The 56,263-nt window shown below is 58.1% G+C and carries 55 protein-coding genes, 2 pseudogenes and 1 other annotated feature (1 of these 58 cut by a window edge); of the genes and pseudogenes, 24 read left to right on the forward strand and 33 right to left on the reverse strand.

Annotation, left to right across the window (positions count from 1 at the left end; genetic code table 11):
* From ACWKXN_RS20000 to ACWKXN_RS20030, 7 genes and pseudogenes are all read right to left on the reverse strand, one after another.
* Window positions 1–446: POTRA domain-containing protein (locus ACWKXN_RS20000; RefSeq protein ID WP_454544251.1), on the reverse strand; the 446-nt coding region annotated here is incomplete at its 3' end.
* 183 nt (window positions 447–629) lie between these two features.
* Window positions 630–1,583 carry a GlxA family transcriptional regulator gene (locus ACWKXN_RS20005; protein WP_039260385.1) on the reverse strand — a complete coding sequence of 318 codons (954 nt, stop codon included), beginning with the start codon at window positions 1,581–1,583 and terminating at the stop codon, window positions 630–632.
* A gap of 26 nt (window positions 1,584–1,609) precedes the next feature.
* Window positions 1,610–2,389 carry an MBL fold metallo-hydrolase gene (locus ACWKXN_RS20010; RefSeq protein WP_096150926.1) on the reverse strand — a complete coding sequence of 260 codons (780 nt, stop codon included), beginning with the start codon at window positions 2,387–2,389 and terminating at the stop codon, window positions 1,610–1,612.
* 122 nt (window positions 2,390–2,511) lie between these two features.
* Window positions 2,512–3,312: a lipoprotein NlpA gene (gene nlpA, locus ACWKXN_RS20015; RefSeq protein ID WP_211438821.1), complete on the reverse strand. Its 801-nt coding sequence runs from the start codon at window positions 3,310–3,312 to the stop codon at window positions 2,512–2,514.
* 140 nt (window positions 3,313–3,452) lie between these two features.
* Window positions 3,453–3,641, reverse strand: a pseudogene (locus ACWKXN_RS20020) (VapC toxin family PIN domain ribonuclease); the annotation flags it as partial.
* An 18-nt stretch (window positions 3,642–3,659) separates the two neighbouring features.
* Window positions 3,660–3,920 (reverse strand): antitoxin, encoded by a 261-nt coding sequence (locus ACWKXN_RS20025; RefSeq protein ID WP_039260382.1) that lies wholly within the window; start codon window positions 3,918–3,920, stop codon window positions 3,660–3,662.
* 129 nt (window positions 3,921–4,049) lie between these two features.
* The gene (locus tag ACWKXN_RS20030; protein ID WP_211438820.1) at window positions 4,050–4,469 is read right to left on the reverse strand and encodes a GNAT family N-acetyltransferase; all 420 of its coding nucleotides are present in this window, start codon (window positions 4,467–4,469) and stop codon (window positions 4,050–4,052) included.
* A 186-nt stretch (window positions 4,470–4,655) separates the two neighbouring features.
* Here ACWKXN_RS20030 and ACWKXN_RS20035 point away from each other — a divergent pair, with 186 nt between their 5' ends.
* The 5 genes from ACWKXN_RS20035 to ACWKXN_RS20055 all read left to right on the forward strand — a co-directional run bounded on the left by ACWKXN_RS20035 (window position 4,656) and on the right by ACWKXN_RS20055 (window position 11,387).
* Window positions 4,656–5,225, forward strand: a complete 570-nt coding sequence (locus tag ACWKXN_RS20035) for a TetR/AcrR family transcriptional regulator (protein ID WP_033144322.1) — start codon at window positions 4,656–4,658, stop codon at window positions 5,223–5,225.
* 148 nt (window positions 5,226–5,373) lie between these two features.
* On the forward strand, window positions 5,374–6,495 hold the full coding sequence (locus tag ACWKXN_RS20040) for an efflux RND transporter periplasmic adaptor subunit (protein WP_454544252.1): 1,122 nt from the start codon (window positions 5,374–5,376) through the stop codon (window positions 6,493–6,495).
* Window positions 6,495–9,605, forward strand: coding sequence for an efflux RND transporter permease subunit (locus ACWKXN_RS20045; RefSeq protein WP_454544253.1), 3,111 nt, complete (start codon window positions 6,495–6,497; stop codon window positions 9,603–9,605). Before ACWKXN_RS20040 ends, ACWKXN_RS20045 begins: the two co-directional genes overlap by 1 nt.
* Window positions 9,605–10,969 (forward strand): efflux transporter outer membrane subunit, encoded by a 1,365-nt coding sequence (locus tag ACWKXN_RS20050; RefSeq protein ID WP_454544254.1) that lies wholly within the window; start codon window positions 9,605–9,607, stop codon window positions 10,967–10,969. Before ACWKXN_RS20045 ends, ACWKXN_RS20050 begins: the two co-directional genes overlap by 1 nt.
* A 121-nt stretch (window positions 10,970–11,090) precedes the next feature.
* The gene (locus ACWKXN_RS20055) at window positions 11,091–11,387 is read left to right on the forward strand and encodes a YicS family protein (RefSeq protein WP_023309843.1); all 297 of its coding nucleotides are present in this window, start codon (window positions 11,091–11,093) and stop codon (window positions 11,385–11,387) included.
* A 45-nt stretch (window positions 11,388–11,432) separates the two neighbouring features.
* On the opposite strand, the gene ACWKXN_RS20060 is transcribed toward ACWKXN_RS20055, so the two are convergent.
* The gene (locus tag ACWKXN_RS20060) at window positions 11,433–12,383 is read right to left on the reverse strand and encodes a LacI family DNA-binding transcriptional regulator (RefSeq protein WP_039260377.1); all 951 of its coding nucleotides are present in this window, start codon (window positions 12,381–12,383) and stop codon (window positions 11,433–11,435) included.
* A 293-nt stretch (window positions 12,384–12,676) separates the two neighbouring features.
* Here ACWKXN_RS20060 and ACWKXN_RS20065 point away from each other — a divergent pair, with 293 nt between their 5' ends.
* From ACWKXN_RS20065 to ACWKXN_RS20090, 6 genes are all read left to right on the forward strand, one after another.
* The gene (locus tag ACWKXN_RS20065; protein WP_023333974.1) at window positions 12,677–12,991 is read left to right on the forward strand and encodes a PTS sugar transporter subunit IIB; all 315 of its coding nucleotides are present in this window, start codon (window positions 12,677–12,679) and stop codon (window positions 12,989–12,991) included.
* Between the two features lie 11 nt (window positions 12,992–13,002).
* The gene (locus tag ACWKXN_RS20070; RefSeq protein ID WP_023309840.1) at window positions 13,003–14,328 is read left to right on the forward strand and encodes a PTS sugar transporter subunit IIC; all 1,326 of its coding nucleotides are present in this window, start codon (window positions 13,003–13,005) and stop codon (window positions 14,326–14,328) included.
* 17 nt (window positions 14,329–14,345) lie between these two features.
* Window positions 14,346–15,722: a glycoside hydrolase family 1 protein gene (locus tag ACWKXN_RS20075; protein ID WP_058842033.1), complete on the forward strand. Its 1,377-nt coding sequence runs from the start codon at window positions 14,346–14,348 to the stop codon at window positions 15,720–15,722.
* 5 nt (window positions 15,723–15,727) lie between these two features.
* Entirely contained in the window at window positions 15,728–16,030 is a 303-nt protein-coding gene (locus ACWKXN_RS20080) for a PTS lactose/cellobiose transporter subunit IIA (protein ID WP_029741865.1), read from the forward strand.
* Window positions 16,031–16,166: 136 nt separating this feature from the next.
* A complete protein-coding gene (locus ACWKXN_RS20085) occupies window positions 16,167–17,546 on the forward strand; it encodes a carbohydrate porin (RefSeq protein ID WP_033144328.1) in 1,380 nt (459 codons plus the stop codon).
* Between the two features lie 150 nt (window positions 17,547–17,696).
* Complete coding sequence (locus tag ACWKXN_RS20090) at window positions 17,697–18,602, forward strand: DMT family transporter (protein WP_454544255.1); 906 nt, start codon at window positions 17,697–17,699, stop codon at window positions 18,600–18,602.
* Window positions 18,603–18,715: 113 nt separating this feature from the next.
* Here the strand turns inward: ACWKXN_RS20090 and nepI are convergent, their stop codons facing one another.
* The 9 genes from nepI to ivbL form a co-directional block, all read right to left on the reverse strand.
* Entirely contained in the window at window positions 18,716–19,906 is a 1,191-nt protein-coding gene (gene nepI, locus ACWKXN_RS20095; protein ID WP_033144329.1) for a purine ribonucleoside efflux pump NepI, read from the reverse strand.
* Window positions 19,907–20,008: 102 nt separating this feature from the next.
* The gene (locus tag ACWKXN_RS20100) at window positions 20,009–20,461 is read right to left on the reverse strand and encodes a DUF1198 domain-containing protein (RefSeq protein WP_454544256.1); all 453 of its coding nucleotides are present in this window, start codon (window positions 20,459–20,461) and stop codon (window positions 20,009–20,011) included.
* Between the two features lie 110 nt (window positions 20,462–20,571).
* Complete coding sequence (gene uhpT / locus ACWKXN_RS20105; protein ID WP_023333957.1) at window positions 20,572–21,963, reverse strand: hexose-6-phosphate:phosphate antiporter; 1,392 nt, start codon at window positions 21,961–21,963, stop codon at window positions 20,572–20,574.
* Between the two features lie 140 nt (window positions 21,964–22,103).
* Window positions 22,104–23,423: an MFS transporter gene (uhpC, locus tag ACWKXN_RS20110; RefSeq protein WP_033144332.1), complete on the reverse strand. Its 1,320-nt coding sequence runs from the start codon at window positions 23,421–23,423 to the stop codon at window positions 22,104–22,106.
* A complete protein-coding gene (gene uhpB, locus ACWKXN_RS20115; protein WP_447725064.1) occupies window positions 23,416–24,921 on the reverse strand; it encodes a signal transduction histidine-protein kinase/phosphatase UhpB in 1,506 nt (501 codons plus the stop codon). Before uhpB ends, uhpC begins: the two co-directional genes overlap by 8 nt.
* The gene (uhpA, locus tag ACWKXN_RS20120) at window positions 24,918–25,511 is read right to left on the reverse strand and encodes a transcriptional regulator UhpA (protein ID WP_454544257.1); all 594 of its coding nucleotides are present in this window, start codon (window positions 25,509–25,511) and stop codon (window positions 24,918–24,920) included. Before uhpA ends, uhpB begins: the two co-directional genes overlap by 4 nt.
* Window positions 25,512–25,609: 98 nt before the next feature.
* Window positions 25,610–25,897 (reverse strand): acetolactate synthase small subunit, encoded by a 288-nt coding sequence (gene ilvN, locus ACWKXN_RS20125; RefSeq protein ID WP_033144334.1) that lies wholly within the window; start codon window positions 25,895–25,897, stop codon window positions 25,610–25,612.
* A 3-nt stretch (window positions 25,898–25,900) separates the two neighbouring features.
* Window positions 25,901–27,589, reverse strand: coding sequence for an acetolactate synthase large subunit (gene ilvB / locus ACWKXN_RS20130; protein ID WP_048976215.1), 1,689 nt, complete (start codon window positions 27,587–27,589; stop codon window positions 25,901–25,903).
* A 106-nt stretch (window positions 27,590–27,695) separates the two neighbouring features.
* Window positions 27,696–27,794 carry an ilvB operon leader peptide IvbL gene (gene ivbL, locus ACWKXN_RS20135; protein WP_057979964.1) on the reverse strand — a complete coding sequence of 33 codons (99 nt, stop codon included), beginning with the start codon at window positions 27,792–27,794 and terminating at the stop codon, window positions 27,696–27,698.
* Window positions 27,795–28,315: 521 nt separating this feature from the next.
* On the opposite strand from ivbL, the gene tisB reads away from it, so the two are divergent.
* The 4 genes from tisB (at window position 28,316) to emrD (ending at window position 31,172) form a co-directional block, all read left to right on the forward strand.
* Complete coding sequence (tisB, locus tag ACWKXN_RS20140) at window positions 28,316–28,405, forward strand: type I toxin-antitoxin system toxin TisB (protein ID WP_023309830.1); 90 nt, start codon at window positions 28,316–28,318, stop codon at window positions 28,403–28,405.
* A gap of 64 nt (window positions 28,406–28,469) precedes the next feature.
* Window positions 28,470–28,916, forward strand: coding sequence for a GNAT family N-acetyltransferase (locus ACWKXN_RS20145; RefSeq protein WP_047059212.1), 447 nt, complete (start codon window positions 28,470–28,472; stop codon window positions 28,914–28,916).
* Between the two features lie 62 nt (window positions 28,917–28,978).
* Window positions 28,979–29,812 (forward strand): EamA family transporter, encoded by an 834-nt coding sequence (locus tag ACWKXN_RS20150; RefSeq protein ID WP_454544258.1) that lies wholly within the window; start codon window positions 28,979–28,981, stop codon window positions 29,810–29,812.
* Window positions 29,813–29,987: 175 nt separating this feature from the next.
* Window positions 29,988–31,172 carry a multidrug efflux MFS transporter EmrD gene (gene emrD, locus ACWKXN_RS20155; protein ID WP_033146466.1) on the forward strand — a complete coding sequence of 395 codons (1,185 nt, stop codon included), beginning with the start codon at window positions 29,988–29,990 and terminating at the stop codon, window positions 31,170–31,172.
* Here the strand turns inward: emrD and ACWKXN_RS20160 are convergent.
* Window positions 31,075–32,163, reverse strand: coding sequence for a cellulase family glycosylhydrolase (locus tag ACWKXN_RS20160; protein ID WP_069303448.1), 1,089 nt, complete (start codon window positions 32,161–32,163; stop codon window positions 31,075–31,077). The two genes, emrD and ACWKXN_RS20160, sit on opposite strands and share 98 nt — an antisense overlap.
* Window positions 32,164–32,247: 84 nt before the next feature.
* Window positions 32,248–33,174: a DNA-binding transcriptional regulator DsdC gene (gene dsdC, locus ACWKXN_RS20165; protein WP_069303447.1), complete on the reverse strand. Its 927-nt coding sequence runs from the start codon at window positions 33,172–33,174 to the stop codon at window positions 32,248–32,250.
* A gap of 204 nt (window positions 33,175–33,378) precedes the next feature.
* Here dsdC and dsdX point away from each other — a divergent pair, with 204 nt between their 5' ends.
* Complete coding sequence (gene dsdX / locus ACWKXN_RS20170; protein WP_023309824.1) at window positions 33,379–34,716, forward strand: D-serine transporter DsdX; 1,338 nt, start codon at window positions 33,379–33,381, stop codon at window positions 34,714–34,716.
* A 17-nt stretch (window positions 34,717–34,733) separates the two neighbouring features.
* A complete protein-coding gene (gene dsdA, locus ACWKXN_RS20175) occupies window positions 34,734–36,020 on the forward strand; it encodes a D-serine ammonia-lyase (protein ID WP_454544259.1) in 1,287 nt (428 codons plus the stop codon).
* 34 nt (window positions 36,021–36,054) lie between these two features.
* On the opposite strand, the gene ACWKXN_RS20180 is transcribed toward dsdA, so the two are convergent.
* From ACWKXN_RS20180 to ACWKXN_RS20195, 4 genes are all read right to left on the reverse strand, one after another.
* A complete protein-coding gene (locus tag ACWKXN_RS20180; RefSeq protein ID WP_454544260.1) occupies window positions 36,055–36,402 on the reverse strand; it encodes a DUF202 domain-containing protein in 348 nt (115 codons plus the stop codon).
* Window positions 36,392–36,739, reverse strand: coding sequence for a YidH family protein (locus tag ACWKXN_RS20185; RefSeq protein WP_039260367.1), 348 nt, complete (start codon window positions 36,737–36,739; stop codon window positions 36,392–36,394). Before ACWKXN_RS20185 ends, ACWKXN_RS20180 begins: the two co-directional genes overlap by 11 nt.
* Window positions 36,740–36,831: 92 nt before the next feature.
* Window positions 36,832–38,154: a 6-phospho-alpha-glucosidase gene (locus ACWKXN_RS20190; protein WP_033144346.1), complete on the reverse strand. Its 1,323-nt coding sequence runs from the start codon at window positions 38,152–38,154 to the stop codon at window positions 36,832–36,834.
* Window positions 38,151–39,773: an alpha-glucoside-specific PTS transporter subunit IIBC gene (locus ACWKXN_RS20195; RefSeq protein WP_454544261.1), complete on the reverse strand. Its 1,623-nt coding sequence runs from the start codon at window positions 39,771–39,773 to the stop codon at window positions 38,151–38,153. The genes ACWKXN_RS20190 and ACWKXN_RS20195 overlap by 4 nt, the downstream gene beginning before the upstream one ends.
* A gap of 221 nt (window positions 39,774–39,994) precedes the next feature.
* On the opposite strand from ACWKXN_RS20195, the gene ACWKXN_RS20200 reads away from it, so the two are divergent.
* A complete protein-coding gene (locus tag ACWKXN_RS20200) occupies window positions 39,995–40,741 on the forward strand; it encodes a GntR family transcriptional regulator (RefSeq protein ID WP_033144348.1) in 747 nt (248 codons plus the stop codon).
* On the opposite strand, the gene ACWKXN_RS20205 is transcribed toward ACWKXN_RS20200, so the two are convergent.
* The 3 genes from ACWKXN_RS20205 to ibpA all read right to left on the reverse strand — a co-directional run bounded on the left by ACWKXN_RS20205 (window position 40,709) and on the right by ibpA (window position 43,511).
* A complete protein-coding gene (locus tag ACWKXN_RS20205; protein ID WP_039260365.1) occupies window positions 40,709–42,370 on the reverse strand; it encodes a putative transporter in 1,662 nt (553 codons plus the stop codon). The two genes, ACWKXN_RS20200 and ACWKXN_RS20205, sit on opposite strands and share 33 nt — an antisense overlap.
* A 165-nt stretch (window positions 42,371–42,535) precedes the next feature.
* A complete protein-coding gene (gene ibpB, locus ACWKXN_RS20210) occupies window positions 42,536–42,964 on the reverse strand; it encodes a small heat shock chaperone IbpB (protein WP_032662053.1) in 429 nt (142 codons plus the stop codon).
* Between the two features lie 136 nt (window positions 42,965–43,100).
* Window positions 43,101–43,511, reverse strand: a complete 411-nt coding sequence (gene ibpA / locus ACWKXN_RS20215) for a small heat shock chaperone IbpA (protein ID WP_008500162.1) — start codon at window positions 43,509–43,511, stop codon at window positions 43,101–43,103.
* Window positions 43,505–43,576: a sequence feature (ROSE (Repression Of Heat Shock gene Expression) occurs in the 5'-region of heat shock genes and acts as an RNA thermometer to modulate expression.), on the reverse strand. (Overlaps the previous gene by 7 nt.)
* Before the next feature lie 248 nt (window positions 43,577–43,824).
* Between ibpA and ACWKXN_RS20220 the strand changes: the two genes are divergently transcribed.
* Window positions 43,825–44,157, forward strand: coding sequence for a YceK/YidQ family lipoprotein (locus tag ACWKXN_RS20220; protein WP_454544262.1), 333 nt, complete (start codon window positions 43,825–43,827; stop codon window positions 44,155–44,157).
* On the opposite strand, the gene ACWKXN_RS20225 is transcribed toward ACWKXN_RS20220, so the two are convergent.
* The 3 genes from ACWKXN_RS20225 to ACWKXN_RS20235 all read right to left on the reverse strand — a co-directional run bounded on the left by ACWKXN_RS20225 (window position 44,154) and on the right by ACWKXN_RS20235 (window position 47,387).
* Complete coding sequence (locus ACWKXN_RS20225) at window positions 44,154–45,383, reverse strand: DUF3748 domain-containing protein (protein ID WP_454544263.1); 1,230 nt, start codon at window positions 45,381–45,383, stop codon at window positions 44,154–44,156. The two genes, ACWKXN_RS20220 and ACWKXN_RS20225, sit on opposite strands and share 4 nt — an antisense overlap.
* Before the next feature lie 50 nt (window positions 45,384–45,433).
* Window positions 45,434–46,246 carry a sugar-phosphatase gene (gene yidA, locus ACWKXN_RS20230; RefSeq protein ID WP_032662059.1) on the reverse strand — a complete coding sequence of 271 codons (813 nt, stop codon included), beginning with the start codon at window positions 46,244–46,246 and terminating at the stop codon, window positions 45,434–45,436.
* Between the two features lie 115 nt (window positions 46,247–46,361).
* Window positions 46,362–47,387, reverse strand: a complete 1,026-nt coding sequence (locus ACWKXN_RS20235; RefSeq protein WP_454544264.1) for a zinc-dependent alcohol dehydrogenase family protein — start codon at window positions 47,385–47,387, stop codon at window positions 46,362–46,364.
* Between the two features lie 110 nt (window positions 47,388–47,497).
* Between ACWKXN_RS20235 and ACWKXN_RS20240 the strand changes: the two are divergent.
* Window positions 47,498–48,431, forward strand: a pseudogene (locus ACWKXN_RS20240) (LysR substrate-binding domain-containing protein).
* A 34-nt stretch (window positions 48,432–48,465) separates the two neighbouring features.
* On the opposite strand, the gene gyrB reads toward ACWKXN_RS20240, so the two are convergent.
* From gyrB to dnaA, 4 genes are read right to left on the reverse strand one after another with little or no spacing between them, the layout of a single operon-like run.
* On the reverse strand, window positions 48,466–50,877 hold the full coding sequence (gene gyrB / locus ACWKXN_RS20245) for a DNA topoisomerase (ATP-hydrolyzing) subunit B (protein WP_023333933.1): 2,412 nt from the start codon (window positions 50,875–50,877) through the stop codon (window positions 48,466–48,468).
* 28 nt (window positions 50,878–50,905) lie between these two features.
* Window positions 50,906–51,979 (reverse strand): DNA replication/repair protein RecF, encoded by a 1,074-nt coding sequence (recF, locus tag ACWKXN_RS20250; protein ID WP_045888262.1) that lies wholly within the window; start codon window positions 51,977–51,979, stop codon window positions 50,906–50,908.
* Window positions 51,979–53,079 (reverse strand): DNA polymerase III subunit beta, encoded by a 1,101-nt coding sequence (gene dnaN / locus ACWKXN_RS20255; protein ID WP_023309804.1) that lies wholly within the window; start codon window positions 53,077–53,079, stop codon window positions 51,979–51,981. The genes recF and dnaN overlap by 1 nt, the downstream gene beginning before the upstream one ends.
* Window positions 53,080–53,083: 4 nt before the next feature.
* A complete protein-coding gene (dnaA, locus tag ACWKXN_RS20260; RefSeq protein ID WP_010426558.1) occupies window positions 53,084–54,478 on the reverse strand; it encodes a chromosomal replication initiator protein DnaA in 1,395 nt (464 codons plus the stop codon).
* A gap of 724 nt (window positions 54,479–55,202) precedes the next feature.
* Here dnaA and rpmH point away from each other — a divergent pair.
* The 4 genes in view from rpmH to yidC are tightly spaced (at most 16 nt apart) and all read left to right on the forward strand, a layout consistent with a single transcriptional unit that may run on beyond the window.
* Window positions 55,203–55,343 (forward strand): 50S ribosomal protein L34, encoded by a 141-nt coding sequence (rpmH, locus tag ACWKXN_RS20265; RefSeq protein ID WP_000831330.1) that lies wholly within the window; start codon window positions 55,203–55,205, stop codon window positions 55,341–55,343.
* Between the two features lie 16 nt (window positions 55,344–55,359).
* The gene (gene rnpA / locus ACWKXN_RS20270; RefSeq protein ID WP_032640303.1) at window positions 55,360–55,719 is read left to right on the forward strand and encodes a ribonuclease P protein component; all 360 of its coding nucleotides are present in this window, start codon (window positions 55,360–55,362) and stop codon (window positions 55,717–55,719) included.
* The gene (gene yidD, locus ACWKXN_RS20275) at window positions 55,683–55,940 is read left to right on the forward strand and encodes a membrane protein insertion efficiency factor YidD (protein WP_001307474.1); all 258 of its coding nucleotides are present in this window, start codon (window positions 55,683–55,685) and stop codon (window positions 55,938–55,940) included. The genes rnpA and yidD overlap by 37 nt, the downstream gene beginning before the upstream one ends.
* 2 nt (window positions 55,941–55,942) lie before the next feature.
* A protein-coding gene (gene yidC, locus ACWKXN_RS20280; protein ID WP_033144356.1) for a membrane protein insertase YidC crosses the window boundary here: on the forward strand, window positions 55,943–56,263 show its start. 1,323 nt of this gene lie beyond the right edge of the window; 321 of the gene's 1,644 nt are visible here — the first part of the coding sequence; the start codon lies at window positions 55,943–55,945; its stop codon lies off the right edge, out of view.

Below are 56,263 nucleotides of genomic sequence, written 5' to 3' on the forward strand. Positions count from 1 at the left end.
CCGCCGGAGAGATCCTGCTCGGTAAGAAAGGCGCGGCTGGTGATATATCCCCGGCTGATATACCAGTCAGAAATACGGGCGAGAAGCTCCGTTATTTTCGCCATATCCAGACACCGGCCCTGCCACGGCGCGACAAGGGCCTGCTGCGTTTTCGGGGAAATGAGGGTCGTGCCGGAAAGGGTAATGGTATCAATGGTGAAGCAGGGCCCGGCGCCGGCTGCAGGCAGAGGCCTGTCAGGCGCGGGACGAGGAATACTCCGCTCCAGCTCTTCACGCTGTTGCTGGTTCTGTAATAAAAGCTGCTGCTGTTGCTGCTGAATAGTATCGCGATCGGCTGGCGACAAGGGTGCAGCGTTAACGCTTGCTGAAAAAAGCGCACCCGATAAGATAAAAATAATATAATTTGCTAATGAAATTATTCTTCTTTCTATTTTATTGCTATTCATCCATGCCACAAAATTTATTCGCAATTAATATTTTCGAAATATAAGAGCATTCTTAATGCGAGTATATCTAATTTGCGTTAGGGCGAAGCAAATAAAATATTTTTTCAGAAAAATGAGAGGTGGATTAAGAAAAAATAAGAAGTGATTTAACTAACCCTTAAATCTTGAGTTAGCCGTAATACACTAGCTGTGAAGACGGAACGTTTTTCTCCATTCCGCAGGGCTCACCCCAAAACGCGCCTTAAACTGCTGCCGCCAGGTGACGGCGGAATTAAATCCCACCAGTTCGGCCACGCGCTCAATCGGCATATTTCCGGCTTCAAGCAGGAGCTGGCTGCGCCGCAGGCGTTCGGCGGTAAGCCAGTCGGCGACGCTCATCCCCGTGGCTTGAATAAAATGACGGGTCAGGGTGCGGCGGCTCATCGAAACCACCTCCGCCAGTGAGTCCAGGCTATGCGGTTCGGTAATGTGCTGCTGAAGATAATCGATCAGGCAGTTAATGCGTCCGTCGCGGGTATCTTTGGGTACCGGCTGGGCGATGAACTGCGCCTGACCGCCCTCGCGGTGGGGCGGAACAATCATCCGACGGGCAATCTGGTTGGCGACCACGCTGCCAAAGCGCTGACGAATGATATACAGGCAGCAGTCCAGCGCCGCCGCGGTTCCGGCGGAGGTGATGATATTGCCGTCATCCACGTAGAGCGCATTGATATCCAGCTGAACGTGCGGGAAAAGGGACTGGAACTGATGCTCGAACTCCCAGTGGGTGGCCGCACGTTTGCCGTCGAGGAGCCCCGCCCAGGCCAGCACAAACGACCCCAGACACAGCCCGACGATTTCCGCGCCGTTGTCTCTCGCCCGCACCAGGCTGTCGAGCAGCGTCTGGGGCGGGCGTTCAAGAACGTGCTGCCAGTAGGGAACGACGACAATATCGGCCTGACCAATGGCGGTAAAATCCTGCGTGGCGTTGAGGGCAAATCCGTCTTTTGAGGTGAGAAACCCCGGCGTTTCGGCGCAGATCGTCACGTTAAAGCGCTTTTCGCCGGAGACCGAATCGCCAAACAGAATGCAGGGAACGGAGTAGTGGAACGGGCTGAACCCGTCTACCGCGACAATCGCGACGTTGATTAGCGACATCAGTTCCTCCTTTCCCTTTAACGCACTCAGAATATAACGGTTTCGCCATCCTGGGGAATGCTCACTGCGTCACTCACCTGATTGGCTTCAACGTACTCACGCAGCGCGCTGCGGGTCAACAGGCAGTGGTTAATCGCCTCCATATGGATCGCCACAATGCTGGCCTGCGGCAGCAGGAAATGAACGTTGAGCACGTCCTCCTGCCCCATAATAATGGGCCCAAAACCAATAACGTGGGCATAGCCCGCGTTCAGCACCACCACGTCCGGCTGGTGCTTTTGCAGATCGGCCGCCACCTCGTCACGCCAGACGGTATCCCCGGCAAGATAGAGCGTCTTCTCATCGGGATGACGCAGCACCACGCCGCAGGCCTCGCCCAGACGCTCCGCCAGCTCGGGCACGGCGTAAGCGCGATCGGTGCCGTGCTGCCCGCCGTGGGTTTTCGTAATCTGAATATCGCCGAAGAAGGTCGCGTCGGTCATGACCGTCAGGTTGCTGAATCCCTGGCTGCGCAGCAGCGCGGCGTCACGATCGTTTTGCACGTAGATCGGTTTGTCTTTGGCGATCAGCTCCGCCGCGGTGCGATCCCAGTGATCGTCATGAGTATGGGTGACGATCACCGCGTCGGTATCCAGCAGCGTGTTGACGTCAACGGGGAGTTCGACCGTCGGGTTACGACGTTCGGCATACGCCGTGCCGGGAAAGCCCGGATAAGCCCCCTTCGGGGCCAGCATCGGGTCGATTAAAAGACGTTTTCCGGCGTAGGTAATCAGCTGGGTGGCGTTGCGAATGTGGGTAATGTTCATGGGCTATCCTCCGGTGGGTGTGATAAGGAGGATAGCCAGCCGTCGCACTTGCCGCAGTGGGTTAAAGGGCGATTACCGATGGAATCGGGCCAATTTAAGCAACCCGTTTTCCGTCAGATCGTTTACCAGCCCGGCACCGCCCCGCCGTTAAAGATCGTCTCAGCCGCTTTTGCCACTTCAGGCGACTGATACGACTGGATAAACGTCTTCACGTTCTCCGCGTCCTTGTTGTCTTCGCGCGTTACCACGATGTTCACGTACGGCGAGTTTTTGTCTTCAATAAAGACGCTGTCATGCACCGGCGACAGCCCGGTTTGCTGAATATAGGTAGTGCTGATGATGGCGACATCCACTTTCGGATCGTCCAGCACGCGCGGCAGCTGTGCCCCTTCCAGCTCCATAATTTTCAGCTGTTTAGGGTTGGCGGTAATATCCAGCGCCGTCGGCAGCAGCCCGGTGTCCGGCTTCAGGGTAATGAGCTTCTCCTTTTGCAGCAGCAACAGCGCGCGGCCAAGGTTGGTCGGGTCGTTTGGAATGGCAATGGTCGCCCCGTCCTTCAGGTCAGAGACGGATTTGATTTTGCGGGAATAGCCGGCCATCGGAAAAACAAAGGTGTTCGCCACGGCCACCAGCTTGTAGCCATGCGCCTTGTTATCCTCAGCGAGAAACGGGCGATGCTGGAAGACGTTGGCATCCAGTTCCCCCTGGTTGGTGGCATCGTTGGGCAACAGCGAGCCGCTGAAGCCGACCAGCTCCACGTCCAGGCCATATTTCTCTTTTGCCACCTTTTTGGCGACTTCCGCCACGTCCTGTTCAGCGCCGTTGATGACGCCCACTTTAATGTGTTTGGCATCGCTGCCACTTTGATCGCACCCTGCCAGCAGCAGGCCAGCAAGTACCAGAGCACCCAATCGACGTTTCACAAGACAGTTCCTTTTGCTAAATGTTGTAGTGACTATATCGACAACGAGGCGGTGAAATAAAAACCGAAAAAGAATCAATAAGAAGGATAAGTTATATGCGGGTTTTGCCGGGTGGCGCTGCGCTTACCCGGCATAAGGGATCACGACGTTGTCGTCCAGTCCTCGACGGTAAGCTCCTGCACCATTCTGAATGCACGATCGTTAGTCACAATCGTTGTTCTCCGACTGATAGCATGCGCAGCGATCAGTTGATCGAGATCGCCCATCACTTTTCCTCTCTTCTCCATTGCTGCGCGGAGTTCGCCGTACGTTGCGGTGGCGTCACTGTCCAACATATGCAGCATATTCTAGAGTCCTTCAAAGGGATCTCTTGTTGTATAGCTCTGATTACGTTCCTCTTTGCTGAGGAATGAATCAGGAACATGGGTCTGCTTCAATAAACGTAAAAAGTTATCTCGATGCCGCTCTTTCTCCGATCTCGCAGTCAAAACGACATTCCCCTCCTCATCCCGCCGGATGTAGACGCTCTCCGTATCAAACGCGAATTCAGCAGGCAGCATTACGGCCTGATTCCGCCCCTTTTTGAAGAGTTTTGCTGTGCGTTCCATTGCCATCTCCATGGTTTACTTGACCAGGCCAAAGCATGCGCCAGGGCCTGAAAAGAAGACAAGCAACACGCTTCGAATTAGGAATGCGACTCGCAATAAATAGCTGAATCCCTAATCACAGAAACGGATTTAAAGCGCTTTCGCCAGATAATGCCGCTGCATGCCCGGATAAGGATAATCCTGCAAAGACATTTGCAGCTGGTACCCCTGTTTTTCATAGAACGGGCGCGCCTGGAAGCTGGCGGTATCGACCAGCGCGTGCTTGCAGCCTTTGCATCTGGCTTCCTCTTCGGCCGTTTTGATGAGCTGGCTGCCCACGCCGGATCCGCGCACGGTCTCGCTGACCCAGAGATAGTCGATATTCAGCCAGTCGCCTTTACGCACCCCAATTAGCCCGCCGAGCATGACGCCTTTATCGTCTCGTACGTAAACGCCAATGTCGCCGCTAAAGGTCGCCATATCCAAAAATTGCCCGTTATAGGCTCTTAACCCCACAAATAACTCTTCTTTTTCAGCGGGCGTTACATTATTTGTTATGCTCAGGTGCATTTTTCTCTCCTTATTTTCTATGCAATCTGAATATCTCACAGCTTAACCTCCACAAAAACTCCTCATTCCCTCCATTTTTTAAATACGGAAACATTCCCTCAATATCTAAATAAAAAATGCCTTTCCAATACGCACCCAAAACGTATACTGAGAACGATCATTCTCACTTTTACACGGTAGCCGACGATGAGTACGAAACTGGAAGAACGACAAAAACAACGTCAGGACGAAATCATCACCGCCGCGCGTCGCTGCTTTCGCGCCAGCGGATTTCACGCCGCCAGCATGTCGCAGATAGCCAGCGAAGCGAAGCTCAGCGTCGGGCAAATTTACCGTTATTTCAGCAACAAAGACGCGATTATCGAAGAGATGATCCGCCGAATCATCGACTCACGCATTGAGGAGATGCAGGGTAAAACCCTGGTGGAAGGGATGCCGCAGGCGCTCGCCTGGCGACAGACCCTCAACGAAGATGACGATGCGCTGATGCTGGAAATGTCCGCTGAGGCCACGCGTAATCCGCAGGTGGCGACGATGCTGATCGAAGCTGAATCGCGCATGTTCGCCAACGCCTGCGCGCACCTGAAAAAGCAGTTTCCCCACCTGAGCGACGAGCATATTCGCTGCTGCGTGGAGATTACCGCCGTGATGATTGAGGGAACGATTTATCGTCGATTAACCCCCTTAAAAGTCCCGTCAGAACAATTAGAACCCCTTTATCAGGATATTTTAAATATGCTTTTCTCTGCGAAGTAATCGCATATGAATAATTAGCGGGAATAAGTAATTCCCCTTTTTTACATTTCTGGCTCAGCCGGAGATGCGGTATCGCTGTGCCTTTAAATAGCCCTCCTCCCCGTTAAGCCATTAACGGGGCTGGTGTCGTTCACCCTGGAAAAAGATTATGAAAAACATAACAACCTCCATCGCGGCATTATTTCTCCTGACCGGGTGCGATAATGCGCAAACATCTGCTCCCCAGCGTCCTCTTCCGGATGTGGGGATTGTCACCCTCTTGAGCCAGCCGGTGTCTGTCGTCAGCGAGCTGACCGGCCGCACCACCGCCGCCATGAGCGCCGAAGTGCGCCCGCAGGTGGGCGGCATTATCCAGAAGCGGCTGTTCACCGAAGGCGATACCGTGAAAGCCGGACAGGCGCTGTATCAAATTGACCCTTCCAGCTACCGCGCGGCGTTTGATGAAGCCGCCGCGGCGCTGAAGCAGGCTCAGGCGCTGGTAGCGGCCGACTGCCAGAAGGCCCGGCGCTATGCGCAGCTGGTGAAAGACGACGGCGTGTCGCGCCAGGACGCAGAGGACGCGAAGTCCACCTGCGCGCAGGACAAGGCCAGCGTCGAGTCAAAGAAGGCCGCGCAGGAGAGCGCGCGCATTAACCTCAACTGGACCACCGTTACCGCGCCGATTGCCGGACGCATCGGCATCTCCTCCGTCACGCCCGGCGCGCTGGTGACCGCCCAGCAGGATACCGCGCTCGCCACCGTTCGCGGGCTGGACAGTATGTACGTCGACTTAACCCGTTCCAGCGCCGATCTGCTGCGTTTACGCAGGCAAACCCTTGCCACCAATAGCGATACGCTAAGCGTGTCCTTAATCCTCGAAGACGGCAGCACCTACGGTGAGAAAGGCCGCCTGGCGTTAACCGAAGTGGCGGTGGATGAATCAACCGGCTCGGTCACGCTGCGCGCCGTCTTCCCGAATTCGCAGCACCAGCTCCTGCCGGGGATGTTCGTTCGCGCCAGGGTAGATGAAGGCATCATGAACGACGCGATCCTCGCGCCGCAACAGGGCATCACCCGCGACGCCAAAGGCACCGCCACCGCGCTGGTGGTGAATGCCAGCAATAAGGTCGAGCAGCGTCAGCTGGAGACGGGCGACACCTACGGCGACAAATGGCTGGTGCTGAGCGGCCTGAAGGCGGGCGACAGGCTGATTGTGGAAGGTACCGACAAAGTGACTCCCGGGCAGGAAGTGAAGGCCGAAGAGATGAAAGCCAGTGGAGGAAAAGCCTGATGTTTTCCCGCTTCTTCGTGCGTCGCCCGGTCTTTGCCTGGGTTATCGCCATTCTTATCATGCTCGCCGGGATGCTGGCGATCCGCACGCTGCCGGTCGCGCAGTACCCGGACGTCGCCCCGCCGTCGATCAAAATCTCCGCCACCTACACCGGTGCCTCCGCGCAGACGCTGGAAAACAGCGTGACGCAGGTGATCGAGCAGCAGCTGACCGGCCTGGATAACCTGCTCTACTTCACCTCCACCAGCAGCTCGGACGGGTCGGTGAGCATTACCGTCACCTTCGAGCAGGGAACCGACCCGGACACAGCCCAGGTGCAGGTGCAGAACAAAGTTCAGCAGGCGGAATCGCGCCTGCCGACCGAGGTGCAGCAGTCCGGCATTACCGTCGAGAAATCGCAGAGCAACTTCCTGCTGATCATGGGCGTGTACGACAAAACCGACTCCGCCAGCAGCTCGGATATCGCCGACTGGCTGGTGAGCAATATGCAGGACCCGCTGGCGCGCGTGGAGGGCGTCGGCAGCCTGCAGGTGTTCGGGGCGGAATACGCCATGCGCATCTGGCTTGACCCGGCGAAGCTGGCGTCCTACTCGCTGATGCCGTCCGACGTGCAGAGCGCGATTGAAGCGCAGAACGTGCAGGTCTCCGCCGGTAAAATCGGCGCGCTGCCCTCGTCGAACGCCCAGCAGCTGACCGCCACCGTGCGCGCCCAGTCGCGCCTGCAAACGGTCGATCAGTTCAAAAATATTATCGTGAAGAGCCAGTCCAACGGCGCGGTGGTGCGCATCAGCGACGTCGCCCGCGTGGAGATGGGCAGCGAAGATTATACCGCCACCGCGAAGCTCAACGGCCACCCGGCGGCGGGTATGGCGGTCATGCTTTCACCGGGCGCGAACGCGCTCAACACCGCGACGGCGGTAAAAGACAAGATTGCCGACTTCAAAAAGTCGATGCCGGAAGGCTACGACGTGGCCTACCCGAAAGACAGCACCGAGTTCATCAAGATCTCCGTTGAGGACGTGATTCAGACCCTGTTCGAAGCCATTATCCTCGTGGTGGTGGTGATGTACCTGTTCCTGCAAAACATCCGCGCGACGCTGATCCCGGCGCTGGCGGTGCCCGTCGTTCTGCTGGGCACCTTCGGCGTGCTGGCGCTGTTCGGCTACTCCATCAACACCCTGACGCTGTTTGCGATGGTGCTGGCGATTGGGCTCCTGGTGGATGACGCGATCGTGGTGGTGGAAAACGTCGAGCGTATTATGCGCGACGAAGGCCTGCCCGCGCGGGAAGCCACCGAAAAATCGATGGGCGAAATCTCCGGCGCGCTGGTTGCCATTGCGCTGGTGCTTTCTGCCGTATTCCTGCCGATGGCCTTCTTCGGCGGCTCCACCGGGGTGATTTACCGTCAGTTCTCGGTCACCATCATTTCGGCAATGTTCCTCTCCGTGGTGGTGGCGTTGACCCTGACGCCCGCGCTCTGCGGCTCGATTCTGAGCCACACGGCGCCGCACAAAAAGGGCTTCTTCGGCGCGTTTAACCGCTTCTACAGCAGGACCGAGCGCGGCTATCAGAACAAGGTGCTGCACGCTCTGCGCCGTTCCGGCGGCATGCTGGTCATCTATGCCCTGCTCTGCGGCGCGATGGGCTTCGCCATGCTTAAGCTGCCGGGCAGCTTCCTGCCAACGGAAGATCAGGGCGAAATCATGGTGCAGTACACCCTGCCAGCGGGTGCAACGACGGTACGTACCGCCGAAGTCAGCCGCCAGGTGCGCGAGTGGTTCCTCACGAAAGAAAAAGCCAACACCAACGTGATCTTCACCATTGAAGGCTTCAGCTTCAGCGGCAGCGGCCAGAACGCCGGGATGGCGTTTGTCTCCCTGAAAAACTGGTCCGAACGTAAAGGCGATGAGAATACCGCGCAGGCCATCGCCCTGCGCGCTACGCAGGAGCTGAGCACCATCCGCGATGCGACGATCTTTGCCATGACGCCGCCCGCGGTGGACGGCCTGGGCCAGAGCAACGGCTTTACCTTTGAGCTGATGGCAAGCGGCGGCACCGACCGCGACGCGCTGCTGAAGCTGCGTAACCAGCTGATTGGCGAGGCCAATCAGGACAGCTCGCTGCACGCCGTGCGCGCCAACGATCTGCCGCAGATGCCGCAGCTTCAGGTGGATATCGATAACAACAAGGCCGTGTCGCTGGGGCTGTCCCTGAGCGACGTTACCGACACCCTCTCCAGCGCCTGGGGCGGGACCTACGTGAACGATTTTATCGATCGCGGCCGCGTGAAAAAGGTCTACATCCAGGGCGACAGCGACACCCGCGCCGTACCGTCGGATCTCAACAAATGGTTTGTGCGCGGCAGCGACAGCACCATGACGCCGTTCTCCGCCTTCGCCACCACCCGCTGGGAGTACGGCCCGGAAAGCCTGGTGCGCTACAACGGCTCGGCGGCGTATGAGATACAGGGCGAAAACGCCAGCGGCGCCAGCTCCGGCACGGCGATGGGCAAAATGGAGCAGCTGGCAAACAGCCTGCCGTCCGGCAGCACCTGGGCGTGGAGCGGTTTGTCGTTGCAGGAAAAACTGGCAAGCGGTCAGGCGATGAGCCTGTATGCCCTCTCCATCCTCGTCGTGTTCCTGTGCCTGGCGGCGCTGTATGAGAGCTGGTCGGTGCCGATTTCGGTCATCCTGGTGATCCCGCTTGGCGTGCTGGGCGCGGCCGTCGCCGCCTCGCTGCGCGGCCTGAACAACGACGTCTATTTCCAGGTGGCGCTGCTCACCACCATCGGCCTGTCGTCGAAGAACGCCATCCTGATTGTCGAGTTTGCCGAAGCCAAAGTCGCTGAAGGGTACTCTCTGACGCGCGCCGCCCTGCGTGCCGCCCAGACGCGTCTGCGTCCGATCATCATGACCTCGCTGGCGTTTATCGCAGGGGTTACGCCGCTGGCCGTGGCAACCGGTGCAGGCGCCAACAGCCGCGTGGCAATTGGTACCGGCATTATCGGCGGAACGCTGGCCGCGACGCTGCTGGCGATCTTCTTCGTCCCCTTATTCTTTGTACTGGTGAAACGTCTGTTCTCCGGTAAGCACGCAAACCGGAGGTCATAATGTTTCGTGTATCTATTTTAGCGTTAGCCCTGCTGAGCGCGGGCTGTGTGTCGTTAGATCCAACGTATCAACGCCCGGACGCCCCCGTCCCGGCAACCTTGCCCGGCGCGCACGGCGAAGCCACCGCCGTGGTGAGCCAGTGGCAGCAGGTGATGAACGATGCGCGGCTGAAAAGCGTGGTGACGATGGCGCTGAACAGCAACCGCGACGTGCAAAAAGCGATTGCCGATATCGACGCCGCCCGCGCCCAGTACGGTGAAACGCGCTCGTCCCTGTTCCCGACGGTGGATGCCGAGCTGAGCCACACCCGCAGCCGCACGCTGGCAAGCGGCGTCGCGACAAGCGATGAAGCCAACGGCGCGGTCTCCAGCTTCGAGCTGGATCTGTTTGGCCGCAACCAGAGCCTCTCCCGCGCCGCGCGTGAAACCTGGCTTGCCAGCGAGTTCACCGCGCAGAACACGCGCCTGACGATGGTCAGCGAGCTGACCACGGCCTGGGTGACGCTGGCGGCGGATAACAGCAACCTGGCGCTGGCAAAATCCACCATGGAGAGCGCGGCAAACTCGCTGAAGATTGTGAAGCGCCAGCAGGACGTTGGCGTGGCGGCCGCCACGGACGTCAGCTCGGCAATGGCGGTGTATCAGCAGGCGCGCGCCAGCGTCGCGAGCTATCGGACTTTGGTGATGCAGGACAAAAATGCCCTCAATCTGCTGGCGGGCGATACGGTGCCGGACAACCTACTGCCCGGCACGCTGGAGAGCCTGAGCGACAACGCCATCACGCTGATCCCGGCGGGCGTCAGCTCCAGCACCCTGCTGCGTCGCCCGGACATTCAGGAGGCCGAGCATAATCTGCTGAGCGCCAACGCCAACATCGGCGCGGCGCGGGCCAACTTCTTCCCGACCATTTCACTGACCGCCAGCGCGGGCATCGGCAGCGACTCGCTCTCCTCCCTGTTCAGCCACGGGATGAAGGTCTGGTCGTTCGCGCCGTCCATCACCCTGCCGCTGTTCAGCGGCGGAAACAACCTGGCGCAGCTGCGCTACGCGGAAGCGGAGAAGAAGGGGCTGATCGCCACCTATGAGAAAGCCATCCAGAGCGCGTTTAAGGACGTGGCCGACGCGCTGGCGCGACGAGAAACCCTGAGCGAACAGCTCGACGCCCAGCGCGAATACGTCGCGGCGGAGCAAAAAACGCTGGACGTGGCAACGCGCAGCTATAAGGCGGGCGCGGGGGATTATCTGACGGTACTGACCGCGCAGCGGTCGCTGTGGTCGGCGCAGGAATCGCTGATCGCGCTGCAGCAAACCGACCTGGAAAACCGCATCACGCTGTGGCAGTCGCTGGGGGGCGGTATTCAGTAGCGCTTGCCGGGAAGTTCATGACAGGCGGTGAAGAGAAAATTCATACTTTCGGCTGGCGTCGCTACACTGAATGTAACGATATATTTCATGGGAAGCATGTGACTTCTAAAGGGGGTTGTTGATGAAAGCTGCGCACCTGGTCTGCCTGCTGGTTTGTCTGCTCTTCGCCGCGTTTGTCCATGCTCAGGAAAAGGATGACCCCGCGAAAGAGGCGCAAATAAAGCAGCAGGTCCTTAAAGATATTAAGAAAACCTGTACGCCACAGAAAAAGCAGAGCGATAAAGCCTGGCAGGAGATGATTTTGTCGTCCGAGGCCAATCAGCTGCTGATTAAAAATGCCATCACCGCCGTGAAGCGCGACAACCTGGATGCCTACTGGGGGGCGATTGGTCAGGTGGATTGTATGGAGGATTATTGAATTCCCGCCGGGTGGCGCTGCGCTTACCCGGCCTGGAAAACATGTTTAACGCTTCCGCATATCCGGAATGATGAGATCCCCGCGCAGAACATAGGACCCGAGCATCTGCGTTTTCTCCGTCAGCCAGCTCACAATGCGCGCCGCCATCGCGTCCATGGAATATTCAATCGCCGGGATCACCGGAATGCCCGGCAGGTGCAGCGATCCGGCAAGGCTGAAGACCATAATGTCGTCCGGCACCGATTTATTAAACGCCTGCAGCTGCGGGATCACCCGCTGGGCTTCCTGCTCGTCCGCCACCAGCAGCGCGTTGAAATTCAGGGTGCTGGCGTTGTTAAGCAGCTCCTGCAGCGCAACGGATGAAGAAGTCGCGTCCATAAAGACCAGGTTGCGATTAAAAGGCAGGAAATTTTTCTCCAGCGCGTGCTTGTAGCCGAGCAGCACCTGGTCGGCAAAACCGCTGCCGTGGGGGTGGATCAGCGCAATCTGGCGACGCCCCTGGCTGGTGAGGTAGTTACAGGCGGTTTCGGCGGCAAAGGCGTGATCGAACTGAATGCTGTTGGAATTATCAGACTCCATGCAGTCCACCAGAATGACGTTGTCCATCTCCACGTCCAGCGGGAAACGGGCGCCAATCACCAGGATATCATCGCAGAGCCCGCAGGAGAGTTCTTCAAGGGCGTGCATCACTTCCGCTTTGCTGTGCGCGAAGCGCAGCAGGAGGTGTTTTTGATGCTGGCTGAGCTGTTTTTCCAGCGCGTAGAGATAACCGGTGGTCTGGTTAATATTTTCCTGCGCGCAAATCACCCCGATACAGCCCGTCGACTGGCTCAGCAGCGACTGGGCAATCACGTTGGGACGATAGTTCAGCTCATCCACGGCCTTCAGAACGGCCTGACGGCTGGCTTCCTTTACGCCACGCGACCCACTCAACACTCGCGATACCGTGGCTTTAGATACCCCGGCAAGACGTGATACATCATTGATTGTCGACATCTCTTTCCCCTGGCAGGCTTACCTCGCGCCTGCAAATTCCATCACCGCTTCGGCTCACATTATAGCCAGAACGGAGTATATCCGTTTCCGTTTTCCATGGAAACCGATTTTCCGTTTCCACTCAAAATGATGTAAAAACAGCCAAATTATGTGACCCACATCCGGTTAATTAGCCTCATAAGTAAGGGATCTTGATGGTTGTCACACTTCTGTCTTTTATGAATGGAAACCGGTTTCCGTATAATGTCCAATCAACCTCGCAATAACTTTTTACATTTAGAGGATGGTTGTCGATGTTCAAGATTATGCTGTGCTGCTCTGCCGGGATGTCCACCAGCCTGTTGGTCAGCAAAATGGTCGATGTCGCGAAAGAGCGTGGTTTGCCGGTGAAGATTGATGCGTACGGTGTTTCCGAATTTGATACGCAGTTTCCGCAATACCAGGTTGTCCTTCTCGGACCGCAAGTGAAATACATGTTACAGACACTCTCAGACAAGGCGGCGACGCAAGGCATTCCGGTGCAGCCCATCGACATGATGGACTACGGCATGCAGCGTGGCGATAAAGTACTGGACTATGCTCTGTCGCTCATCGAAGCGGCACACTAAAAGGTGTTCACATGAGTTCGTTATATCAATCCATGGTCGCGGTGATTGAGCAGTCAATTACCCCGCTGGCCGCCAAGCTGGGCCAGCAAAAGTATGTGATTGCCATCCGCGACGGCTTTACCGCCGCGCTGCCGTTTATGATCATCGGCTCGTTTATGCTGGTGTTCATCTTCCCGCCTTTCTCGGCGGATACCACCAACAGCTTTGCCCGCGGCTGGCTGGATTTCTCCCAGACCTATCGCGAACAGCTGATGCTGCCGTTTAACCTCAGCATGGGCGTGATGACCTTCTTCATTTCGGTGGGAATTGGGGCGAGCCTGGGGCGTCAGTTCAATCTCGACCCGGTGATGTCCGGCCTGCTGGCCTTTATGGCCTTCCTGCTGGTCGCCGCACCCTATGCCGACGGCAAAATCTCGACCCAGTATCTCTCCGGCCAGGGCATCTTCACCGCCCTGATCACCGCCATTTACGCCACCCGCGTTTACGCGTGGCTGAAGCAGAACAACGTGACCATTCGCCTGCCGAAGGAAGTGCCAACCGGCGTGGCGCGCTCGTTTGAGATCCTGATCCCGGTGATGGTGGTGATCGGCACGCTTCACCCGCTGAACCTGTTCATCGAAGCGCAGACCGGAATGATCATACCGCAGGCGATCATGCACCTGCTGGAGCCGCTGGTGTCCGCGTCTGACTCCCTGCCCGCCATTCTGCTCTCCGTGCTGCTGTGTCAGATCTTCTGGTTCGCCGGTATTCACGGCTCGCTGATCGTCACCGGCATCATGAACCCGTTCTGGATGGCGAACCTCTCCGCAAACCAGGCGGCGCTGGCGGCCGGCGCGGCGCTGCCGCACGTTTACCTCCAGGGCTTCTGGGATCACTACCTGCTGATTGGCGGCGTAGGCTCCACGCTGCCGCTGGCGTTCCTGCTGCTGCGCAGCCGCGTTACCCACCTGCGCACCATCGGCAAAATGGGCGTGGTGCCAAGCTTCTTCAACATCAACGAACCGATTCTGTTCGGCGCGCCGATCATCATGAACCCGATGCTGTTTATCCCGTTCGTGTTCGTTCCGCTGGTCAACGCCTGCCTGGCGTACGCGGCAACCAAACTCGGCTGGCTGGCGCAGGTCGTCTCGTTGACCCCGTGGACCACCCCTGCACCGATTGGCGCCTCGTGGGCGGCAAACTGGGCGCTGAGCCCGGTGGTGATGTGCCTGGTCTGTATGGTGATGTCCGCGCTGATGTACCTGCCGTTCCTGCGCGCCTATGAGCGTACGCTCATCAAAAACGAAGAGCAGAAGGCCCAGGCAACCGTCGGCGCCGCCGAGACCGCCAGCAATTAAGTCAAAGAGGAAGAGTCATGAAATACGCATTTCCCGATAACTTCTGGTGGGGCAGCGCAAGCTCCGCTCTCCAGACGGAAGGGGCAAGAGAGGGGGAAACCACCTGGGATTACTGGTTTGCCCGCGAGCCGAACCGTTTTCACAACGGCGTGGGGCCGCAGCAGACCTCCACGTTTTATCAGCACTGGAAAACGGATATTCAGCTGTTAAAGCAGCTGAACCACAACAGCTTTCGCACCTCGATTAGCTGGGCGCGCCTGATCCCCGACGGTATCGGTGAAGTGAACCCGGAAGCGGTCGATTTTTACAATCAGGTCATTGATGAGCTGAATGAACAGGGCATCACGCCGTTTATGACCCTGTTCCATTTCGACATGCCGATGGCGATGCAGGAGATCGGCGGCTGGGAAAACCGCGACGTGGTGGACGCCTACGCCCGCTATGCGCAGATTTGCTTTGAGCTGTTCGGCGATCGCGTGCTGCACTGGTTTACCTTCAACGAGCCGATCGTGCCGGTGGAAGGCGGTTATCTCTACGATTTCCACTACCCGAACGTGGTGGATTTTCGTCGGGCAGCCACCGTGGCGTATCACACCGTGCTGGCCCATGCGAAGGCGGTCCAGGCCTACCGCGCCGGACATTACGCGGGGGAGATTGGCATCGTGCTAAACCTGACGCCGTCGTACCCGCGCTCGCAGAACCCGGCAGACGTGAAGGCGGCGCACATCGCGGATCTGATGTTTAACCGCAGCTTCCTTGACCCGGTCCTGCGCGGCGAATACCCGGCAGATCTCGTAGCGCTGCTGAAATCCTGCGATCAATTACCCGCCTGTAAACCGGAAGACGGCTTCCTGATTGCGGAAGGGAAAATCGACCTGCTCGGCGTGAACTACTATCAGCCGCGTCGCGTGAAGTGTCGCGACAGCGCGGTGAACCCGCAGGCGCCGTTTATGCCGGAGTGGTTCTTCGATAATTACGAGATGCCGGGCCGCAAGATGAACCCGTACCGCGGCTGGGAAATCTACGAGCCGGGTATTTACGATATTCTGGTTAACCTGCGCGACAATTACGGCAACCCTCGCTGCTTTATTTCTGAAAACGGCATGGGCGTCGAAAACGAGCAGCGTTTTATTGAAAATGGCCAGATTAACGATCAATACCGCATCGAGTTTATTTCCGAACATTTAGCCTGGCTACATAAGGGTATTAGCGAAGGGTGCAATTGTCTCGGCTACCATATGTGGACGTTTATTGATAACTGGTCGTGGTGCAACGCGTATAAAAATCGCTACGGATTTATCCAGCTCGATTTAGCGACGCAGAAACGCACCATTAAGAAAAGCGGAGAGTGGTTTGCCGCTACCGCGTTAAATAATAGTTTTGAAAAAGAGTAATGATGATGATCGCATTAGAAGAAGCCGTAATGGAAATTATCGTCAATGCCGGACAGTCCCGCAGCCTGTGCTTTGAAGCGCTGCACGCGGCGCGTCAGGGCAACATTGACGAAGCCAAAAGCCTGCTGCGCGAAGCCGACGGCTACGCGCGCCAGGCGCACAAGATGCAGACCAAACTGATCGAGCAGGATGCGGGCGAAGGCCGCCAGCCGATGACGTTAATTATGGTGCACGCGCAGGATCACTTAATGAATTCCTTATTAGCGCGTGAATTATCCGAAGAAATTATTCATTTATATCAGAGATAGTCTATGGCGAAATAATTACTGTAATACCTCTGTACCCTAAATAGAGATCCACTTGTTCTGATGATAGCGACATACTCTGTCAGATCGGAGCGGGATGGTTATTGTCTGAATAAATTTAAACTATATTGAGATAACCATGAATACGATTAAAAAACTTCCATTAACCATGGCGGTTATCGCCGCGCTTTGCCCAATTTCCGTGCTCGCACAGGAATTCACCCAGGAGCAAATCGACGCCATTGTGGCGAAAGCGGTGGATAAAGCCCTGGCCGAACGTCAGGCCAAAATGGATGCGGCGGTCGCGAAAAAAGCGGACGTGGTGACCGAGCCGCAAAGCGCGGCGCAATCTCCGGACATGGCGATCCCGTTCGGAATTAAATTTACCGGCTACGCCCGCTACGGCGCGCACTTCCAGGCCGCCGATCAGAAATACGTCGCGGTGGACGGTTCATACAACGGCGCGTCCGCCATTGGTCGTCTGGGCAACGAAGGCAACGGCGGGGAATTCCAGCTCTCCAAGGCCTTTAAGGGTGAAAACGGCGCCATCTGGGACGTTAACGTGATGATCGATCACTGGGGCGACGAAGTTAACCTGAAAAAAGCCTACGCGGGGGTGACCAACATTATGGCCTCCAACCCGAACGCCTATTTCTGGGCAGGCCGTGACTTCCACCAGCGTCCGCAGCAGGGCATCAACGACTACTTCTGGATGAACCACGACGGCCAGGGCGCCGGGGTAAAAAACTTCGACATCGGCGGCGTGCAGTTCGACGTGGCCGCCGTCGCGGCGGTGGAATCCTGTAGCCCGGAAGTGATGGAAGATGAAGCCAACCCGTCGCGCATCACCTGTACCGGCGGTTCCGGCACGGGCGACAAAGGCAACTACGCCGCGACCTCAAAAATCCACGGCATGAAGCTTGGCCCGATCGACATGGAGCTGTACGCCAACTACGGCTTTGACTCCAAAGCGGTGGAGAGCGACGAGCGTCTGAACGCGTGGCAGGGCGGCGTGGTGTTGAGCCACACCAACGACAGCGGCGTGAACAAGGTGATCGCCCGCTACTCCGATAACGCGGACAACAGCGTGTTCAACAAAACCGAGGATCTGACCACGGTCTACGCCAGCTTCGAAGGGCTGTACAAATTCACCCAGGCCACGCAGGTGGAGTACATCCTCGCCTTCCACGACTACGACAACAGCCGCGATAAGACCGACAACCGCAAAAACTACAACGCCATCGTGCGACCAATGCACTGGTGGAACGACGTTCACTCCACCTGGCTGGAAGCGGGCTGGCAGCACGTGGATTACGACAACGGCGGCGACAACAAGGGCTGGAAGCTGACCCTGTCCCAGAACATGTCTATCGCCATGGGGCCGGAGTTCCGCCCGATGCTGCGCTTCTACGTGACCGGCGGCAAAGTGGATAACGAACGCACCGCGCGCGTGAACAACACCAAAGACGAAACGCTCGACGACTTCAACGTCGGCGCGATGTGGGAGGCGTGGTTCTAAGCAAGGTAGAAGCAAAACGGCAACGCAAGTTGCCTTTTTTAGTGTTTGCTCCCTCTCCACGTGGGTGTACGGTCCGGGGTGAGGGCATCAGGCCGCACGCAACCATGCTATGCTGTTGACCGAATTAACGACAACATCGCAGGGGAGAAAATGGGTTCCACACGTAAAGGGATGCTAAACGTCCTGATCGCCGCCGTTTTATGGGGCAGTTCCGGCGTTTGCGCGCAGTACATCATGGAGAAAAGCCACATTTCTTCGCCTTACCTGACCATGGTTCGCCTGCTGTTTACCGGCGTGATCCTGCTGACGCTTTCTTTCGTGCACGGCGATAAGATTTTCTCGGTCATCAAACATCGCAAAGACGCCCTCAGCCTGCTGATTTTCTCACTCGTCGGCGCGCTCACCGTGCAGCTCACCTTCCTGCTGACGATTGAGAAATCCAACGCAGCCACCGCTACCGTGCTGCAGTTTCTCTCGCCGACCATTATCGTGGCCTGGTTCGCCCTGGCGCGGAAAAAGCGCCCCGGCGTGTTTGTGCTGTCGGCCATCATGACGTCGCTTGTCGGTACGTTTCTGCTGGTCACCCACGGCGACCCAACCTCGCTCTCCATCTCGCCTGCCGCGCTGTTCTTCGGCATCGCCTCGGCGTTTGCCGCCGCGTTTTACACCACCTATCCGTCAACGCTGATCGCCCGCTACGGCACGCTGCCGATTGTCGGCTGGAGTATGTTGATCGCCGGGCTAATGCTGGCGCCGTTCTACGCCGGGCGCGGGACCACCTTTGTGATTGACGGCAGCCTGCTGCTGGCGTTTTTCTACCTGGTGGTGATTGGCACGGCGCTGACGTTCAGCCTGTATCTGAAAGGCGCGCAGATGATTGGCGGGCCGAAGGCGAGCATTCTGAGCTGCGCCGAGCCGCTGAGCAGCGCGCTGCTGTCGGTGATTTTGCTGGGAGTGGCGTTCACCCTGCCGGACTGGCTGGGGACGCTATTGATTGTGTCGTCGGTAGTGTTGATTTCAATGGATTCGAGAAGACGGGTTCAGACATCGGCGTAGCCTGATGTCCCCTCACCCTAACCCTCTCCCCACAGGGGAGAGGGGACGGCTCGGTGCTGTCTTTTCACCCTCGCCCCTTTGGGGAGAGGGCCGGGGTGAGGGGGGAAATTGACTTACTTCGCCTTAACCTTCCCCGCCACCAGCAGCGCGGTCAGCAGCATCAGCGTGCCGGAGATCACCAGAGGTGACGTCAGCCCCAAATGGTCGAGCGCCACGCCGCCAATGGCCGCGCCGCAGGTGTTCGCCAGCTGGATCACCGCCACCTGAATCGACCCGGCTTTTTCCGCCTGATCGGCCAGCGTGCGGGTGATCCACGTCGACCAGCCCACCGGCACCAGGGCAAAGGCCAACCCCCAGATAATCGCGATGGCAGACGCCACCCACTTATCGCTGCCCCACAGCACCAGCACCGCCGCGCTCGCTGCCAGCACCAGCGGCGCACCCGCCAGCGCCACCTTCAGGGAGCGTTTCAGGAACTGGGAAGACAGCGAGGTGCCGACAAAGCTGGCGATACCAAAGCTCAGCAGCACCAGCGTCAGGCCGTCCACGTCAAAGCCCGCCATGGTCATAAACACCGGGCGGATGTAGGTAAAGAAGGCAAACTGCCCGGCAAAGGACATAAAGATGGCGGTCATCCCCGCCAGCACGCCGGGGCGCTTCAGCAGCGCGAACATGTTCTGTTTGTGGTGCGCCGCTTCGCCCGGCAGGGACGGCAGCGCCTTCCACACCCAAATGATGCAGAGCAGGCCCATCACCGCCGCCGCGTTAAAGACGTTACGCCAGCCGATAATCCCGCCGAGGAAGCTGCCGAGCGGCGCGGCAATCACCAGCGCGATAGAGACCGCACCGAAGATAACGGAAAGCGCTTTTGGCACCGTCCGCGCGGGCACCAGGCGCATGGTCAGCGAGGCCGACATCGCCCAGAAACCGCCTAATCCCAGCCCCAGGCAGGCGCGCCCCAGCAGCAGCAGGGTGAAGCTTTCCGCGAAGGAGACCAGCAGGCAGGAGAGCGTCAGCAGCACGCTGAACAGAATGACCACCTTGCGGCGGTCGATGGTGCCAATCACCTGGGTGATAAACAGGCTGGCGAACATCGCCACGAAGGCGGTAACGGTAACGGACTGCCCCGCCACGCCCTCGGAAATGCCCAGATCCTGCGCCATCGGCGTCAGCAGGCTCACCGGCAGAAATTCAACGGTAATCAGGCAGGCGACGCAGAACGCCACGGCGAAAACGGCCGACCAGTTGGGGCGAGAAACCTCTTTGGTCTGCGGTCTGGTCGTGGGCTGGATATGTTCTGTCATGGCGTCACCTGAAGATAAAAACGTGCGGAAAAGTCGCGCAGTTTATCATCAAAAGTGTGACGGATTTAACGATTTGACAACTTTTGTCGTTTTTACAGGGGATCAGTGCAGGTAAAACACGCCCTCTTCCGGCAGGAAGAGCTGGTTATAGCGAAGCTGGAAAGCGTTTAGCTCCTGCGGATCGGGCTCCATCTCGCGCATGAAGCCAAGCGCCAGACGAATTTGCGCATCGGTAATGGGTGCGGCAAGGCGGGCTTTACGCAGAATGCGGTGCCAGGCGTGCAGGTTCTCCTCGCTGCCGTCGACAATGCAAACCTGCCAGATCAGCAGCACCTGCGCAGCGTTTTGCAGATGCGCCTCGTCGGGTCGCTCAAGGTAGCGGATAAACTCATTGCCGGGCGTTTTACCGAACTGGTCGATCATCGACTCGACCGGCATCGGGGTGATCCCCAGACGCTCGCTCAAACGTTTGATGGCGCGGCGGGAATCTGAGGTCAGGACGCGAAATCCCACCACAAACACCACGGCAAGCGTTGCCAGCATTATCCAGACCATGCGTTCTCCTATGAATTGCCGCTCATCATAGCGGGAAACGCAGGGCGTCGACAGCGACAGGCATAAAAAAGCCCGGCATCACACACCGGGCAAAGAAGTTACCTGCACACTCAGGCTGTTTTTAATTTCTGCGCGCGATTCTCACGGCGAATTTTACGTTCTTCCAGCACCGCTACCATCGCCATCAGGACGATACAGCCGATGGCTGCCGCATCCAGCGCCGCGAAGGTGCCCGCCCAGCCGGTGAGGCCGAAAATTGGCGTGCCGTCGGCGATCATCCCCAGACCCAGCTTGGCGAAGCTGTCGCCGATCAGGTAGGCGAAGGTGCCTTTAATCCCATCGGCGGCGCCGATCGCTTTTTTCGGTACGAAGCCGACTGCCGCCACGCCGATCAGCAGCTGTGGACCAAACACCAGGAAGCCGAGCGCGAACAGGGACGCCAGGTAAACGTACTGGTTGCTGGCATGCTGGTAGACGCCGAGCGTGGCGATAATCAGCGCCAGCGCGACGCAGGCCACCAGCGCGCGACGGCCGTTGGCGAGATCGGAGAGCCAGCCCCACAGCAGCGTGCCGACCAGGGCGCCCACTTCGAACAGGGTGAAGCCCTGAATCGCCACTTCTTTAGAGAGCTTCAGCTCCTGGAAGGCATACACGGTCGACCACTGGTCAATACCAATACGCACCACGTAGAGGAAGATGTTTGAGAAGCACAGCAGCCAGATCACTTTGTTTTTCAGCACGTACTCAACAAAGATCTGCCATTTGGACATCTCGTTTTCTTCGGTCTCTTTGTCCTCTTCGCTGATCTCCTCGCCGAACAGCTCTTCGGCTTTGCCGAGGCCGTAAGATTCCGGGGAGTCGCTGCCGTAGCGCAGGCCGATAAAGCCGACAATCAGGGCGATAATCGACGGGAAGATAAACATGCCGATCACGTGGCCGTCGAACAGGTAGTTTGCGCCAAACAGCGCCACGCCTGCCGCCCCCGCCCCGCCGAGGTTGTGGGAGATGTTCCACATGCCGAGGTACGAACCACGCTTGCGGCGCGGGGTCCATTTGGTGATGGTGGAATAGCTGCACGACCCGCCGGTACTCTGGAAGAAGCCGCTCAGGGCGTAGAAGGCGATCATCATGAACAGGCTGACGGAGCCCGCGCCCATGCTGGCGCTGAAGCCGAGCATACAGATGGCGGAGAGGATCAGCATAAACGGCAGGAACTGCTTGGTGTTTTTGCCGTCCGCGTAGTAGGAAACGACGGTTTTACCCACGCCGTAGGTGATGGAGAAGCCCAGGCCAATCATCCCCAGCTGCGTCATGCTCAGCCCGTAGGTTGAGATCATGTCGTTCTGCGCGATGTTAAAGTTTTTGCGGATCAGGTACATGGTCAGGTAGCCGATGAAGACCACCAGATAGGACTGCATGAACGGTTTGAACCACATCTTGCGCCGCACGTCGAGCGGCAGATCCAGGGTCGGCTTGCGCACCTGGTTGAGGAAGGCCAGCATGGTTTGCTCCTGAGCTGATTTTTACCTGCGAATGGCAGGCATTGTAAAAATCAGCCGGGAGAGATGCCTGAGACAGCGTCCAGGTAAAACCGGGAAAATTTCCTGGTTTTGCGCCATTCGGGGTGAAAAGGTGAGACGCATCACGCTTCGCTCACCTCGCGCGGCGCCTGCGCGTGCAGGAAGGGCAGCAGCAGCAGCGCGGAAATCCCCGCCGCGATGGCGATCACCGCGAAGAAACCGCTCCAGTGCCAGACGTCGATCACCCGCGCCAGCGGCCAGCCGGAGAGCGATGCGCCGAGGTAGGCAAACAGCCCGACAAAGCCCGTCGCCGCGCCTGCCGCCTCTTTGTGGGAACACTCCGCCGCCGCCATGCCGATCAGCATCTGCGGGCCAAACACGAAGAATCCGGTGGTGAAGAAGCACGCCGCCTGCATCACGTAGCTGGCGAACGGCATCAGCCACAGCGAGCCGACGGAGAGCAAAATCCCGGCGGCGAAAATCAGGTTCATCGGGCCACGGTTGCCGTTGAACAGCTTGTCCGAGCCCCAGCCCGCCACCAGCGCGCCGATAAACCCGCCCAGTTCGAACATCGTCACCGCCGAGTTGGCGGTCACCAGATCCACGCCGAGCGTCTCGGACATGTACAGGTTGCCCCAGTCGTTGATCGCCGCGCGCACCACGTAGACCAGCACGTAGCAGAGCGACAGCAGCCAGATGTAAGGGTTTTTCAGCACGTACTTGGTGAGGATCTCCCTGCGGGTCAGCCCCGCGCCCTCCTGCTGCTGGGCAATCTCCATTTCGTCGTGCCGCCAGTCGCCCACCGCAGGCAGGCCGACGGTTTGCGGCCGGTCGCGCAGGCGCCAGCAGAGAAACAGCCCGGCAATTATCGCCAGGCCACCGGCAATCATCATCCCCGCGCGCCAGCCGTAGTGCAGCGCCGCCGCCCCCACCACCATCGGAATCAGCGCCCCGCCGACGTTATGCGCGGTGTTCCAGATTGCCCACCAGCCGCCGCGCTCGTTGCGCGAATACCAGGCGGTGAGCAGGCGGGCGCAGACCGGCGCGCCCCAGCCCTGGAAAAAGGCGTTCAGCGCCCACAGCAGGGCAAAGGCCCAAAGCGACGTCGAGAAGCCAAACAGGATATTCACCACCCCGGTGGCGATCAGCCCAACGCCCATGAAATAGCGCGCGTTGGAGCGGTCGCTGACGATGCCGGAGAAGAACTTCGACAGGCCGTAGGTGATGTAAAACAGCGTCGCCAGCAGGCCGATATCGGTGCGCGTCATCACGCCGCTGGCGAGGATTTCCGGTGCGGCGGCGTTGAAGCTTTTGCGGGTGAAGTAGAACAGCGCGTAGCCGAGCCAGATGGTCATCAGGATATGGCGACGCCAGTAGCGGTAGCGGGCGTCGATTTCCGCTTTATCGCCAATCGGCGCGGCGCTGGCAGGGGTTTTAAACATGGTAACTCCGTAGCGGCAGGCTGACGCTGACGCGCGTCCCGTGGGTGCAGGAGAGGTTCAGCGTGCCGCCCAGCGCCTTCACGCGCTCGCGCATGCCCGCCAGGCCAAAGCCCTGCTGGCCGGAACCCGGCGGCAGGCCGCAGCCGTCGTCTTCAATTATCAACTTCAGGCTGTCGTCCTGCTGCCAGCCCTGGATGGTAACCGCGCTGGCGCTGGCGTGCTTGACGATATTGTTAAGCCCTTCCTGACAGACGCGGAACAGCGTCACGCGCTGGCCTTCGCTGAGCGTAGATTCGTTAATGCGCCAATCGAGATGGCTGACTATTCCGCGGCTTTCCAGCTCCATCTCGCGCATCAGGGAACGCACCGCCTGCTCCAGCGTAAGGTCGTCAAGCTGGCGCGGGCGCAGCCGTCCTAACAGGCGTCGAACGGAATCATAGACGCCCAGAGAAAGCTGTTCGATATGCGCCCCGCCCTGCTTCACGCCCGCGTTTTCCGCCGCCAGGCGCTGGACAATGCCCGCCTGGGTGCGGATAGCGGTGATGGTCTGGCCGATATCGTCGTGCAGCTCGCGGGCGACCTCCTGCCGCACGCTCTCTTCGGTTTCCAGCAGACGCTCCGCCAGACGACGGTTGCGCGCCAGCTCGTTTTGCAGGGACTGGTTCAGCTCGCGCAGGCGCTGAATGCCCGCGCCGAGCAGCAGCCCGGTCAGGCTCTGAGCCAGCAGGGAAAGCAGTAAATCCACAGGGTGATCGTGCCAGGTCTGGCTGGCGATCAGCGCGATGGCGTTCATCAGCGTGGCGATCAGCGCCCCCTGCCAGCCGTAGTGCCAGGCCAGGGCGATAATCGGCAGCGCCAGACAAAACGGCGTGAAGCGAGAAAGCTCGGCGGGCAGGCCAAGCTGGAGCCACAGGCTCACCACAAACAGCAGCAGATACCAGATGAGGTGCCGGGCGCGCCAGTTCACCGGCTGGGAAACCAGCGCCGGGCCGAGAGGCTGCCAGACGGTGCTGGTGAGGTAGTGCCAGATCACCAGACAGGTTGGCGCGAGCGTCAGGCCGCCGGTGAGGGTCAGCAGCAGGGCGTTGAGCATCTCCTTCTCGCCGATCCACGGAAGCGACTGCAGCAGCGCGGCGGCCATCAGCGCCGCCCCCTGCCGCAGCAGAGTGCGCCAGTCGCGCTGGTGGCGGTAGCGGGAAATGAGGGCAACCGGGAGAAGCGTGAGCAGGCTTCCGGTCATCAATAAGGGCAGGTGCGCGAGGGCAACCTCCTGCGCCAGCCAGACCAGCATCAGCCATTCAGCACCGAGCAAAACGGGCCAGTAGGCGCGCGGACACTGGAGCATTAACCCCAGACGCAGGCCGAAGGGAAACAGCAGCACCGCCAGCTCCGGGCGTTCCACCAGGTGCAGGCTGATGCTCCACAGGCAAAACCAGGCGGCGGAGAAGATAAAAAAGCTGGCGACAACGGCGATCAGCCGTGAAAAAGCGGAACTCATTGCCAGCTGTCAAACATGCGGCGCGCCAGCTCGACGTCGTTGCTGACGTTGAGTTTTTCCATCAGGTTGGCGCGGTGGACGTGCACGGTTTTCGGGGACAGCTCCAGCTCGGCGGCAATCTCTTTCACCGACATCCCCTGCGCGAGCTTCTCAGCCACCTGGCGCTCGCGTCGGGTGAGCGGATCCTGACGTCCGGCCGCCAGCTTGATGGCGATATCCGGCGTTAAATAGCAGCCGCCGGTGGAGACGGTTCGCACGGCGGCGATCAGTTCGTCGGGGCTACAGCGCTTGGAGAGAAAGGCGCGCGCGCCCGCGTTGAGGGCCTGCTCGACCAGCGCCGGGCTGTCGTGGACCGACAGCATGATCGTCGCCATCCCTTTCGGCAGCTGGCTTAGCAGCTCCAGCCCGGAGAGATCCGGCATCGAGATGTCGCAGATACAGACCTGCACCCCGCGCCCCGGCAGGCCCGCCAGCGCCTCGCGACCGGAGCCAAACTCGGCCACGACCTGAAAATCCGGTTCGAGGTTTAAAAGCTGGGCAAAGCCGGAGCGGACGATAAGGTGGTCGTCGATGAGAGCGATGGTGGTCATGTGTGTTCCTGCGGTCTGAAAACGCCGGATGGCGCTGCGCTTATCCGGCCTGCAAGCGCGACGCCTGCAGGCCGACCAGGGCGCTTACCTTAAGCGATTTATTCGAAAAACACCGCAATTTTGTTAAACATGGTGGGATCGGACTGGTTGCGCGCCACTCTGGTGACGTCTTCCAGCTTGTCGATCTGCGCCATCATCTGCTCCAGACGCTGGTCGTCGTTGACCAGCAGCCAGATGCGGCTGTGCTCGCTGCCCTGAATCGGCAGACAGAGAATGCCTTCCACGTTAAACGCCCGGCGGGCAAAGAGCCCGCAGACGTGGGTCATGACGCCAGGGTGGTTGCGGACGGTGAGTTCCAGAATGACGTTATCATGTTGTTTCTGCATGGCTTATTCTCCCACCATCTCAGTATTTGCCGCTCCCGGCGGCACCATCGGATACACTTTTTGTTCAGGGTCGATACGCACGTGGATCAGCGCCGGGCCGGGGCGAGAAATCGCGTCCTGCAGCGCCGCGTGGGCATCCTCTTCGGCGTTCAGATCGCAGGTGTGCAGGCCAAAGCCGGCGGCAATCTGCATGAAGTTAATCATCCCCGGATAGGTCGCGGCAAACACGCCCTGCTTGTAGAACAGGCTCTGCTGCTGGTGCACCAGCCCCAGCGCCTCGTTGTTCATCAGGATGATTTTCACGTCTAACTGGTTTTCGGCCGCGGTGGCCATTTCCTGAATATTCATCATCAGGCTACCGTCGCCGGAGAAGCAGATGACCTTGCGGTCCGGGTTGGCGAGCGCCGCACCCACAGCTGCGGGCAGACCAAAGCCCATGGTTCCCAGACCGCCGGAGGTCAGCCACTGGCGCGGACGGTTCAGCGGGTAGGCCTGGGCGGTCCACATCTGATGCTGGCCGACGTCGGTGGTGATAATTGCGCTGTCGTCCACGCAGGCGGCCACGGCGTTGATAAGACCGTAGTGGCTCAGCGGGTCGCCTTCGGTTGGGATGGCGCCCGGGAACTCGCGCTGCAGATCGGCCACCAGCTGGCGCCAGTCGGCGCGGTCGGCTGCGTCCGTCTGCGGGATCAGCTGCGCCAGAACCTCGGCCACGTCGCCCTGAATCGCCACGTGCGGCTGCTTGATTTTACCCAGCTCGGCGCGGTCGATATCCACGTGAATGATTTTGGCGTTCGGGCAGAACTGCTCGGTTTTGCCGATCGCCCGGTCATCAAAACGCGCGCCCATAACAATCAGCAAATCAGCCTCTTGCAGGATGTAGTTGGTGCTGCGCGCGCCGTGCATGCCCAGCATGCCGAGAGAGAGCGGGTGCGCTTTAGGCAGCATGCCCAGCGCCATCAGGGTCATGGTGGTCGGCAGGTTGGCTTTCTCTGCAAACTGGCGGATTTCATCCGCAGCGTTAATCGCTCCGCCGCCCAGATAGAGCACCGGGCGTTTGGCGGCGTTAATCATGGCGGCGGCATCGCTCACGCTCTCAGCGCTGAATTCCGGCGCGGGGGCACGCTCGCCCGGCTCCGGCAGGACGTCGATTTCGATCTCAGCGGTCTGGACATCCTTAGGAATGTCTATCCACACCGGGCCCGGGCGGCCAGACTGCGCAATGCGGAACGCATCGCTGATAACCTGAGGAAGCTCGCTGATATCGCGAACTAAATAGTTATGTTTGGTGATGGGGATAGAGATGCCGTAGGTGTCCACTTCCTGGAACGCATCGGTGCCGATCATTGAGGACGGTACCTGGCCGGTAATGCAGATCAGCGGAATGGAGTCGAGGCGCGCGTCGGCGATGGCGGTCACCAGGTTGGTTGCGCCCGGGCCGCTGCAGGCCATACAGACCGCCGGTTTGCCCTGCGTACGCGCCATGCCCTGAGCAATAAAGCCTGCCCCCTGCTCGTGGCGCGCCAGCACGTGGCGGATCTGCGTGCTTTGGCTTAACGCATCGTACAGCGGCAGTACCGTGCCGCCAGGGATACCCGCAACCGTGGTGATGCCCTGCCGTTCCAGCAGATGAACGATCAGCTGCGCGCCAGTAAAACGCGTCGTGGTGGATGTTGTGCCCGAACTTGCCATGCTCCAGTCCTTTTCTTCTGGGCCGACGTTCCGGGGAGGGTCCTAAACGAAAAACCCCGCCCGGTTTGCGCCGGCGGGGTTTTGGATTCGTGTGTTGATCCAGTCCCTACGGCGCATTGCCGACGACCACCACCACACGCACGACGACCACTGCGGCTGGTTGCGCAGTTTTTAGTAGGGTCGAAGTGAAGATGGATGAAGTCATTGGGGACCTGTGTTTGGAATCATTGATGGAATTTATACAAACACAGGTTTTCGGGCGTGACAATGGAAATATTTTCATCTGCGCAAAAATGCGCCAGGGATCACGTTTCGTTTGTTGGGTGATGAAAACAAAAAACCCCGCCGGAGCGAGGTTTTTATCAGGATTTTGCGGTTGGTCGCCGCAGAACACACTGTGTTACGTCAACGCAAAAAGTATACGCGATCGAAGACGAACGCGCAATTCAGGCACGGATTTTGACGTTTTTGAGTATGGATGGGGTTTCGGGTTTTGTCCAGAAAATACTGTTCATGCATACAGTATTTATCTATACTGAGGGTGTTCGCAGTGAGCGAGGGGGCCGCAGTTTTACCGGCGCAACGAAGTCCTGGCTGAAACGGGTGGTGCCGTCAGTGCCTTAACCCCTGAAGTGAGCACACTGTGTTACGTCAATCCAGGTGCTGGCAACAGGCGGCGGAAAGGTACGCCAGCATCGTGCTCCTTTTAACCAAAAGGAGACGCGTATGAGCGTAGTGGATATGGTGATACTTATCCTCAAACTCATTGTTGCAGTACTGCAACTGCTTGATGCTGTCCTGAAATTCCTTCGGTAATTCAGGTTCAAGTCGCACCTGAGAGGGGCGGGAAACCGCCCCTCTTTAATAACGAGGGAATGCTATGTCGCGTCTGTTAATTGAGCCCGTCACACCGGATGAACCGGGGTATATCGCCCTGAAGGCTGAAAGTATCGCACTGAATTTCAACATGCTGCGCAGGCTGGAAGAGAACTGGCAGCGCGGCGAGAACCGCTTTAACGCGCCGGGAGAAAAGCTGCTGGGCGCGTTTCTCAACGGCAGGCTGGTCGGCGTGTGCGGCCTCAACCGCGATCCGTTCAGCCAGCAGCCGCGCGCCGGACGTATTCGCCATCTCTACGTCAGCGAGAAGTGCCGCGGGCTGGGCATTGGCAAACAGCTTTTAACCGTGGTGATGGCCGATGCCAGCATCTGGTTTGATTTTCTGAATACCCACGCGCCAGACACCGCGTATGGCTTCTATCGCCAGGCGGGTTTTACGCTGGTCTCGGACGAGCCGCGGGTGACGCACCGCCTTTTTTGTGCCGTGTAACCGGCTGGCAGCATCAGGGTGTGAATGTTACAGTTGAGTGACAATTCATCACCCGATACGCCATGACCACCACCGTTTTCTGCATTTTGCTCTTCGCCGCACTGCTGCATGCCAGCTGGAACGCCATCGTTAAGGCCGGAACGGACAAGCTCTATTCCGCGATAAGCCTCAGCGGATCCGCCACGCTTATCGCTCTGGTCTTACTGCCGTTTTCCCCACAGCCATCTGCTGCAAGCTGGCCGTTTTTGATCGTCTCCTGCGCCTTACAGGTTGTGTACACCGTGCTGGTAGCGAAAACCTATCAGGTCTCCGATATGAGCCAGACCTATCCTCTGATGCGCGGCACCGCCCCGCTGCTGGTGGCGCTGATCGGCGTGCTGGCGCTCGGCGATCGTCTCTCCTGGCTCGCCTGGTCCGGCATCGGAGTAATTTGCCTTTCGATTCTGGCGATGGCGATGCATGGCCGCATGCAGTCACGCAAAGGGATCTGGCTGGCGCTGCTGAACGCCTGCTTCATTGCCGGGTATACGCTGGTGGACGGCACCGGCGTGCGGCTGTCGGACACCGCGCTGGGCTACACGCTGTGGACCTTCTTTATGAATGGCTTCTGCCTGCTGAGCTGGGCAATGGTGGCGCGTCGGCGCGAGGCGTCCGGCTACCTGCGCCTGCACTGGAAAAAGGGGTTACTCGGCGGGGTGGGCACCATGGGCTCTTACGGTCTGGCGCTTTGGGCCATGACGCAGGCACCGCTGGCGGTGGTCGCGGCGCTGCGTGAAACCTCGATTCTTTTCGGGGCGCTGATCGCGTTTGTCCTTTTAAAAGAGAAGGTTGCGGGCCTGCGCATCGCGGCGGCGCTGGGTATTGCTGGCGGCGCCATTCTGCTGCGCCTGGCGTAAATCACTGGCAACATTAGTTGCCGTCCTTGTTTACAAATCCTGCCTTTCCCGGTTTTTTCATTCACCACGACAATGCTTAAATTGTCATCTCTCTGTGGTAGATTCCTCGCGCATTTATGGGAATGCGCAGTCACTTATTCTTCATTTTTCTCTTTTGGCAAAAGTATTCAGCGACATGAAAAAACAAAGGAACGTTAACTTATTGTTGATGCTGGTGTTACTGGTGGCCGTCGGTCAGATGGCGCAAACCATCTACATTCCGGCGATTGCCGACATGGCAAAGGAATTGAACGTCCGCGAGGGCGCGGTGCAGAGCGTGATGGCAGCCTACCTGCTGACCTATGGCGTTTCGCAGCTCTTCTACGGCCCGCTGTCTGACCGAATCGGGCGTCGCCCGGTGATCCTGGTGGGCATGAGCATTTTCATGGTGGCGACGGTGATTGCCATTACCACGCACAGCCTGACCGTACTGATTGCCGCCAGCGCCCTGCAGGGCGTCGGGACCGGCGTCGGTGGGGTGATGGCGCGAACCTTACCGCGCGATATGTATCAGGGCACCCAGCTCCGTCATGCCAACAGCTTGTTGAATATGGGTATTCTGGTCAGCCCGCTTCTCGCCCCGCTGATTGGCGGCCTGCTGGACACGATGTGGTCCTGGCGCGCCTGCTACGCCTTCCTGCTGGTGCTGTGCGTGATTGTCACCTTCAGCATGGCGCGCTGGATGCCGGAAACGCGCCCGCAGGACGCGCCGCGCACGAAGCTTATCACCAGCTATAAAACGCTGTTCGGCAACGGGTCGTTTACCTGCTACCTGCTGATGCTGATCGGCGGCCTGGCGGGCATTGCGGTGTTTGAAGCCTGTTCCGGCGTGCTGCTGGGCGCGGGTCTGGGCCTGAGCAGCATGGTAGTGAGTATTCTGTTTATTCTGCCGATCCCGGCGGCGTTCTTCGGTGCGTGGTTTGCCGGACGCCCAAATAAACGCTTCTCCACCCTGATGTGGCAGTCGGTGATCAGCTGTCTGCTGGCGGGTCTGATGATGTGGATACCGGGGCTGTTTGGCGTGATGACGGTCTGGACGCTGCTCATCCCGGCAGCGCTGTTCTTCTTCGGCGCGGGGATGCTGTTCCCGCTGGCGACCAGCGGCGCGATGGAGCCGTTCCCGTTTCTCGCAGGCACGGCTGGCGCGCTGGTGGGCGGTTTGCAGAATATCGGCTCCGGCGCGCTGGCCTGGCTCTCGGCGATGATGCCGCAGACCGGGCAGGCTAGTTTGGGCCTGCTGATGACGCTGATGGGGCTGCTGATTTTACTGTGCTGGCTGCCGCTGGCGTCGCGTGTTCCGCATCACGAGCAGCCGGTTTAACCGCATGATGGCCCGGCTTCTCGCCGGGCTTTTCACAGACGGGCGCAATCATCGCCTGCAGTAACGGCTCCGGCGCGGGCCGCCAGGCTCCCTCTTCCCCGTCGTAAAACTGGAAATCCGCGTTCAGCGCATACGGGATTTTCGCCTTTTGCAGCTCGCAGGCCATAAAGGTGGAGAACGCCATTTGCGAAGCGGTTGGCGTGAGATGGTTTGACTCTCCCACTCCCCAGCCCCCGACCCAGCTCACGTGCCCGGTTTTTTGCTGCCAGCGCAGCGCGGTAGTGATGCGATTATGGATAGCCGCTTTCTCCGTCGCCGTGCCGGACGTCCACGGGTATTTACCGCTATTTTTCAGCGGCCCCCACGGGAAAATATGCCACTCTGCCAGCAGGTAGTTTTGGCTGTGCGCGGGCAGCTTCAGGCTGGATAAATCCTCCGGCGCGGCGCGCAGGCGTGGCGCAATAAAGATCATGCGCTGCGGGTCCATGTCGTGGATCGCTTTAATGGTTTTTTCATACACGCGGTTTAGCGACGCGAGGTTGTGGTTAAGCTTGTCGGCCGGCTCATAAATGAGATCAAAACCCAGCAGCGGATAGCTCTGACCGAAATAGTGCGCCACGGCAATCCACCAGTTAATCGTCTCTTTCTCGTTATCGGCTTTCGGGTCGTTTTTATATTCATCAGCCTGATAAGCGATAATCGGGATCACGCCATACTGTTCGCAGGCTTCCACCAACTTCCGCAGGTGAATTAGCCGCGCTTCCGTCGGCTCATCGGCGACGCGAATGCGCACGTGGGTAATGCCTTTTGCACGAAAATCGCGCACCACCAGCGGGTCGAATTCGCGTATGCCGCGCTCGGTGCGCGCCCAGTCCACATCCATCCCGACGCCCAGCTGCTGCGCATAACGGGCAGCCGTCAGCGGCGGCTCAGCGGCAATCGCCCAGCCGGAAGAGATCAGTAATGCACAGGCAATAAAAGGCTTTAACACGGTTTACCCTGGATAAATCGAAAGCATTACCTGTATTTAGCACGCTTTTTCACATTTCGTGTAGAGCGAAAGCGTAATAATTCTTCAACCTGCCAGTTCTCTCAGCCAGCCGATAAAGGCGTCTATTTTCGGCCACTGTCGGCCAGAGAGCGTCGAGATATAGTAGTGCTGATGGCATTTCAGGGTCTTTTCACCAAACGGGGCGATAAGCTCGCCCCGTTCGAGCCGTTTCTGCACCAGCCGCTTTCTGCCCATCGCGACGCCGACGTGGTTGATGGCCGCAATAATCGCTAAATCGGAACGATCGAAACCAATACCCGACGATGGCGGCATATTCACCGCAAAATGTTGCGCCCAGCTCAGCCACTCATCCGTACCGGAATCGTTGCTCCAGGCCTGACGGTCGTGCAGCAGCGTGCAGTGGCTGAGGTTATCGGGGTTTTTCAGCAGCTCATGCTCGCGGGCATACTGCGGCGAGCAGACGGGCAAAATCTCCTCGTCCATCAGGAAGTGATGAGAGAGGTGGTTTGGCGGCGTATCGTCGAAATAGAGCGCCAGATCGACGCCCGTTCGCTGCATATTGACGTAATCATTGCCGGTCAGGATGGTGAGTGAAATCGACGGATAGCGGCGGGTAAAGTCCCCCAGCATGGGCACCAGCCAGCACTGAGCGATCGACGGCCGGGAGTAGACCGTCAGCGTGCCGGACAGCGCCTGGTTTTTGATGTCCAGGATCTCCTGATTCAGGGTGTCGAGGGACGACTTAAGCGTCCAGTAAACGCGCTTTCCCTCCTGCGTCAGCTCAACTTTACGGTGCGAGCGGACAAACAGCTGAATACCCAGCTCCTCTTCCAGCAGGTTGATGCGGTGGCTCACCGCGCTTGGGCTGAGCGACAGCTCCTCCGCCGCCAGGGCGAAAGACTCATGCCGGGCGGCCACTTCAAAGGTGTACATTTTCGACAGCTGCCAGCCGTTTAACAGGCGGTTTCTGGCTTCATTCGCATCGGTCATCACAATTCTCACGCGAGTTTTCTGCGCTCAGCATACCGCTCAAGGGTGAATTTATGTGAACCTAATACGAATTAAGTGCGCTTTTTAGACCGCAGTCACTCAGTTGATCCAATCTGGCTCACCTGAACGCCAATTTATATCGTTTGTCAGCCCACGCCGTTTTTTCGTCCAATACCCACAGATGACATAAGGGTGAGGTGAGATATGGGATCTCAGGTCTGGGTTGTGGCAACGCTGCTGGTCAGCATTGTGTTAATTGTTTTAACCATCGTTAAGCTGAAGTTTCACCCGTTCCTCGCGCTGCTGCTGGCGAGCTTTTTCGTCGGCGCGATGATGGGGATGAGCCCGCTGGATATGGTGAATGCCATTGAGAGCGGAATTGGCGGTACGCTGGGCTTCCTGGCGGCGGTGATTGGTCTGGGCACCATTCTCGGCAAGATGATGGAAGTCTCCGGCGCGGCCGAGCGCATCGGGATCGCACTGCAGCGCTGCCGCTGGCTATCCGCAGACGTGATTATGGTGCTGGTGGGTCTTATCTGCGGGATCACGCTGTTCGTGGAAGTGGGTGTGGTACTGCTGATCCCGCTGGCGTTTTCCATCGCCAAAAAGACCAACACGTCGCTGCTCAAGCTGGCCATTCCGCTCTGTACCGCGCTGATGGCGGTGCACTGCGTGGTGCCGCCGCATCCGGCCGCGCTGTTTGTGACCAATAAATTAGGCGCGGACGTCGGAACGGTCATTGTCTACGGTTTGATGGTAGGCCTGATGGCCTCGCTGGTCGGCGGCCCGCTGTTCCTGAAACTGCTCGGCAACCGTCTGCCGTTTAAACCGGTTCCGGCGGAATTTTCAGACCTGAAGGTGCGGGAAGAGCACACCCTGCCGTCGCTGGGCGCCACGCTGTTCACGGTGCTGCTGCCGATTGCCCTGATGCTGGTGAAAACCATTGCCGAGCTGAATATGGCAAAAGAAGGCACGCTGTATACGCTGCTGGAGTTTATCGGCAACCCGATCACCGCGATGTTTATCGCCGTGTTTGTCGCCTACTACCTGCTGGGGATACGCCAGCATATGGGCATGGGCACGATGCTGACGCACACCGAGCACGGCTTCGGCTCTATCGCCAACATTTTGCTGATTATCGGCGCGGGCGGCGCGTTTAACGCCATCCTGAAAACCAGCGGGCTGGCAGACTCGCTGGCGCATATTCTCTCGAACCTGCACATGCACCCTATCCTGCTCGCCTGGCTGGTGGCGCTGGTTCTGCATGCCGCCGTCGGCTCCGCGACGGTGGCGATGATGGGCGCGACGGCGATAGTCGCGCCGATGCTGCCGCTCTATCCGAACGTGAGTCCGGAGATCATCACCATTGCCATCGGTTCCGGCGCCATTGGCTGCACGATCGTGACCGATTCCCTCTTCTGGCTGGTGAAGCAATACTGCGGCGCGACCCTGAATGAGACCTTCAAATACTATACGACGGCGACGTTTATCGCCTCGGTGCTTGCACTTGGCGGCACATTCCTGCTTTCCTTCATTATCTGAGCGCGAAGAGACGTATTATGGAAAACGCAACTATCACTACTTTAACCGCACAGTTTCCTCTGGTTGAGGATCTGATCGCCCTGAAAGAAACCACCTGGCTTAACCCGCGCACCACGACGCTTGCAGAAGGGTTGCCCTATGTCGGGCTGACCAAAGACGACGTGGACGACGCGCACGCGCGCCTCAACCGCTTCGCGCCGTATCTGGCGAAAGCCTTCCCGGAAACGGCGGCAACGGGCGGGATTATCGAATCCGAACTGGTCGCGATCCCGGCGATGCAAAAGCGGCTGGAGAGAGAATCTGGTAAGCCTATTCCCGGCACGCTGCTGCTGAAAAAAGACAGCCATCTGCCGATTTCCGGCTCGATTAAAGCGCGCGGCGGCATCTATGAGGTGCTGACCCATGCGGAAAAACTGGCGCTGGAAGCCGGGTTGCTGAGCATAGACGACGACTACAGCATTCTGCTGGAGCCGCGCTTTAAGGACTTCTTCAGCCAGTACAGCATTGCGGTAGGCTCAACCGGCAACCTCGGGATGTCCATCGGCATTATGAGCGCACGCATCGGCTTTAAGGTGACGGTGCATATGTCCGCCGACGCCCGAGAGTGGAAGAAAGCCAAACTGCGCAGCCACGGCGTCATCGTCGTGGAATATGAGCAGGATTACGGCGTGGCGGTGGAGCAGGGACGAAAAGCGGCGGAAAGCGATCCGAACTGTTTCTTCATTGACGATGAAAATTCACGCACCCTGTTCCTGGGCTATGCGGTGGCGGGCGAGCGCCTGAAGGCGCAGTTTGCCGAACAGGGCCGCGTGGTGGATGCGGAGCATCCGCTGTACGTCTACCTGCCGTGCGGCGTTGGCGGCGGCCCTGGCGGCGTGGCGTTTGGCCTGAAGCTGGCCTTTGGCGATAACGTCCACTGCTTCTTCGCGGAGCCGACGCACTCCCCGTGCATGCTGCTCGGCGTCTACACCGGCCTGCACGATGAGATCGCGGTGCAGGATCTGGGCATTGATAACGTCACGGCGGCGGACGGTCTGGCGGTAGGACGCGCCTCCGGCTTCGTGGGCCGCGCGATGGAGCGCCTGCTCGACGGGTTCTACACCCTTTCCGACCAGAGCATGTATGACATGCTCGGCTGGCTCGCGCAGGAGGAAGGGATCCGCCTGGAGCCGTCGGCGCTGGCGGGCATGGCCGGGCCGGTGCGCGTTCATTCGCATACCAACGTTATCCACCTGGTGTGGGCGACCGGCGGCGGAATGGTGCCGGAGGACGAGATGGCGAAGTATTTAGCAAAAGGCCGTTAATCGTAGGCCCGGTAAGGCGTAGCCGCCACCGGGCTTACAGGCTCAAAATTTGCTGAATATGGGTTACCGCAAACAGCAGCGACAGCGAGAGAACAGCGAGCGCGATCAGGAACTTATCCCGCATCGCTTTCGGCTGTACAAAATCGTTCTGCGCCACGTCCATCAGGTTACGGCTGCGGGTATAGCGCCATAAAATGATGGCCACCAGCGCCAGCACAACAATAGAAATCCAGAATGGCACCCCCGTGCGGTGCCAGTTGTGCTTAATCGCCAGGGCAATCAGCGCGCCATACCCCAGCAGCGTGCGAAGCCAGGCCAGCGACGTCCGCTCCGGCTGCAGGCCGGGGTCCGCCTCGCGTCGCTCTTTGCGGCTATCCGCCATAGAACACCAGCACCATCACCACGCCCGCCACCGTCAGCAGAATCGTGCTGACGATCAGCAGCCCGCGCGTATAGGGCAGATCCTGCTTCAGGCGCATCGCCTTCTCATTGCGCAGCCAGCGCAGGTAGCCGTAAATCGCCAGCACGCCCGCACACAGGCACAGCAGCAGCGCCAGCACTTCACGGATCAGCGGCGTGGCGAAATCGGGCGCGAGCTGATCGAGACCCACCCCTGCGGCAAGAAAGCCCAGCGCGGTGCGGATCCACGCTAAAAAAGTGCGTTCATTGGCCAGAGAAAAGCGGTAGTCCGGCGCTTCGCCGAGGCGGGAAATTTTCATGAAGGTTCCTTGTCGTGCTGCGGGCAGGCTTCAGCATAGCGTAAATCGACAAGGACAAGGAGACCGGCATCGGGCGATGCCGGTCAGGACGATTAGTGCAGCGCTGGCCAGAAGTCCTTATTGGCCTCGATCAGGTCATCCAGAATCGCTTTTGCGACGGACGCGCTCGGCACGGTTTTCGACAGGGTGATCGCCTGCCAGAGTTTCTGGTACGAGCGCTGCTCCCAGGCATCCACCACCAGTTTTTCCACCGCCACCTGCTGGCTCATCAGCCCTTTCTGGAAGTGTGGAATATCGCCCACCGTAAGCGGCTCTGGGCCGTTATGGCCCACCAGGCACGGGATCTCCACCATCGCGTCGGCATCAAAGTTATGGATGGCCCCGTTGTTTGGCACAATCAGCAGCATCCGCTCCTGGGTGTTGAAGGCAATTGCCGTCGCCAGATCGACGATGTACGACGCATGTTCGTCGATTTCCAGCTCGCCGGCGGCGGAGTGACCGGCTTCGATAATCGCCCGGCAGGCGCTGAACACATGCTTCTCACGGTGATCCATGACCTCATTGGCGCGGGTGCGTTCCGGGTTGGAGTGCGCGACCACGTAGTCCGGGAACAGGTAATACTTCAGGTAGGTGTTCGGCATGGTATCCGGATCCAGCGCCTGCACGTCTCTGGCTTTGGCAAAAGTATCGTTCCAGCTCGCTTCGGTATGCGCATCTTCCGAAGGCGGAACATAGCCATTTTTCGCCACGTATTCGCGCAGTTTCGGCATCAGATCGTTGCCGTTGAGATCTTCAATCGACGTCCACCAGCCGAAGTGGTTCAGGCCGTAGTAGCGCACGCGCATCTCTTTGCGGTTTTTCAGGCCGACAATCTGCGCCATGCGCCCTTCAATGCCGATCGGCATATCGCAGATGTTGAGGATTTTGGCGTTCGGACGCAGGCGACGCGTGGCTTCCGCGACAATCGCCGCCGGGTTGGAATAGTTCAGCATCCACGCGTTCGGGGAGTACTGCTGCATATAATCCACCAGCTCCAGCACGCCGCCGATAGAGCGCATGCCGTAGGAGATGCCGCCCGGTCCGCAGGTTTCCTGGCCCAGCACGCCGTGGCGCAGCGGGATTTTTTCATCTTTTTCACGCATCGGGTATTTGCCCACGCGGATATGCGCCATCACAAAATCCACATCGGTAAACGCCGCTTTAGGATCGGTGGTGTAGCTGAATTCAATCTCCGGCGCCTGCTCCCTGAGGATGATTTTGCACGCTTCGGCGATGGTCTCCTGACGTGCGCCGTCGTTGTCATAGAACTTCAGCGCGCGCAGCGGGAAACGGTCACGGTTGGCTAACAGCATCAGGACGATACCAGGCGTAAAGGTGCTGCCGCCGCCTGCAATAACAACTGAGAATTTTTTCATGATATAGCCTCTGTCAGGGTGGTTTGTTCATTTGTTAAAGGGGTTTTCATCAGCGATTCCAGCTGGTCGCGCACCTGAGGAACGTGCAGGCCGACAATCACCTGAATGCCGTTGCCGCGTCGCACCACGCCGTGGGCGCCGAGGGCTTTGAAGACGTCATCGCTTTGGGTTTTCGCCATATCCACCAGCGCAATGCGCAAGCGGGCGGCGCAGTTGTTGATGCTTTCGATGTTGGCCGCGCCGCCGAGAGCCTGCAGGAATCCGGCGGCCTGCCCTACCTGCTGGCTGGCCGCCGCCGGGGCGGTGGTTTGCCCGCGCGCCGCCTTATAGTCGGCCTTGCTGTAGAGTTTGATTTCGCTCTCTTCCCGGCCCGGCGTTTTCAGGTTCAGACGTTCGATCAGCGTTTTGAAGACCACGAAGTAAATCCCGGTGAAGCAGACGCCAATGCCGATCTGGGTGAATACCGTCGAGGCGTGGTTGTGGAACATTGGGATCCAGTTTTGCGGCAGGAACTGGTCCAGCAGGCCGCCGCCCATGTTCCCCACGACGCCAAAGGCGTACATCACCGTTGCCATGGTGGCCGCCAGCACGGCGTGCACGGCAAACAGCAGCGGCGAGATAAACAGGAAGGTGAACTCAAGCGGTTCAGTGATGCCCACCAGCACGGCGGTGAGCGTGGCCGGGACCAGCAGCCCCGCCACCTTGACGCGGTTTTCCGGCGACGCGGTATACCAGATCGCCAGCGCAATCCCGACCGAGCCAAACACTTTTGAGTTGCCGTGCAGCGCGAATCCGCCTTCCGGGAAGAGGGTTTTCAGCGGCAGGGTGCTCTGGCTGAATTCCTGCAGATGCTGTGCCCAGTAGACCTGAATGCCGCCTTCCACCGCCGCCGGGCCGAAGATGAACGGACCGTAGACGAAGTGGTGCAATCCGGTTGGGATCAGAATGCGTTCCAGGAAGGTATACACCCACACGCCCAGCGCACCGGCGGAGCGCAGGAACGCCTGCAGGGACTCAATGCCCATCTGCACTTTCGGCCAGCCCAGCAGCGTCAGCCAGGCGCAGGGGATCATGACGAAGAACGCGAGGATAACGACAAACGAGCTGCCCTGGAAAATCCCCAGAAACACCGGCAGCGGCTTGTCGAAGTAGCGGTTGTGGATGGCGGTGACGATGCCTGAGATCACAATGGCACCGATGATGCTGGTATCGAGCGTTTTGATACCGGCAATCATCGCCAGCCCGCTTCCGGCCGTCGGTTCGGCGGAGAAGTCGACGCCGAAGAAGTGGCCCCAGGTCATCCCCATCGCGTTAATAAAGTAGTTCCAGGTCAGGAAGCTAATCAGCACCGCAAGACAGGCGCGGCCCTGCGCCTGCTTCGCCAGGCCAATCGGTAAGCCAACGGCAAAAATCAGCGGCATATTGCGAAACACCGCCCAGCCGCCCTCTTCAATGATGTGGACAATCTGCGCGAAAAGATGATCGGGGGCGGTTAAGGCTTCGCCGACAAACAGCGGGTTGCGAAGCATGATGGCGATTCCCACCACGATCCCGGCGAACGGAAACAGCAACACCGGGGTAAACATGGCACCGCCAAAACGTTGTATTTGACTGAGCATTTTTAAATCCTCATGAAACAACCTGTAGGGGTAGAGGCCTTTATGGTTTTTTGCTGGCCTGAGGTGAGCATAAGAAGTTACTGATGCGCGAACATGGCGTGCCGCTGCGATTCGTGATCGCATTCATGGTTTTATTTTGACCAATCAGGTCTACTTTTTGCGGTAAATATGGACATATCAGAACGCAATCCACGCCCTGATAACGGCAGAGAGGTCTACTGGTGATCTACAAATCTATTGCTGACAGATTGCGACTGCGGCTGAATTCGTCGGACTACAACGTCGGCAGCCCGCTGCCCGGCGAAAAAGCGCTGGCGCAGGAGTTCGGCGTGGCGCGAATGACCATCCGCAAGGCGCTGGATCTGCTGGTGAGCTGGGGGCTGGTTGAGCGTCGACACGGCAGCGGAACCTTTGTCTCACGCAAAGATGTTCACCACGAAACCACCAACCTGACCGGGCTGGTGGAGGTGCTGCGTCAACAGGGAAAAGAGGTGCAGAGTAAGGTCTTACAGTTTGAAGTGATGCCCGCCCCGCCCGCCATCGCCAGCCAGCTGCGGATTCAGGTGGATGAACGGATCTACTTTTCCCGGCGGGTGCGCTACGTGGACGGGAAGCCGCTGATGCTGGAGGACAGCTTTATGCCGGTGAAGCTGTTCCGCAATCTGTCGCTGGCGCATCTTGAGGGGTCTAAGTTTGATTACATCGAGAAGGAGTGCGGGATCACCATCAGCGGCAACTACGAGAGCCTGACGCCGGTGCTGGCAGATAAAACGCTGGCCGGTTATATGAACCTGCCGGAACAGACGCCGCTGCTGCGAATTACCTCTCTCTCCTACAGCGACAGCGGCGAGTTCCTCAATTATTCCGTGATGTTCCGAAATACCAGTGATTACCAGGTGGACTACCATCTGCGGCGCATCCACCCGGACGACCTGCTAGCTCATCCCCCAGAACAGCACCGCCAGTAGCTGCGGGGTGATGATGCGCAGGAACATCACCAGCGGATAGACGGTGGCATAGGAGAGCGCGGCCGCACCGCTGGTGGCGTGCAGGTTGTTGGCAAAAGCCAGCGCGGGCGGATCGGTCATGGAGCCCGCCAGCATCCCGCACAGCGTCAGGTAGTTCATTTTGGCGAACATCCGCGCCAGTATTCCCACCGTCAGCAGCGGGATCGCCGTGATAAAGATGCCGTATCCAACCCAGCTCATCCCTTCGCCCTTGACCAGGGTATCGACAAAATCCCCTCCGGATTTCAGGCCGACCACCGCCAGGAACAGCACGATGCCCAGTTCGCGCAGCGCCAGGTTGGCGCTCGGCGGCATAAACCAGTAGAGCTTGCCGATACAGCCGATACGCCCGAGGATCAGCGCCATAATCAGCGGCCCGCCCGCCAGGCCCAGCTTGAGCGCCACCGGGAAGCCCGGCACGTACACAGGAATAGAACCGAGCAGCACGCCGAGTCCGATACCGATAAACACCGGCAGCATCTGCACCTGCTGCAGTTTTTGCTGGGCGTTACCCACCATATCCGCCACGGCGTCGATGGACGACGGGCGCCCGACCAGGTTGAGGATATCCCCGAACTGCAGGCTAGCCTCCGGGCTGGCGACCAGTTCAACCCCCGCACGGTTAAGGCGAGAGATCACCACGTCATAGCGCTCTTTTACCTGCAGATCGCGTATTTTCTTGCCAAGAACGTGTTCGTTAGTCACCACAACGCGTTCCACGCGCATATCGGTGCCGCGGGTTGAGAGCGAGGTATCCACTTCCTGGCCAATCACCAGCCGCGCGTTGTTTAAATCTCCGGGCTGGCCGACCAGGTGCAGCAGATCGCCCTGCCGAATGACGGTGCCGGGCGCGGGCACCATCAGCATATCGTCACGCTTGAGGCGGGAGCAGATGATATTGGCGCTGTTGAGGATCGGCACGTCCTGAATCGCCATATTGTTCAGGTTGGGGTTATCGACCCGAATGTTGATGGTTTTGATCGGCATATGGCCGTTGGTGAGCGTGGTTTCGTGGTCCTTCGCCTCTTTGTCGACGTTAATGCGAAACAGGACGCGTACCAGCCACATGGAAAGCAGAATGCCGCAAATCCCAAACGGATAGGCCATGGCGTAGCTCATCCCCATCTGGTCGACGATGCCGGGTTCGATGCCCAAATCGCGAAGGATTTGCTGCCCGGCACCGAGCGCAGGCGTGTTGGTAACCGCCCCGGAGAAAATGCCCAGCACCACGGGGAGCGGGATATCGAAGATTTTATGCAGAATTGCGGTGACCAGCCCGCCCATCACCACTATGCCGAGGGCAAACAGGTTGAGCCGTAATCCGGAGACCCGAAGTGAGGCGAAAAAGCCCGGTCCCACCTGAATACCGATGGTATAAACGAAGAGGATCAGGCCGAACTCCTGGGTAAAGTGGAGCATTTCGGCGCTGAGGACCAGCCCGAGCTTGTCGGCGAAGTGCCCGACAAAAATGCCGCCAAACAGTACCCCGCCTATCCCAAACCCGACGCCACGGATTTTGATATTACCTATCCACAGGCCAACAACAGCGACCAGGGCCAACACGCTGACGGTTAACGCGATATCACTCATGACCCACTTCCTTATCATAACCTTAGTTATGCTAAGGATTCTCTCAGAGCCGGAGGCGGTTGTATGGGTGATGGCGCACAAAAAAGCCCTGCCGGGGCAGGGCTTTATCTTTTCACCCTCTCCCTACAGGAGAGGGCCGGGGTGAGGGCATCAGCCCGCACACTATTAGCTATTCAACGCAGGCCGCTCGCTAATGGCGATACGCTGCGGCGCGATGGCTTCCGGCACGTTGCGGATCAGGTCGATATGCAGCAGACCGTTGGTAAACGTTGCGCCGGACACTTCCATATGGTCTGCCAGGGTAAAGCTCAGGCTGAACGGCTGATTAACCAGCCCCTGATGCAGCCATTTGGTCTCGGTCTCTTGTTTTTCCGGCGTACCTTTCACGGTCAGGCGCGTGCCTTCAAGCTGGATGTCCAGATCGTCCTGGCGGAAACCGGCCAGCGCAAGGGTGATGCGATAGTGGTTATCGTCGCTTTTTTCGATGTTGTACGGCGGAAACGTCTGTTGCTCGGTGGTGCTTTGCAGGGCGTTCGCCAGTTTGTCAAAACCAATCCACTGACGCAGCAGGGGGGATAAATCGTAGTTACGCATACTAAATCTCCTTCTGAGAAGCGAGTTCGGCACAGTGTAATTTTGTGCACAGTTGTTCCTGCAAATCCTGAAGGATTCGCATATGCTCCCGTTACGGCAAGCAAGTCCGGGTGGGCCGCTCACGCGACCCGCGTAATTAGTTAATTTCGATACGGCGCGGTTTTTTCTCTTCCGGAATCACACGTTCCAGTTCGATAAACAGCAGGCCGTTAACCAGGTTCGCGCCTTTAACGTGAATGTTCTCGGCTAACTGGAACTTGCGTTCAAAGTTGCGCTCGGCGATGCCCTGATAAAGATAGGTACGTTCTTTCTGCTCGGCCGTATGGGAACCTTTCACCACCAGCAGGTTGTCCTGCGCGGTGATCTCCAGTTCATTTTCTGCAAAACCGGCGACGGCAATAGCGATGCGGTAGTGGTTTTCGTCAACCAGCTCAACATTGTATGGAGGGTAGCCGTTGCTCTGGCTTTGGTTATTTTCTAAATGGTTAAACAGGCGGTCAAAACCAATTGCAGAACGGTATAGCGGAGAAAGATCGAAGTTACGCATAAATAAAACTCCTGAAATCAGCGAGAAATTGTAGCCTTCCACCATGGACAGGCCTTTGCGCCCCCGAACACCCATCAGGCGAGTTCGTTATCGGGCCACATTCTTAAAATGGGTCTGCAATCGGGCTTTTCAAGAACGACAGCTGCACTTTTTTTTGCACTTTCCTGCATCTCGCTTAGACTGGGACAACAGCACAAAGGGTTAAATTGCGATGGCTGCCACAGTGCGGGGTTATCGGGCTATCCATTTTGGATAAGGCTCGCTATAACCCTGAGTTGCAGGTCTATGCAGTGCCATTAACGATGACTGAGTGATGATGAAAAATGTTCTGATAAAGCTGACGACGTTCAGCGGGGTAGTTTTACTTTGCGGGTGTTCGAGCGTGATGTCTCACACCGGCGGTAAAGAAGGAACATATCCGGGGACGCGCGCCAGCGCGGCGATGCTCTCCGATGACGATACAAACTGGGGCACCAAATCCCTGGTTATCCTGGATATGCCGTTTACGGCCGTGGCGGATACGCTTCTGCTGCCGTGGGATGTGTTTCGTAAGGACAACTCCGTACGCTCGCGGGTAGAGAAAAGCGAGCAGGAAAATCTGGCAACAAACGCCGTCATTCCGCCCGCTGACATGCCTCCACGCTAGTACTGCGCGGTTTCCGTTACCCAAAGCTGACGGAAACCGGCTGTCTCCTCCATCCACGCAATAACGCGCCCGTCCGGGGAAAACACGACCGCATCAGCAGACGGTGGGTTGCCATGATCGGACGTCAAAAACGTCACCTCTCCGGTCCGTGCGTCGCAGCAGGCGATCCGATTTTCGAGCACAAACCCCAGACTGCCGCCCGCAGGATGCCAGTTAAATGCTGACTGAATATCGCTCCCGGTACGCGTCAACTGGCGCGGCTCGCCGCCCGCAGGAGAGATCAGCCACAGCTGCACAATGCCGTTATCATCCCGCATCAGAAACGCAATCTGCGTCCCCTGCGGGTTGCTGCGAACCCAGTGACGCGGCACGTTCACCAGGCCCGGGTACGCCCTCTGATGCGTAAAGGTCAAACGACGCTGGTTCACACCCGCAGGCGGCGCTGGCAGGGTCTCCGTCGTGCCCTGTAGCGGCGCATCGCCCGCACGCTTCCAGCCCTGCTCGTCTTTCGGCAGGTCGACGATAAACAGTTCGGGGACTTTTTCGCCCTGCGCAGAGAGGGTATCGCCGATAAACGCCAGCCTGTCGTTGCCCACCCAACCCTCTTCGTAAGCGCGGTTGATTTCATCGCTGCCCGGCCGTGGGTTAGGCGTCGTGCGGCTAACCAGCACGCTCCAGAAGGTTCCCGAATATTCACGGGGATGGTTCCCCTGCGGGTTCACCGGGCCGTAAGGCGCAGCCACGCCGACGTTGCGTAAATCGAGTTTAGGATCGCGCTCGTGCAGGACATGGTCGTTATAGGTAAAGCTGACGAGCTGCCCGTTCGGGCTGAAGACATGGACGTGGCTACCCCCGCGCAGCGCGCCTGCGGTGTAAGGCGCGGTGATATCCATCGCGTCCAGGTTGCTCACCTGACCGTTTTGCGCAATCACTCCCTGGCGATGATGAAAATCGTAGCGCCAGTCGGCATCCGGGTTTTTCGGGCCGTGGATAAAGACATATTTATCTTCTGCAGGATGAACGGTCACCACGCCGACATGCGCGCCGTCAGTGGCGCGATATACCACCTCTACCTCACCCGTCGCGACATTGACCCGCTCGATGGTTTCACCGGTGAACGACGCACCGGACGGGCGCACGTCGTAGACCAGCCACTGGCTGTCCGGCGTCCAGGTATTGATGTTGGTCAGCTGGTGGTTGCGGGAAGCGAAGGTGATTTGTTTCATGAGGATACCCTGATGCGCAGTTATCGCATCAGGGTATCGCAAGCGGGTTTTTAGTTCAGCACAAACTTCTCAATGGCATAAGCCACGCCGTCTTCGAGGTTGGATTTAGTCACGAAGTTGGCCACCTCTTTCACCGATGGGATCGCGTTATCCATCGCCACGCCCATACCGGCGAATTCGATCATCGCGATGTCATTTTCCTGGTCGCCCAGCGCCATGATCTCTTCCTGTTTAATGCCCAGCGCATCGGCCAGCGATTTGACACCGGTGCCTTTATTGACGCGTTTATCGAGGATTTCGAGGAAGTACGGCGCACTTTTCAGCACGGTGTACTTCTCTTTTACCTCCGCCGGAATGCGCGCAATCGCTTTATCCAGGATCTCCGGCTCGTCGATCATCATCACTTTCAGGAACTGCGTCGCCGGGTCCATTTTCTCCGCTTCACAGAACACCAGCGGAATGGTCGCAACGTAGGATTCATGTACCGTGTAGTAGCTGATATCGCGGTTGGCGGTATAGAGCGTATTGCGATCGAGCGCGTGGAAGTGGGAACCCACTTCACGGGACAGTTTTTCCAGGAAAAGATAGTCATCGTAGCTCAGCGCGGTTTGCGCAACCGTACTGCCATCAGCGGCTTTCTGCACCAGCGCGCCGTTATAGGTGATGCAGTAGTCGCCCGGCTGATTCATGTGCAGCTCTTTCAGGTAGCTGTGTACACCCGCATACGGACGTCCCGTGGTCAGGACCACATTCACGCCCTTAGCGCGCGCCGCGGCGATCGCGTTTTTAACGGCTGGAGAGATGGTGTGGTCTGGCAGCAGCAGCGTGCCGTCCATGTCGATTGCAATGAGTTTGATAGCCATGAGTTCCCCGGAATAAATGAGTGCTGCCTCATGCTAACGCGATTAAGCACACAAAAATAGAGCTATATTGCGCAACAGGAATGCCCCTTTTACGCTTATTCCGGGGAACGAAGGCTTACTCGCGGGTGAGCACAATTTTACCGAACGCGCCGCGATCCAGATGTTCAAGCGCCTGTTCAAGCTCGTTAAAACGGTAGCGATGCTCAATCACCGGCTTCAGCCCAGTGACGTCAACAGCGCGGACAAAATCTTCCAGCGCCCGGCGGTGCCCCACGCCAATCCCCTGAATGACGGGGGATTTCAGCAAAAGTTCGCCAGCAGAGAGGGTAATCTCCGTCCCGGCCAGCACGCCAATGACGGAGATACGTCCGTGAACGGCAACGGCGCGCAGGGAATGCTTCAGATTCTCTCCACCGACGGTTTCAATAATATGGTCGATACCGCGATCCTGCGTGAGCGCCAGCGTATTTTCAGCCCAGTCGCCTTTCAGCCGGTTGATGCCGTGGCTGGCCCCCAGCGTTTTGGCCAGCGCCAGTTTCTCATCGCTCCCCGAGGTGACAAACACCTCCGCGCCGTGCGCTTTTGCAATCTGAAGGGCGAATAACGCCACGCCGCCCGTGCCCTGCACCAGCACCGATTGCCCGGCGCGCAGCTGGCCGCGTTCCACCAGCGCAAACCAGGCGGTAAGCCCTGCGCAAGGTAAGGTGCTGGCCTCGGCGTCATCCAGGGTCTCCGGGGAGGCCACCAGCGCGTCTTCCTTCACAATCACATACTCGGACAGCATGCCCTGGAAGTATCCACCGGACGTTTTATAGGGCAGATTGCGCGCGTCCGCCTGCGGCTTACCGTCGATCCACTCCGGGAAGAAGGTTGAGATGACGCGCGCGCCGGGCTGGAAGCGCGTAACGCCTTCACCAATGCTGTCCACCACGCCCGCCATGTCAGACGCCGGGGTAAACGGGAAGGAAAGCGGGATCGGCATTGTGCCTTCAACAACCATTTTATCGCGATAGTTAAGCGCAACGGCATTTACGCGCACGCGCACTTCACCCGGACCTGGCTGTGGAACGGGCGCCTGAGTCAGCTTGAGGTTCTCGCGCCCGAGGGCATCCATGGACCAGCGTTGCATTGTCTCTGTCATTTTATTTCTCCTGCCATCAGATGAGCTTTAGTCCTGACAGTCTACTGTTGACTAAAGGTCGCCAGTGGCGATAAGTTTTCTCTTTATTGACGCCAGAATAGATACAATCCATGACCGATACGCTGAAGGATATTCCTGTTTTCGTGGCCGCCGTTGAGGCGGGAAGTTTCGCGCAGGCCGCGATTCGCCTGCATTTGTCACGCTCGGCGGTCGGAAAAAGCATCGCTCGCCTCGAACAGCGGCTTGGGGTACGTCTTTTTCAGCGCACCACCCGCAGCCAGAGTCTGACCGATAACGGCGCCCTTTTTTATGAACGCTGTCTGCGCGCTGGAGGAGATTCGGGGTGCGGAATCGCTGCTTGAAACGGGGAAACAGCAGGTCAGCGGCCGCCTGCGCATTTCCATGCCGGTGCTGTATGGTCGCCAGTGTGTCGCCCCGCTGCTGATAGCGCTGGCGCAGGAACACCCCGGGCTTGAGCTGGAAATGTCATTCAGCGACCGCGTGGTGGATCTGGTTGAGGAGGGGTTTGATATGGCGGTGCGTAACGGCACGCTTCAGGACAGCAGCGTGCTGGTCGCCAGAAAGCTGGGAGAACACCGCATGGTGCTGTGCGCCGCGCCGGAGTATCTGCTGAAGAAAGGCCAGCCACAAAGCGTTAATGATTTATCCCAGCATACGGCCATTAACTATTTGAGCGCAGGCAGAGTGTTGTCCTGGCAGCTGATGGATAACGAAGGAACGTCGCACACCTTTACGCCCCGATCGTCGCTCAATATGGATGATTTGCAGGCGATCTGCGACGCTGCGCTGGCCGGACACGGCATTGCATGGCTGCCCTGCTGGATGGTCGTCAAAGATATTCATCAGGGTAAACTCGTCCCGCTCCTGAAGCAGGCACCGGATGTGCATTTCAACGTTCATGCCGTGTGGCAGCAGACGCCGCATCTGCCGCTGAGGGTAAGAATAGCGATAGATACGCTGGCGAGCCGTTTACCGGCAGCGATGTCACTGGACCTTCCAGCGTCCATAAAAAAGCCGCGCTAAAAGCGCGGCCAGTTATCGTGCGGTATAACGACGATTAAATATCGATATTTGCCGCTTTCAGGGCGTTCTCTTCGATGAAGGCACGACGTGGTTCAACCGCATCGCCCATCAGGGTCGTGAACAGCTGGTCCGCGGCAATCGCGTCCTTAACGGTCACGCGCAGCATGCGGCGGCTTTCCGGATCCATGGTGGTTTCCCACAGCTGGTCCGGGTTCATTTCGCCCAGACCTTTATAGCGCTGGATCGCAAGACCACGACGAGACTCTTTCACCAGCCAGTCCAGCGCCTGCTCGAAGCTGGCTACCGGCTGACGACGTTCGCCACGCTCGATGAACGCATCGTCTTCGATCAGGCCGCGCAGCGTCTCGCCGAGCGTGCAGATACGACGGTATTCCGGACCGGTCACAAACTCGTGCTCCAGCGGATAGTCGGTGTCAACGCCGTGGGTACGCACGCGAATAATAGGCTCGAACTGCTTATCGGCGTTCTGCTGGATATCGCATTTCCACATGCTGCCGTGCTGCTCTTTTTCGTTCAGATCGGTCACCAGGGCATTCACCCAGCGGGTCACGGTCTGCTCGTCGCTCAGATCGGCTTCGGTCAGGGTCGGCTGATAAACCAGCTCCTTCAGCAGCGTTTTCGGATAACGGCGTTCCATACGCGTAATCATTTTCTGCGTGGCGTTGAACTCGGACACCAGACGCTCCAGCGGCTCACCGGCCAGTGCAGGGGCGTGCGAGTTCGCGTGCAGGGTCGCGCCATCAAGGGCGATCGCGATTTGGTACTGATCCATCGCTTCGTCGTCTTTAATGTACTGTTCCTGCTTGCCTTTCTTCACCTTGTACAGCGGCGGCTGTGCAATGTAGACGTGACCACGCTCAACGATTTCAGGCATCTGACGATAGAAGAAGGTCAACAGCAGCGTACGAATGTGCGAGCCGTCAACGTCCGCATCGGTCATGATGATGATGCTGTGGTAGCGCAGTTTGTCCGGGTTGTACTCATCACGGCCGATGCCGCAGCCCAGCGCGGTAATGAGCGTCGCCACTTCCTGAGAAGAGAGCATCTTGTCGAAACGGGCTTTCTCAACGTTGAGGATTTTACCCTTCAGCGGCAGGATAGCCTGGTTCTTACGGTTACGGCCCTGCTTCGCAGAACCGCCCGCGGAGTCCCCTTCCACGAGGTACAGTTCGGACAGCGCCGGGTCACGTTCCTGGCAGTCAGCCAGTTTGCCCGGCAGGCCTGCTAAGTCCAGCGCGCCTTTACGACGGGTCATTTCACGGGCCTTACGCGCCGCTTCACGGGCACGCGCCGCATCGATAATTTTACCCACAACGATTTTCGCGTCGGACGGGTTTTCCAGCAGGTATTCGCTCAGCAGTTCGTTCATCTGCTGTTCAACCGCCGATTTCACCTCGGAAGAGACCAGCTTGTCTTTGGTCTGGGAGGAGAACTTCGGATCCGGCACCTTCACGGAGACAACGGCAATCAGGCCTTCACGGGCATCGTCACCGGTGGCGCTGACTTTTGCTTTCTTGCTGTAGCCTTCTTTGTCCATGTAGGCGTTCAGGGTACGGGTCATTGCCGCACGGAAGCCTGCAAGGTGCGTACCGCCGTCACGCTGTGGAATGTTGTTGGTGAAGCAGTAGATGTTTTCCTGAAAACCGTCGTTCCACTGCAGCGCCACTTCCACGCCGATACCGTCTTTTTCGGTTGAGAAATAGAAGATATTCGGGTGAATAGGCGTTTTGTTCTTGTTCAGATACTCAACGAACGCCTTGATACCGCCTTCGTAGTGGAAGTGGTCTTCTTTGCCGTCACGCTTGTCGCGCAGGCGGATAGAGACGCCGGAGTTCAGGAACGACAGTTCGCGCAGGCGTTTCGCCAGGATGTCGTACTCGAATTCGGTGACGTTGGTGAAGGTTTCATGGCTCGGCCAGAAACGCACCATGGTACCGGTTTTGTCGGTATCGCCGGTAACGGCCAGCGGTGCCTGCGGCACGCCGTGCGTATAGAGCTGACGGTGAATTTTGCCTTCGCGCTGGATAACCAGCTCCAGCTTCTGCGACAGGGCGTTAACCACGGAGACGCCTACGCCGTGCAGGCCGCCGGAAACTTTATAGGAGTTATCGTCAAACTTACCGCCTGCGTGCAGCACGGTCATGATCACTTCCGCAGCAGAGACGCCCTCTTCCGGGTGAATACCGGTTGGGATGCCACGACCATCATCGGTGACGGAGACGGAGTTGTCCGCATGGATGGTGACCACGATGTCTTTACAGTGACCCGCGAGCGCTTCGTCGATAGCGTTATCTACCACCTCGAATACCATGTGGTGCAGACCGGTGCCGTCATCCGTGTCGCCGATATACATACCCGGGCGCTTACGCACCGCATCCAGCCCTTTCAGGACTTTGATACTGGAGGAGTCATAAGAATTCGACATCAACGTTTCTCGCTCATTTCAACTTGGGTTAATCCGTTATTTTACCCTTTTCCACGGTAAACATCTTCGAATTTTCGTCCGACATGTCTATAACGTGTTCAGCACTAATGGCGCTGACGAAAACCTGCGACTGAGTGGCTTTTAAGCGGCTGGCAAGCAGCCCGCGCCGCGCGTCGTCAAGTTCCGAGGCAAAATCATCTATCAGGTACAGGCAGCGTCTTCCGCTCTCGCGGGTGAGAAACTCTCCCTGTGCCAGGCGCAGCGCACACATCAGGAGCTTGAGCTGCCCGCGCGACAGCGTGTCTTCCACCGGTGCACCGTCGGCACGAATGCGGAAATCCGCCTTGTGCGGGCCGTGCGCGGTATAGGTCAACATGCGGTCGCGCTCGAAGCTTCTCTCTAACACCTCGGCATAATCCGTCTCTTTCTCCCAGCCACGCTGGAAAGAGAAGGAGAGAGAGAACTCGGGTAAAAACTGTTTGCAGGTGTCGGCCATGTCTTCGGCGATACCTGCGCTGTATTCGGCACGCCAGTTGCTGATTTGTTCCGCGAGAGGGATTAACTCCATGTCCCACGGACGCAGCTGGGCGTAACGGGTAACCTGGCGCAGTGCAGCGTTACGCTGCTTGAGCAGACGCTTCAGATTGCTCCAGGCGTTAAAGAAACCGGCTTCGTTGTGAAAGCATCCCCAGTCGAGGAATGCTCTTCTGTATTTGGGGCCGCCGTTGAGTAAAGTAAACCCCTCCGGCGTAATCAGCTGCATTGGCATCAGCAGCGCCAGCTCCGCCACTTTATGGCCGTCGGTGCCGTCGATGCGCACCTTGCTGTCGCCCTGCTTGTCTTTGGTCAGGCCGATCGCGGTTTCCCGCTCCGCCCCCTGCAAACGCCCGTGCAGAACAAAGGATTCCTGCTCGTGGCGAATGACGCGACCAATCTGCAAACTGCGAAACGCCCGACCGTGGCCGAGCGTATAGATGGCCTCAAGCACGCTGGTTTTGCCGCTGCCGTTTGCGCCAACCAGGAAGTTAAAGCCAGGGGATAAAGCGAGATCCGCGCTTTCAATATTGCGAAAGTCGCGGATCAACAGACGGGTGAGCGACATTACAGTCTCATTGGCATAACAACATAGGCAGCCGACTGTGATGCGGCATCTTCAATCTGTACGCTTGAAACGGAGTCGGTCAGCAGAATGCGCACGTTTTCGCATTTCAGCGCATTCAGCACATCCAGTACATAGCTGACGTTAAAGCCGATTTCCATCTCGGTTCCGGCGTAGGTGACGTCCAGAATCTCTTCTGCCTCTTCCTGCTCCGGGTTGTTAGCGGTGATTTTGATCTGGTTTTCACTCACGTACAGGCGCACGCCGCGGAATTTCTCGTTGGAGAGAATGGCTGCACGGGCAAAGGCCTGCTTGAGGCTATCGCAGCCCGCTTCCAGCGTTTTGTCCGGATTCTTCGGCAATACGCGGCGATAATCCGGGAAACGACCGTCAACCAGCTTCGAAGTGAAAACAAAATCGCCCACGTGTGCGCGGATGTTGTTGCTGCCGATCTGCACTCGCAGCGGCGTGTCGCCGCCGTCGAGCATACGCATCAGCTCAATCACCCCTTTACGCGGCACGATCACCGAATGGTTTGGCAGCGCGTCGCCAATCGGCATAGAACAGACCGCCAGACGGTGGCCGTCGGTGGCTACGGTACGCAGCTCTTCACCTTCGGTTTCGAACAGCATGCCGTTTAAGTAGTAACGGACGTCCTGATGCGCCATGGAGAACTGCGTGGCTTCAATCAGACGCTTCATCGTCGCCTGCGGCAGGGTGAATTCAACTTCGCTCTGCCAGTCGTCCAGGTTCGGGAAGTCCGCAGCAGGCAACGTGGAGAGCGAGAAACGGCTGCGGCCAGAGCGCACCAGCATACGGTCGCCTTCCAGCTGCACGGCGATTTCAGCGCCTTCCGGCAGCCCGCGGCAGATATCAAAGAATTTACGTGCCGGAACCGTGGTCGCGCCCGCGTCGTGCGGCTGCGTCAGCGTAACGCGCGCGATCATTTCCATTTCCAGATCTGTACCGGTCAGCGACAGCGTACCGTCCGCGACCTGAAGCAGCAGGTTTCCGAGAATAGGCAGCGTTGGGCGGCCACCTAATGGGCCACTCACCTGTTGCAGCGGTTTTAATAAATGTTCACGTTCAACGGTAAATTTCATAGCGTCACGATGATAATGTTCTGATTAAATTGGAAAAATCTTCTTTTATGTCGTGGCTTTCTTCGCGTAACTGCTCAATCTTACGACAAGCGTGCAGCACGGTCGTATGGTCACGGCCACCAAACGCATCCCCGATTTCCGGCAGACTGTGGTTGGTTAACTCCTTTGCCAGCGCCATCGCCATCTGACGCGGACGCGCCACCGAGCGGGAACGACGTTTAGACAGTAAATCTGCCACTTTGATCTTGTAGTACTCAGCCACCGTCTTTTGAATATTGTCGATAGTGACCAGTTTTTCCTGCAATGCCAGCAAATCGCGCAGCGCTTCACGCACAAAATCGATGGTGATCGCACGACCGGTAAAGTTGGCATTGGCGATAACGCGGTTCAGCGCCCCTTCCAGCTCACGCACGTTGGAGCGCAGACGCTTGGCAATGAAGAACGCCACTTCGCCCGGCAGGCGAATGTCGTTTTCATCGGCTTTCTTCATCAGGATCGCGACGCGGGTTTCCAGCTCCGGTGGCTCGATCGCCACGGTCAGGCCCCAGCCGAAGCGGGATTTCAGACGATCTTCAACGCCGTTGATCTCTTTTGGATAACGATCCGAGGTCAAAATGATCTGCTGATTGCCTTCCAGCAGGGCATTGAAGGTATGGAAAAACTCTTCCTGCGATCGTTCTTTATTCGCAAAGAACTGGATGTCATCGATGAGCAGCGCGTCAACTGAACGATAGTAGCGTTTAAACTCTTCGATCGCATTGTTTTGCAGGGCTTTTACCATGTCCTGAACGAAGCGCTCGGAGTGCATATACACCACTTTGGCATTGGGCTTGCGGGCCATTATGCCGTTACCCACCGCATGCAGCAGGTGCGTTTTACCCAGACCCGTGCCGCCATAAAGGAACAGCGGGTTGTAGGCCCCACCGGGATTATCAGCAACCTGACGAGCCGCCGCGCGCGCCAGCTGGTTCGACTTACCTTCAACGAAGTTATCGAACGTGTGTTTCACGTTAACGTTAGAGCGGTAGGTTGGCTCAGCCGGTGCAGGGACATTATCCCAGCCCTGACGAGCGGGTGCGACGCGAGGGGCCGGAGCAGGCGCGGCCTGAGCGGGCGCTGCTACGTTCACGGTTTCACGAACGGTTTGGGTGACCGGCTTTGTGCCCACTTCAAAGCGCAGCTGCGGAGCATCTGACCCGCAGAAATCGTTCAGCAGTCCATTGATGTTATTAAGGTACTTGTCCCTTACCCAATCGAGCACAAAACGGTTTGGCGCATACAAAGCCAGCGTGTTATCGCTCAGTTCCGCCTGCAACGGGCGGATCCACATACTGAATTCTGTGGCTGGTAACTCATCCTGCAATCGGGCAAGACACTGCTGCCAAAGCGAAAGTGACACGGCGGACTCCACTCGAACAATAAAAGAAAACTATTGAATATTCATGATTGTTGGCGCACATCGACATGACCCTGTGCAAAAGGGTGATGTGCGAACCGCTATCTGCGGTTATACACTTCATCGTTCAAGCCGTCTCTGCGTTGGCTGCACTTGCTCGCCCCAGTCACGTACTTGTGTACGCTCCAGAGGACTCGCCCCTTTGCCGCCTTGATACAGCGTGAACGATTTTGTGTCATACCCGGCCAGGATCGCTGGATCCCGATCGGGACCGCGGATCATAGCCTAAACTGAGCCAGAGATCTTCTGTTTCTCACAGATTCTTCCCGATTTATCCACAGGAAGATCCGGAACCGGATAAGTGTAAACGATCCTGGCGCCAGTGCCCCACGATTTAGTCCGCATATTGGAAAAATTAATGAGCACAGACAATTTATTGCTTAAATGATCTAACGAAGATCCGGGACGATCCTTGCGCTTTGTTGGCGAGGCCGTATAATCCTCGACCCGGCGCGTGATGCTCATCTTCCTGCGTCGTCCGTTGCTCATTTTCCACGCGAAAACGTGCGGAAATACGCGGGAAATAAGGAAAGAGAATTGACTCCGGAGTGTACAATTATTACAATCCGGCCTCTTTAATCACCCACGCTGAGGCGTTAGTCGTTCGAAACTCGTTCGGGTATACGCAAAAGTCAGTGAATTTATTCAAGTTTAGGTAGAAATCGCCATGAAACGCACTTTTCAACCGTCTGTACTGAAGCGCAACCGTTCTCACGGCTTCCGTGCTCGTATGGCTACTAAAAATGGTCGTCAGGTTCTGGCACGTCGTCGTGCTAAAGGCCGCGCTCGTCTGACCGTTTCCAAGTAATAAAGCTAACCCCTGAGTGGTTAAGCTAGCATTTCCCAGGGAGTTACGTTTGTTAACTCCCGCTCATTTCACTTTCGTCTTCCAGCAGCCACTACGGGCTGGCACGCCGCAAATCACCATCCTCGGCCGCCAAAATTCGCTGGGGCATCCCCGCATCGGTCTCACAGTCGCCAAGAAAAATGTTAAGCGTGCGCATGAACGCAATCGGATTAAACGTCTGACGCGTGAAAGCTTCCGTTTACGTCAGCACGAACTGCCTTCAATGGATTTCGTGGTGGTGGCGAAGAAAGGGGTTGCCGACCTCGATAACCGTGCTCTCTCGGAAGCGTTGGAAAAATTATGGCGCCGCCACTGTCGCCTGGCTCACGGGTCCTGATAGCCCTCATTCGGGTCTATCAACGCCTGATTAGTCCGCTACTCGGGCCGCACTGCCGTTTCACACCAACATGCTCAAGCTACGGAATTGAGGCATTGCGCAGGTTTGGAGTGATAAAAGGCAGTTGGTTGACGGTGAAACGCGTATTAAAATGCCACCCTTTACACCCCGGTGGAGACGACCCCGTCCCCCCAGGACCCTTTGATACCAGAGAACACTAACGATGGATTCGCAACGCAATCTTCTTATCATCGCTTTGTTGTTCGTGTCTTTCATGATCTGGCAGGCATGGGAGCAGGATAAAAATCCTCAACCCCAGCAGCAGACCACGCAGACTACGACCACCGCAGCGGGTAGCGCCGCCGACCAGGGCGTACCGGCCAGTGGCCAGGGGAAACAGATTACGGTTAAGACCGATGTGCTTGAGCTGACAATCAACACCCGTGGTGGTGATGTTGAGCAGGCGCTGCTGTTGACCTACCCGAAAGAGCTGAAGTCTAACGAACCGTTCCAGTTACTGGAAACCACGCCTGAGTTTATCTAC

The organism is Enterobacter sp. UPMP2060 (assembly GCF_053709655.1).

Coding starts and splice junctions, on each gene's coding strand:
- ACWKXN_RS20100 (WP_454544256.1), bottom strand. CDS start 20,461: ATGGTCTGGATAATGCTGGCAACGCTTGCCGTGGTGTTTGTGGTGGGA.
- ACWKXN_RS20180 (WP_454544260.1), bottom strand. CDS start 36,402: ATGGCGGATAGCCGCAAAGAGCGACGCGAGGCGGACCCCGGCCTGCAG.
- ACWKXN_RS20205 (WP_039260365.1), bottom strand. CDS start 42,370: ATGAGTGATATCGCGTTAACCGTCAGCGTGTTGGCCCTGGTCGCTGTT.
- ACWKXN_RS20030 (WP_211438820.1), bottom strand. CDS start 4,469: ATGCACCTGAGCATAACAAATAATGTAACGCCCGCTGAAAAAGAAGAG.
- ACWKXN_RS20010 (WP_096150926.1), bottom strand. CDS start 2,389: ATGAACATTACCCACATTCGCAACGCCACCCAGCTGATTACCTACGCC.
- uhpA (WP_454544257.1), bottom strand. CDS start 25,511: ATGACCACCATCGCTCTCATCGACGACCACCTTATCGTCCGCTCCGGC.
- ACWKXN_RS20050 (WP_454544254.1), top strand. CDS start 9,605: ATGTTTCGTGTATCTATTTTAGCGTTAGCCCTGCTGAGCGCGGGCTGT.
- ACWKXN_RS20060 (WP_039260377.1), bottom strand. CDS start 12,383: ATGTCGACAATCAATGATGTATCACGTCTTGCCGGGGTATCTAAAGCC.
- ACWKXN_RS20225 (WP_454544263.1), bottom strand. CDS start 45,383: ATGAAACAAATCACCTTCGCTTCCCGCAACCACCAGCTGACCAACATC.
- yidD (WP_001307474.1), top strand. CDS start 55,683: ATGGCGCCGCCACTGTCGCCTGGCTCACGGGTCCTGATAGCCCTCATT.
- ACWKXN_RS20040 (WP_454544252.1), top strand. CDS start 5,374: ATGAAAAACATAACAACCTCCATCGCGGCATTATTTCTCCTGACCGGG.
- ACWKXN_RS20045 (WP_454544253.1), top strand. CDS start 6,495: ATGTTTTCCCGCTTCTTCGTGCGTCGCCCGGTCTTTGCCTGGGTTATC.
- gyrB (WP_023333933.1), bottom strand. CDS start 50,877: ATGTCGAATTCTTATGACTCCTCCAGTATCAAAGTCCTGAAAGGGCTG.
- dnaN (WP_023309804.1), bottom strand. CDS start 53,079: ATGAAATTTACCGTTGAACGTGAACATTTATTAAAACCGCTGCAACAG.
- ivbL (WP_057979964.1), bottom strand. CDS start 27,794: ATGACTTCATCCATCTTCACTTCGACCCTACTAAAAACTGCGCAACCA.
- ACWKXN_RS20090 (WP_454544255.1), top strand. CDS start 17,697: ATGGGTTCCACACGTAAAGGGATGCTAAACGTCCTGATCGCCGCCGTT.
- ACWKXN_RS20065 (WP_023333974.1), top strand. CDS start 12,677: ATGTTCAAGATTATGCTGTGCTGCTCTGCCGGGATGTCCACCAGCCTG.
- emrD (WP_033146466.1), top strand. CDS start 29,988: ATGAAAAAACAAAGGAACGTTAACTTATTGTTGATGCTGGTGTTACTG.
- ACWKXN_RS20190 (WP_033144346.1), bottom strand. CDS start 38,154: ATGAAAAAATTCTCAGTTGTTATTGCAGGCGGCGGCAGCACCTTTACG.
- ACWKXN_RS20235 (WP_454544264.1), bottom strand. CDS start 47,387: ATGACAGAGACAATGCAACGCTGGTCCATGGATGCCCTCGGGCGCGAG.
- recF (WP_045888262.1), bottom strand. CDS start 51,979: ATGTCGCTCACCCGTCTGTTGATCCGCGACTTTCGCAATATTGAAAGC.
- ibpB (WP_032662053.1), bottom strand. CDS start 42,964: ATGCGTAACTACGATTTATCCCCCCTGCTGCGTCAGTGGATTGGTTTT.
- nepI (WP_033144329.1), bottom strand. CDS start 19,906: ATGACAGAACATATCCAGCCCACGACCAGACCGCAGACCAAAGAGGTT.
- uhpB (WP_447725064.1), bottom strand. CDS start 24,921: ATGAGTTCCGCTTTTTCACGGCTGATCGCCGTTGTCGCCAGCTTTTTT.
- ACWKXN_RS20185 (WP_039260367.1), bottom strand. CDS start 36,739: ATGAAAATTTCCCGCCTCGGCGAAGCGCCGGACTACCGCTTTTCTCTG.
- uhpC (WP_033144332.1), bottom strand. CDS start 23,423: ATGTTTAAAACCCCTGCCAGCGCCGCGCCGATTGGCGATAAAGCGGAA.
- ACWKXN_RS20080 (WP_029741865.1), top strand. CDS start 15,728: ATGATCGCATTAGAAGAAGCCGTAATGGAAATTATCGTCAATGCCGGA.
- ACWKXN_RS20055 (WP_023309843.1), top strand. CDS start 11,091: ATGAAAGCTGCGCACCTGGTCTGCCTGCTGGTTTGTCTGCTCTTCGCC.
- tisB (WP_023309830.1), top strand. CDS start 28,316: ATGAGCGTAGTGGATATGGTGATACTTATCCTCAAACTCATTGTTGCA.
- ACWKXN_RS20145 (WP_047059212.1), top strand. CDS start 28,470: ATGTCGCGTCTGTTAATTGAGCCCGTCACACCGGATGAACCGGGGTAT.
- ACWKXN_RS20035 (WP_033144322.1), top strand. CDS start 4,656: ATGAGTACGAAACTGGAAGAACGACAAAAACAACGTCAGGACGAAATC.
- yidA (WP_032662059.1), bottom strand. CDS start 46,246: ATGGCTATCAAACTCATTGCAATCGACATGGACGGCACGCTGCTGCTG.
- uhpT (WP_023333957.1), bottom strand. CDS start 21,963: ATGCTGGCCTTCCTCAACCAGGTGCGCAAGCCGACCCTGGATCTGCCG.
- rpmH (WP_000831330.1), top strand. CDS start 55,203: ATGAAACGCACTTTTCAACCGTCTGTACTGAAGCGCAACCGTTCTCAC.
- ACWKXN_RS20150 (WP_454544258.1), top strand. CDS start 28,979: ATGACCACCACCGTTTTCTGCATTTTGCTCTTCGCCGCACTGCTGCAT.
- ACWKXN_RS20025 (WP_039260382.1), bottom strand. CDS start 3,920: ATGGAACGCACAGCAAAACTCTTCAAAAAGGGGCGGAATCAGGCCGTA.
- dsdX (WP_023309824.1), top strand. CDS start 33,379: ATGGGATCTCAGGTCTGGGTTGTGGCAACGCTGCTGGTCAGCATTGTG.
- ibpA (WP_008500162.1), bottom strand. CDS start 43,511: ATGCGTAACTTCGATCTTTCTCCGCTATACCGTTCTGCAATTGGTTTT.
- ACWKXN_RS20070 (WP_023309840.1), top strand. CDS start 13,003: ATGAGTTCGTTATATCAATCCATGGTCGCGGTGATTGAGCAGTCAATT.
- ACWKXN_RS20085 (WP_033144328.1), top strand. CDS start 16,167: ATGAATACGATTAAAAAACTTCCATTAACCATGGCGGTTATCGCCGCG.
- ACWKXN_RS20005 (WP_039260385.1), bottom strand. CDS start 1,583: ATGTCGCTAATCAACGTCGCGATTGTCGCGGTAGACGGGTTCAGCCCG.
- ilvN (WP_033144334.1), bottom strand. CDS start 25,897: ATGCAGAAACAACATGATAACGTCATTCTGGAACTCACCGTCCGCAAC.
- ilvB (WP_048976215.1), bottom strand. CDS start 27,589: ATGGCAAGTTCGGGCACAACATCCACCACGACGCGTTTTACTGGCGCG.
- ACWKXN_RS20075 (WP_058842033.1), top strand. CDS start 14,346: ATGAAATACGCATTTCCCGATAACTTCTGGTGGGGCAGCGCAAGCTCC.
- dsdC (WP_069303447.1), bottom strand. CDS start 33,174: ATGACCGATGCGAATGAAGCCAGAAACCGCCTGTTAAACGGCTGGCAG.
- ACWKXN_RS20220 (WP_454544262.1), top strand. CDS start 43,825: ATGATGAAAAATGTTCTGATAAAGCTGACGACGTTCAGCGGGGTAGTT.
- dsdA (WP_454544259.1), top strand. CDS start 34,734: ATGGAAAACGCAACTATCACTACTTTAACCGCACAGTTTCCTCTGGTT.
- ACWKXN_RS20195 (WP_454544261.1), bottom strand. CDS start 39,773: ATGCTCAGTCAAATACAACGTTTTGGCGGTGCCATGTTTACCCCGGTG.